The organism is Streptomyces sp. NBC_00322 (assembly GCF_036147535.1).
Classification (GTDB): Bacteria; Actinomycetota; Actinomycetes; order Streptomycetales; family Streptomycetaceae; genus Streptomyces.
Genome location: NZ_CP108019.1, coordinates 6,536,130 through 6,592,021, shown reverse-complemented (window position 1 = coordinate 6,592,021; position 55,892 = coordinate 6,536,130). Strand labels below are relative to the sequence as shown.

The window sequence follows — 55,892 nt, the reverse complement described above, 5'->3', positions numbered from 1 at the left end:
CCTGAAGATGGCGTACGCGGCCGGGACCATCGGCTTCCTCGCCCTCGTCACCTGCTGCTTCGCCGCGATCATCCAGTGGCTGAACGCACGCTTCGGGGCCGCGGGCCGCATCCTCGTCCTGGCGGTGCTGATGCTCCAGCTGACCTCGGCGGGCGGCACCTACCCCGTCCAGACCAGCCCGGGCTTCTTCAACGCCATCCACCCCTTCCTCCCGATGAGTTACGTCGTCGATGCGCTGCGCAGGCTCATCACCGGCGGCGGCCTCGGCCCGGTCTGGCAGGCCTGCGCGGTGCTGATCGCCTTCACCGCGGGCGCGCTCGCGCTGACCGCGGTCTCCGCCCGGCGCAAGCAGGTGTGGACGCTCGACCGGCTGCACCCCGAGCTGAGCCTGTGAGGGCGGGCGGACCTGTGAGAATCGATTCCATGGACGACGCCATGGACGCCAAGGACAGCACCAGCACAAGACGCCGGGCGACCCGGGCGAAACTCTACGAGGCCGCGGTGACGCTCATCGCCGAGCAGGGCTTCTCCGCCACCACGGTGGACGAGATCGCCGAACGCGCCGGGGTCGCCAAGGGCACGGTCTACTACAACTTCAAAAGCAAGACAGAGCTCTTCGAGGAGCTGCTGCGGTACGGCGTCGGCCTGCTCACCGCCTCGCTCCAGTCCGCCGCCGACGAGACGGCGGAACGCGGCGGCACCAAGGTCGAGGCGCTGGACGCGATGATCAGGGCCGGTCTGGTCTTCATCGACCGCTATCCGGCCTTCACCCAGCTGTACGTCGCCGAACTGTGGCGCACCAACCGCGCCTGGCAGTCCACGCTTCTCGTCGTACGCCAGCAGGCGGTCGCCGTCGTCGAGACGGTGCTGCGGGAGGCCGTCGAGAACGGCGAGTTGAGCGAAGAGATCGACATTCCGCTGACGGCGGCCGCGCTGGTCGGGATGGTGCTGGTGGCCGCGCTCGACTGGCAGGCGTTCCAGCCCGAGCGGTCGATAGACGATGTGCACTCCGCACTGTCGCGGCTGCTGCACGGCCGCGTCAGCGGTCGCTGAAGCCGGACGCCGGCACCAGCAGAAGACACAAAAGCGCCGGTCCGGCGAGGCTCGATCCCCCCGAGCCCCGCCGGACCGGCGGTGTTCCCCCCACGTCCCCGTTCTCCCCCGTACTCCCCCGATCCGTCAGGGGAGCCGCGCCGTTCCGCCGCCCCGCGTCGGCGGTGCCGGCGCCGCGCCCCCTCCGTGGTCCCCACTCTTCCCTCTGCGCAGGTGAGACCCCATCCGCGCGCGTACTCATCTCACCTACTAGGTACGGATACTCAGCCCTGCGCACTCATCCCCACCCGCGGCGCCCGGCAACTGGTTACGATCGCGTCCGTGTCCGTACTCCCTCTCGTCTTCACCAGCGGCTGGGCCAGCGGGATCAACGCCTATGCGGTGGTCCTCCTGTTGGGCTTCTTCGGCGCGACCGGGCTCACCGACGAGGTGCCCGCATCGCTTCAGCGCCCGGATGTCCTGATCGTCGCCGGGGTGCTCTTTGTCTGCGAGGCGGTGGCGGACAAGATCCCGTACGTCGACTCGATATGGGACTCCGTGCACACCGTGGTCCGGCCGGTCGCGGGAGCGGTCGTGGCCGCGTTGCTGGCCGGGGAGAGCGGCTCGCTGCCGGAGCTCGCCGCGGGCGCGGTCGGCGGCTCGACCGCGCTGATGAGCCATCTGGTCAAGGCCGGCAGCCGGATGGCGATCAACACCTCGCCCGAGCCGTTCAGCAATATCGCGGTGAGCACGGCGGAGGATCTGGGCGTCGCCGGGATCATCACCTTCGCGATATTCCATCCGGTGGCGGCGGCTGTGGTCGCCGGGGCACTGCTCGCGCTCGGCCTGGTGACCGTGGTCTTCCTGGCCTCGCGGATCCGCCGGTTCTGGCGGCGCCGTGCGCTGCGGCGCGAGGAGAGACGGCCGGCGGCGGCAGGGGTCGACAGACCGCCGTGGTGACCGGGCCGCCCGGACCGGCTGTCAGTGGCGGCCGATAGGGTCGCCGACATGGGACGGATTGCGGTGATCGGCGCCGGGATGGGCGCCATGGCGGCTGCCGCCCGGCTGGCCGTGGCAGGCCACCGGGTGACGGTGTACGAGCGCTCGGAGACGTACGGCGGCGCGGTGGGCCGGTACGAGCGCGAGGGCTTCGTCTTCGACACCGGTCCGGGTCTGCTCCATCTGCCCGCCGTCTGGCGGGACTTGTTCGTCAAGACCGGCAAGGAGCCGCTTGAGCAGTGCGTGGGGCTGGTCCAGGTGGACCCGTCGAGCCGGCACATCTTCGCGGACGGCACGGCGGTGACCCTGCCGAACGCCTCACGGGCCGGAGTCGTCTCAGCGCTGGACGAGGCGCTGGGCTCGGGCGTGGGCGAGCGATGGGGCGAGTTCCTGGGGCGGGCGCGGGACGCCTGGGAGCGCACGAGGCGGCCGCTCTTGGAGGAGCCTCTGCGCGCCGACTGGCAGGTGCTGGGTCGCGACCCCTATCCGGCGCTGCGGCAGCGCAAGCTGCTGCGCGCCCGGCAGGCGTCCACGGTCGCGGAGATCGGCGCCTGGGAGCTGGCCGACCCGCGGCTGACGGCCCTGCTCGACGCCTGCGCGCTGACGTACGGCCTGGATCCTCGCCATGCCCCGGCGAGCGCCGCCCTGCTGCCGTACATGGAGCAGACCTTCGGCAGCTGGTACGTCGAGGGCGGGATGCGTGAGCTGGCCCGAGCCGTGTACGAGCGGTGCGCGGCCCGGAAGGTGGAGTTCGCCTTCGGGTCCGAGGTGACGCGGGTCCTGGAGAAGGACGGCCGGGCGGTCGGCGTCGAGCTTGCCGGTGGCGCGGTCGCCGAGGCCGATCATGTGGTGGCCGGCATCGAGGCGGCGGGGCTGGTCGGTCCTGAGCTGTGGCGGGACAAGGACATACGGCACCAAAAGGGAACTGGGGACGGGCCGTTGCCGGGCCGCTTCACGGTGCTGCTCGCCCTGCGCGGGGCGCGCCCCGCATCCACCGTCCACCGCACGGTGGTGCACTCCCCCGACGCCGGGGCGGAAGCGGCGGCGGTTTTCGGCGGGCGGACCGAGATGCGGCCCACCGTCACCGTGCTGCGGCCCGGCGATCCACGGACCACTCCGGACGACGAGCACGAGGCGGTCACCCTCACGGCCACGGTCACCGGACACGGCGGCGCGGTCGCGTGGACGGACACGGCGCTGCGCGAGCGGTACGCCGACGCGCTGATCGAGGCCGCGGACGCGGCCGTGCCGGAGATACGGGACCGCGTGCTGTGGCACCAGATCCTCACGCCCGCCGAGACGGGAGCGCTGCCCGCGCCCGCGCTGGCGGGCGCCGGTGGGCGGTATCTGCACCCGGCGAACAGCACCCGGCTGCCCGGCCTGTATCTGGTGGGCGGCCATGCGCACCCCGGCGGCGGACTCGCGCACGCGGGAATGTCGGGGGCGCTGGTCGCCGGTCTGATCGTGGAGGGCGCGGGCTTCCGCGGCTCTCAGTGACGACCTACTCGGACTGACGGGTCGTCAGTAGCGGTACTGCTGCTCGTCGTACCCGGTCCCGGTGTCGTAGCCGTACGGCGAGGGCTGCTCCTGCGGCATCGGCGGCACCTGCTCGCCGTCGCGCTGCTGCGGGACCCACACCCCACCGGGCGGCGTCTCGCTGTGCTGAGGCTGCGCGTAGGGGTCGGCGTAGTGCTGCTGGCCGCCGTAACTGTCGTAGCTCTCGTACGCGTTGTACTGCTGGCCGCCGGCATACGGGTCGGAGTACGCGGCGTACTGCTGCTGCCCGGTCCCGTAGTCGTACTGCCCGGCGTGGGCCTCCTGGCCTGTCGGCTGCTGCTGCTGGTCGTAGCCGGAGTAGTAGCTGTCGTACATGCCGCCGTACTGGGCGTAGCTCTGGTTCTGCTGCTCCTGCTGTTGTTGCTGCTGCGCCGCGTAGGCCGCTTCGTTGTACACGCCGTACTGCCCGGTGTCGTCCGGCAGCGGCTGCGGCTCGTAGACCGGCTCCGGATCGGGGTCAGCGGCCTCGTACGCGAGGTCGGAGACCTCCAGCGTGGGCTCACGCGGCGGCGCGTCCGATCTGGGACCGGCCTTGCGGCGGCGGCTCTCCCCCGGGCTGCCGCCGAGCGCCCAGCCGGTGGAGAAGCCGCGGCGGAAGGAGAGGGTGACATATGTCTGGCCGACCGCGAAGGCTATGGCGCCGACCGCGATCACCACGACGGAGGGCAGCAGTACACCGAAGACCACAGCGAGGAATCCGGCGAAGGCGAGCAGCCGCCAGCGCAGCCGCGCCTTGTACTGCAGCAGCACCTCGCCGAGCAGCCACAGCGCGACGACACCGAACGCGATATAGAGGACCGTCCAGCCCATGCCCGCCCCTCTCCTTCGGCCGCCGCCCCGGGTCGGGTCGGGTACGACCGATCACGACTGCTCGTGCAGTCCGAGATTCTCGTAGATTTCGAGCGTCGCCGTGGAGTTGTTGAGCGTAATGAAGTGCAGTCCGGGGACTCCCTCGGAGAGCAGCCGTGCACAGAACTCCGTTGCGTACTCGATCCCAATGGAGCGTACAGCGGCCGGATCGTCCTTGACGGTGAGGATCCTCTCTTTCAGGTCCGCCGGGAACGTGGCGTTGCTGAGCTGCGCAAACCGCTCCAGCTGCCTGACGCTGGTGACCGGCATGATCTCCGGAATGATCGGCGTGCGGCAGTCCGCGGCCTCGACCCGGTCGCGCAGCCGCAGATAGTCCTCGGGCTGGAAGAACATCTGCGTGATCGCGTAGTCGGCCCCGGCGCGGCACTTGTCGACGAAGTGGCGGATGTCGGTGTCCCAGTCCTGCGAGCGCGGATGCATCTCGGGGAAGGCCGCGACGCCGACGCAGAAGTCGCCGGACTCCTTGATCAGCCGGACGAGCTCGGCGGCGTACTGGACACCCTCGGGGTGCTTGACCCACTCGCCCATCGGGTCGCCGGGCGGGTCGCCCCGGACGGCGAGGATGTTGCGGATCCCCGCGTCGGCGTACTGGCCGATCATGTTGCGCAGCTCGGCGATGGAGTGGTTGACCGCCGTGAGGTGCGCGACCGGGGTCAGCGTGGTGTCGGCGGCGATCTGCTCGGTGGCCTTGACGGTGCCCGCGCGCGTGGATCCGCCGGCGCCGTAGGTCACGGATACGAAGTTCGGGGCGACTGCCTCGACCCTGCGCAGCGCGTTCCAGAGGTTCCGCTCGCCCTTCTCGGTCTTGGGTGCCCAGAACTCGAAAGAGTAGGACGCTTTACCGGTCGCGAGCAGGTCGCGCACAGTCCGTGCGCGATCCGTCCTGGTCGAAGCTGTACCGAAGGCCATACTCGCAGGTTATCCAGGGCCTGGGGGTCACCCAACCCGAGTCCACCCATCGGACACCGAAATTCATTGAACGGCCTACTGGCCGTAGGCCCGTATCCGCTTGGTGAGATCCGCGGCGGCCGCTGCCGGATCGTCGGCCTCGGTGATCGCGCGTACGACGACGATCCTGCGGGCGCCCGCCTCCAGCACCTCGTCCAGATTGCCCGCGTCGATGCCGCCGATCGCGAACCAGGGCCGGTCGGTTCCCAGCCCCGCCGCATAGCGCACGAGACCGAGTCCGGGGGCGTACCGCCCGGGCTTGGTGGGGGTGGGCCAGCAGGGTCCGGTGCAGAAGTAGTCCACGCCGGGCTCGACGGCGGCCGCGTCCACCTCGGACTCCGCGTGTGTGGAGCGTCCCATCAGGACGTCCTCGCCGAGGATCGCGCGGGCGGCCGGGACCGGGATGTCGCCCTGTCCGAGATGCAGCACGTCGGAGCCGATGGCGTGGGCGACGTCCGCGCGGTCGTTCACGGCGAGCAGCTTGCCGTGCCTGCGGCAGGCGTCGGCGAAGACCTGGAGGTGTTCGAGCTCCTCGGCCGCCTCCATGCCCTTGTCGCGCAGCTGCACGATGTCGACCCCGGAGGAGAGCACGGCGTCGAGAAATTCGGCGAGGTCGCCCTGCCTCTTCCGGGCGTCCGTGCACAGATAGAGCCGGGCGTCGGACAGCAGCTCACGGGCCGTGGACATGGGTGTTCCCCCCGTTGGGTCGGCGGTGTGCGGGCGGGGGCCGCCCGGCCTTTGCCCGCACACCGCGTGGTGTTGGTCCTTCCGGCGTCCGGGGCGCCCCGAACCGGACGCTCAGGGCGCCGGAAGGCAGGTCAGACGGCAAGCGCCTGGGCCCGGCGCTTCACCTCCGTGCCGCGATTCTCGCTGAGCGCCTGCGCGGGCGTGCCCGGCAGGCTCGGGTCGGGAGTGAAGAGCCACTCCAGCATCTCTTCGTCGGTGAAGCCGTCGTCCCTCAGGAGGGTCAGGGTCCCGGCGAGACCCTTGACCACCTTGTTGCCGTCGATGAAGGCGGCAGGCACCTGAAGCGCCCGGTTCTCACCACGGCGCACGGCGATCAGCTGGCCTTCCTTGACCAGCTGCCGTACGCGTGTCACCTCGACATCGAGCATTTCCGCGATGTCGGGAAGGTGGAGCCAGGCGGGGACGAGAGCATCGATCTTTGCGTCAATCTCGGTCACAGGACAAGCGTGCCATCCCGGACTGACAGTCGGTAGCCGGGCCCTGCCCGGACTACGTTTGTGCCGCCGTCTTCAGAGGGACGGACGGGTCGGTCGCGAGGTCCGGGTCCAGCCGTGCGCCGGCCAGGATGAGCTTGCGTCCCTGCGCCAGATCGCGGGCCCTGCCGACGGCGAGGAGGGCGACCAGAGCGCCCTCGCGCAGCCAGAGCACCGTCCAGGCGGCGCCCGCCGGATCGCCGCGCCACACCATCGTGTCGGCGGTGGCGTGGTGGCCCGCGTACTGCACGAAGCGGCCGAACTGCTCGGACCAGAAGTACGGCACCGGGTCGTAGATCTGCTCCGGCTCCCGGCGTGCGCTCGCGATGACGTTGGCGGCCACCGTGCGCGGCCCCTGCAGGGCGTTGTCCCAGTGGTGCACGAGCAGCCGTTCGCCGTAGCGGCCGGACGGGAAGGAGGCGCAGTCGCCGACCGCGTACACATCGGGCAGCGAGGTGCGCAGATGCTCGTCCGCGGTGATTGCGCCGTCCGTGCCGAGCGCGATGCCGGAGCCCGCGAGCCAGCCGGTGGCGGGGCGTGCGCCGATGCCGACGACCACGGCTCCGGCCGGGAGCTCACGGCCGTCAGCGAGGATCACCGTTCCGGGCTCGATGCCGGCCACGCGCGCGTGGGTGATGAGTTCGACGCCGTACTGCGCGTACCAGTCGGTCATCGGGGCGGCGACCTCTGCGGGCAGGGCGCCCGCGAGGGGCCGGTCGGCCGCCTCGACGACGGTGACCGTGCAGCCGGCCTCGCGGGCGGCCGTGGCGAATTCCGCGCCGATCCAGCCCGCGCCGACGACCACTATGTCGTTCTGCTCGGCCAGGACGGGGCGCAGCCGTGCGGCATCGTCGAGGGTGCGGAGCAGATGGACCCCGGCAACGCCCTCGGCGCCCGGCAGCGTGATCGGCTCGGCGCCGCTGGCGATGACCAGGACGTCGTACGGGACGGCTCCCGCCTCGGTGTCCAGTTCATGATCGCCCGGGCGCACGCCCTGCACCTCGCAGCCCAGCCGCAGCTCGATGCCGAGTGCCTCGAAGTCGACATCGAAGGCCGAGCCCTCGGCCTTGCCGAGCAGGATCGCCTTGGAGAGGGGCGGCCTGTCGTACGGCTGGTGGGGCTCGGCGCCGATCAGGGTGACGGGCCCGGTGAAGTCCTGCTCGCGCAGGGCCACGGCGGTCTGGACCCCGGCCATTCCCGCGCCGACGACGACCACGCGCCGCGGTGCCTGTGCTGCTGTCTGCTGCTGCTCGCTCACCCTGCAACCTTACGCATCTGACGGTCCGTCAGGAAGCGTGTTCGGCGACGCCCGCACCGCCGCCCGCCGGCGACCGCCACAGCGTCTGCTCCCTTACTGCGAGTTGAGAGCTGGGGTTAGGGTGGCCACCGTAAGGCACTCGCGGGAGCCCGGACGCACCGGGCTGAGAGGGAGGCTGGGCGGCCTCCGACCGTACGAACCTGATCCGGGTCATGCCGGCGAAGGGAGGGGCTGGACGCCCATGTCGCGTATTTCCGAAACACGCACTTCAGACGTCCTCGTCATCGGGGGCGGAATCATCGGCCTGGTCACGGCCTGGCGAGCCGCACAGCGCGGACTGCGGGTCGCGCTCGCCGATCCCGAGCCGGGCGGCGGGGCCGCACAGGTCGCCGCGGGCATGCTCGCCGCCGTCACCGAACTCCACTACGGCGAGCAGACACTGCTCGGCCTCAATCTCGAATCCGCGCGCCGGTATCCGGCCTTCGTCGCCGAGCTGGAGGAGGCGAGCGGGCAGTCGGTCGGCTACCGCGCATGCGGCACGCTCGCCGTCGCACTCGACGCCGACGACCGGGCGCATCTGCGTGAACTGCATGCCCTGCAGCACCGGTCCGGCCTGGAATCGGAATGGCTGAGCGGGCGCGAATGCCGTCGCCTCGAACCGATGCTCGCGCCCGGCGTACGCGGGGGCCTACGGGTGGACGGCGACCACCAGGTCGATCCGCGACGGCTGGCAGGGGCACTCGTGACGGCCTGCGAGCGCGCCGGGGTGATCTTCCACCGCGGCTGGGCCGAACGACTTTCGGTCGTACGGGACCGGGCGGCCGGAGCCGTACTGACCGACGGCGAGGAGCTCACCGCGGACCAGGTCGTCCTGGCGGGCGGCAGCCTCAGCGGCAGGCTGGGCGGCGTACCGGCAGAGGTGCTGCCACCGGTGCGGCCGGTGAAGGGCCAGGTCCTGCGGCTGACCGTGCCGACCGCGTACGCACCCTTCCTGTCCCGGACTGTACGAGCCGTCGTGCGCGGCAGCGATGTCTATCTGGTGCCGCGCGAGAACGGCGAGCTGGTGATCGGCGCGACGAGCGAGGAGCTCGGCTGGGACAGGACGGTCACCGCCGGCGGGGTCTACGAGCTGCTGCGCGACGCGCACGAACTGGTGCCCGGCATCACCGAGCTGCCGCTCACCGAGACCCGCGCGGGGCTGCGGCCCGCCTCCCCCGACAATGCCCCGCTGCTCGGACCGAGCGCCCTGCCCGGTCTCCACCTGGCCACCGGCCACTACCGCAACGGGGTGCTCCTGACCCCCGTCACCGGCGACGTGCTGGCCGAGCTGTTGGTGACCGGCGCGCTGCCGGACGAGGCCCGAGCCTTCACGCCGCTGCGTTTCTCTCCCGTGCGTCTGGAGCAGCCCGCATGAACATCTCCGTGTCCATCTCCGTCTCCGTCAACGGGGAGACCCGCGAGCTCGCCGCCGGAACCACCCTGGACACCCTGGTCGGGGCCCTCACGGCCGCGCCGTCCGGGGTCGCCGCAGCCGTCAACGAGGCGGTCGTCCCGCGCAGCCAGTGGTCGGGCACGCTGCTCGGCGACGGCGATCGCGTCGAGGTTCTCACCGCCGTGCAGGGAGGCTGAGCGCATGGCCGACGACCGTCTGACCATCGGCGACACCGCGTTCAACTCCCGGCTGATCATGGGTACGGGCGGGGCGCCCAGCCTCGACACACTCGAACGCTCCCTCGCGGCGAGCGGCACAGAACTCACCACCGTCGCGATGCGCCGCCTCGACCCGACCGTCCAGGGCTCCGTGCTGTCCGTCCTGGAGAGGCTGAACATCCGCGTCCTGCCCAATACGGCGGGCTGCTTCACCGCGGGCGAGGCCGTCCTGACCGCGCGTCTCGCGCGTGAGGCGCTCGGCACGGACTGGATCAAGCTGGAGGTCGTCGCGGACGAGCGCACACTGCTGCCGGATCCGATCGAGCTGCTGGAGGCCGCCGAGACCCTGGTCGACGACGGCTTCACCGTGCTGCCGTACACCAACGACGACCCGGTACTCGCCCGGAAGCTTCAGGACGTGGGCTGCGCGGCCATCATGCCGCTGGGCTCGCCGATCGGCTCCGGCCTGGGCATCCGCAACCCTCACAACTTCCAGCTGATCGTCGAGCACGCGCGCGTGCCGGTGATTCTGGACGCCGGGGCCGGTACGGCGTCCGACGCCGCGCTCGCGATGGAGCTGGGCTGCGCGGCGGTGATGCTGGCATCGGCGGTCACCCGGGCGCAGGAGCCGGTGCTGATGGCGGAGGCGATGCGGCACGCCGTGGAGGCGGGGCGGCTGGCGCGGCGGGCGGGGCGGATTCCGCGGCGCCACTTCGCGGAGGCGTCGTCGCCGGTCGAGGGCCGGGCGGTCCTGGACCCGGAACGCCCGGCGTTCTGACCGCCGCGCGGGGCGTTTTCCCCTACCCGCCCTCCCCCAGACTCCGTCCGGGGGAGGGCCCAACCTCCCCGTATGCGACCTTCGGCCGCATGTCCTCAAACGCCGGACGGGCTGAATACTCAGCCCCGCCGGCATTTGAGGAGCGGGGGTTCGGGGGCAGCGCCCCCGAAGAAAGGGCCCCGCGTCACAGCTCGGCTGCAGTACCGCTCCGGTCCCACCCCACCGCATCCGCCCCGTCAGCCATGACTCGTAGAATCTCCCGCGTGGATACGACCCTCAAGGACCCCCTCGTCGGGCAGGTGCTCGACGGCCGCTACCGCGTCGACGCGCGCATCGCAGTCGGCGGTATGGCCACGGTCTACCGGGCCGTCGACACCCGGCTCGATCGGGTCCTCGCGCTCAAGGTGATGCACCCGGCCCTCGCCACCGACGCCTCCTTCGTGGAGCGCTTCATCCGCGAGGCCAAGTCCGTCGCGCGCCTCGCCCACCCCAATGTGGTCGCGGTCTTCGACCAGGGCGCCGAGGGTGCGTACGTCTACCTGGCCATGGAGTACGTCGCGGGCTGCACACTCCGCGACGTACTGCGCGAGCGCGGGGCGCTCCAGCCGCGGGCGGCGCTCGACATCCTGGAGCCCGTGCTGGCGGCGCTCGGCGCGGCCCACCGGGCCGGGTTCGTCCACCGGGACATGAAGCCGGAGAACGTGCTGATAGGGGATGACGGCCGGGTCAAGGTCGCCGACTTCGGTCTCGTACGCGCGATCGGCTCGGTCACCAACACCACCGGCACGGTGCTGGGCACGGTCTCGTATCTCGCTCCCGAGCAGATCGAGTACGGAACGTCCGACACCCGGGCCGACGTGTACGCCTGCGGGGTCGTCCTCTACGAGATGCTGACCGGCTCCAAGCCGCACTCCGGAGACACCCCCGCCCAGGTCCTGTTCCAGCACATGAACGAGGACATGCCGGCGCCCTCCGCCCTGGTGCCGGGGCTCGCCGTCGAGCTCGACGAGCTCGTTGCGAGCGCCACCGCCCGCAATCCGGAGGTTCGCCCTTACGACGCCGTCGCGCTGCTGGCACAGGCGCGCGCGGCCCGTGCCCCGCTCAGCGACGAGCAGCTGGACCTGGTGCCGCCGCAGGCACTGGCGACCGACGATGCCGGGCCCGCTGCCGCAGAGCCCGCGCCCGCCTCGGAGGACGCAACCAGCGTGATCCCCCGGGTGCTCCCCCGCGAGGAGCCCGGGGTCAACCACACCGCCCGGCTGACGATGCCGCCTCCGGAGCCGCCGGAGCCGACCCGGCCGACGGGACGCCGCGCCGTCCCCCGGCGCGGCGTGCTCGCCGCCCTGGTCGCGGTGCTGCTCGCGCTCGGCGTGGGCGCGGGCGTCTGGTACATCAATTCCGGGCAGTTCACCCGCGTCCCGGCCCTGATCGGCAAGACCGAGAAGGACGCCAGGCAGGAGCTGAAGAGCGCCGGACTCGATGTGAAGAAGGTCCGGTACGACTTCAGCGAAACGGTCCAGCGCGGCACGGTCATCAAGACCGACCCCGGGACGAATGAGCGCATCCGCGGCAACGGCTCGGTGACCGTCTTCGTCTCGCGCGGCCCCGAGATCGTCCGGGTCCCCGACGTCAAGGGCAAGCCGCTCGCCCAGGCCGAGAGCGAACTGGAGAAGGCCGGTCTCGCGCCGGGCGTGGTCACCAAGGAGTTCAGCGAGGAGATCGAGCAGGGGGCGGTGATCAGCACGGACCCGGCTTCCGGGACCCGCCGCAGCCCCGATTCCGCGGTCGCCGTCGTCGTCAGCAGGGGCGCGCCGATCGACGTCCCGGATGTGACCGGTGAGTCGGTGGACGACGCGACGAGTCGGCTGACGGGTGCGGGCTTCAAGGTCAAGATCGCCTCCGAGCAGATCAACTCCCCCGAGGAGGCGGGCTCCGTCGCCGAGCAGTCCGTGGCCGAGGGCACCCAGCTGGCCCGCGGCGACACCGTCACGCTGACGGTCTCCAAGGGCCCCCGCATGCTCGACGTCCCGGATGTCGTCGGCCTGAAGGTCGACGAGGCCACGAGCAAGCTGGAGTCGGCGGGCTTCGAGGTCAAGGTCGACAAGAGCTTCCCCTTCCTCGGCGACACCGTGGAGAGCCAGTCCGTCGCGGCGGACCAGCAGGCGCCCGAAGGCAGCACGATCACCATCAAGACCAAGGGACTGTAGTTCTCATGCGCAACCCCGTCGGCGGCCATGTCCCCGTGGCCGGCGGCCTCGCCACCACCGGTCTCGCGTACGCCCGTGAGCTGGCGGCGGAGACCGTCCAGGTCTTCGTCGCCAATCCGCGCGGCTGGGCGACGCCCGCCGGAAATCCGGCGCAGGACGAGCGGTTCCGCGCGGAGTGCGCCGCCGAGGGGATCTCGGCGTACGTCCATGCCCCGTATCTGATCAACTTCGGCTCGCACACCGAGGCGACCGCGGAGAAGTCCGTGGAGTCACTGCGGCACTCGCTGCGCCGGGGGCGCGAGATCGGCGCGAAGGGTGTGGTCGTGCACACCGGCTCGGCGACCGGCGGCCGGGCCCGTGAGGTGGCGCTGGCGCAGGTACGGGAGCTGATGCTGCCGCTGCTCGACGAACTGACCCACGACGACGACCCTTTCCTGCTGCTGGAGTCGACGGCGGGCCAGGGCTTCTCGCTCTGCTCGCGCACCTGGGACTTCGGCCCGTACTTCGAGGCGCTCGACGAGCACCCCAGGCTGGGCGTCTGTCTGGACACCTGCCACATCTTCGCGGCGGGACACGATCTGGCGGGCCCGGACGGGATGGCGAAGACGCTGGATCTGCTGGTGGGGACGGTCGGCGAGGGGCGGCTCAAGCTGATCCACGCCAATGACTCCAAGGATGTGGCGGGCGCCCACAAGGACCGTCACGAGAACATCGGCGCAGGTCATATAGGTGAGGAGCCGTTCCGGGAGCTGATGCGGCATCCGGCGACCGAGGGCGTACCGCTGATCATCGAGACTCCCGGCGGCAAGGAGGGGCACGCGGCGGATGTGGCGCGGCTGAAGAAACTCCGCTGAGAGAGCTTGATTCAGGAATACCCCTGGGGGGTATACGGTTCTTGCTGTCGGCAGGAACCGCTACCTGATGTTGGGGGCTTCTCATGCAGCACGACACCCACAGCGAGCACGCGCACCACGCGCACACGCACGAGAGTCACGGCACGGTCAGCTGGTCGACGGCCGCCCAGGCGACGCTGCACTGCCTCACCGGCTGTGCCATCGGCGAGGTGCTCGGCATGGTCATCGGCACGTCGCTGGGCTGGGGAAACGTGCCGACGATGATCCTCGCGATCGCCCTGGCCTTCGTCTTCGGCTACTCACTCACCCTGCGTGGCGTCCTCAGGGCCGGAGTCGACTTCAGGACCGCCTTCCGGGTCGCCCTCGCCGCCGACACCCTCTCCATCGCCGTGATGGAGCTGATCGACAACGGCGTGATCGCCCTCTGGCCGAACGCCATGGACGCGGAGCTCGCTGACCTGCTGTTCTGGGGTGCTCTCGCCGTCTCGCTCGTCATCGCCTTCGTGGTGACCACACCCGTGAACAGGTGGATGATCGGCCGCGGCAAGGGCCACGCGGTGGTCCACCAGTACCACTGACGACCCCAGCACCAATGACGGCCAAGGATCAGAGCTCGGGGCCGTCACCGGGCTCTTCCTGGTACGAGTAGCGCTGCTCGCGCCACGGGTCGCCGAGATTGTGATAGCCGCGCTCCTCCCAGAAGCCACGGCGGTCGGCCGTCATGTACTCCACGCCCCGGACCCATTTGGGCCCCTTCCAGGCGTACAGATGCGGCACCACAAGACGCAGCGGAAAGCCGTGCTCCGCGGTGAGCAGCTCACCGTCCTTGTGCGTCGCGAAGATCGTGCGGTCAGCGACGAAGTCGGAGAGGCGCAAATTGGCGCTGAATCCGTACTCGGCCCAGACCATGACATGGGTGACGTTCGCAGCCGGCGGGGCGAGCTCGACGATCGTACGGGCGGGCACACCACCCCATTCGGCCCCCAGCATGCTGAACTTCGTCACGCAGTGCAGATCGGCGACGACCGTGGAGAAGGGCAGCGCCGAGAACTCCTCGTGCGTCCAGCAGCGCTTGTCGCCGTCCGCCGTGGCGCCGAAAACCCTGAACTCCCAGCGGTCCGGCTTGAATTTGGGTACGGGCCCGTAATGAGTGACCGGCCAGCCACGCTGCAGTCGCTGCCCCGGCGGAAGCTCGGACTCCTCTGATGCGCGGTATTCCCGGCTCTCCGGCTGCCCCATGCCTTCAATGGTGACAGACATGGAGGGGTGGTCATGACCAGGTCTGGCCGGATTCGGGCAACTCCTACTAAGCATGCACTTACTGGACTGCCCCCTGCCTCGATGCGAGGATGCGCGCACCTGCCCCAGTCACACGCGCGGAAGGAGCCTCTGCGATGCAGGGCGACCCCGAGGTCATCGAGTTCCTCAATGAGCAGCTGACTGCCGAGCTGACCGCGATCAACCAGTATTTCCTGCACGCGAAGATGCAGGAGAACTTCGGCTGGACGAAGCTCGCGAAGTACACCCGGGCCGAGTCGTTCGACGAGATGAAGCACGCGGAGGTACTGACCGACCGCATTCTCTTCCTCGACGGCCTGCCGAACTACCAGCGGCTCTTCCATGTGCGCGTCGGTCAGACGGTGACCGAGATGTTCCAGGCCGACCGGCAGGTCGAGGTGGAGGCGATCGACCGCCTCAAGCGCGGCATCGAGGTGATGCGAGCCAAGGGCGACATCACGTCCGCGAACATCTTCGAGTCGATCCTGGAGGACGAGGAGCACCACATCGACTACCTCGACACACAGCTGGAGCTGGTGGAGAAGCTCGGTGAGGCGCTGTACATCGCGCAGCTGATCGAGCAGCCGGAGAGCTAGGCCGGACAGGCCCTACGCGGCTTCGCTGAGCTCGGGCCGAGGGGCCGGCTGGGTGTCGGCGGCCAGTACGGTCGCGCCGCTGCCCTGCTCGAGCAGTTCCCGGCGGGGGCAGGCACCACGGCCCAGGATCCCCTGAATTCGGCGCACGCACGTTCCGCAGTCGGTACCGGCCTTGGAGACCGACGCTATCTGGCGGGGGGTGCAGGCACCGGCATCCGCGTGTTCCTTCACCTGCTTCTCCGTGATGCCGAAGCACGAGCAGACGTACACGCGGTTCACCTCCCGGGCGGGATCGATGGGTGGCGCCTTCCCGATGATCGGTGAGGCTAACCTAACCTTACCCGGCGGGACGCGTCCGCAAAAGAGCCGGATATGCCGATGGGGCACGGATCACATCGATCCGCGCCCCACCGTCGTTGATCCGTCACTACGGGTCCACCTACTGGTCGCGGTACATCTCCGCGACCAGGAAGGCCAGATCCAGGGACTGGCTGCGGTTCAGTCGCGGGTCGCAGGCCGTCTCGTAGCGCTGGTGCAGATCGTCGACGAAGATCTCGTCGCCGCCGCCCACGCACTCGGTGACATCGTCACCGGTGAGCTCGACATGGATGCCGCCCGGGTGCGTGCCGAGGGCCTTGTGGACCTCGAAGAAGCCCTTGACCTCGTCGAGCACGTCGTCGAAGCGGCGGGTCTTGTGACCGGATGCCGCCTCGAAGGTATTGCCGTGCATGGGATCTGTGACCCAGGCCACCGTGGCACCGGAGGCCGTGACCTTCTCGACCAGCTCGGGGAGCTTGTCGCGGACCTTGTCGGCGCCCATACGGACGACGAAGGTCAGCCGGCCCGGCTCGCGGTCGGGGTCGAGCTTCTCGATGTACTGCAGCGCCTCGTCGACCGTGGTCGTCGGGCCGAGCTTCACACCGATCGGGTTGCGGATCCGCGAGGCGAACTCGATGTGCGCGCCGTCCAGCTGGCGGGTGCGCTCACCGATCCAGACCATGTGGCCGGAGGTGTTGTACAGCTGGCCGGTCCGCGAGTCGGTGCGGGTCAGCGCGCCCTCGTAGTCGAGCAGCAGCGCCTCGTGGGAGGAGTAGAACTCGACCGTGCGGAACTCCGCCGGGTCGGTACCGCATGCCTTCATGAAGTTCAGCGCGTTGTCGATCTCCCGCGCGAGCTGCTCGTAGCGCTGCCCGGAGGGGGACGACTTCACGAAGTCCTGGTTCCAGGCGTGCACCTGGCGCAGGTCGGCGTAGCCGCCGGTGGTGAAGGCGCGCACCAGGTTGAGCGTCGCCGCGGATGCGTTGTACATCCGCTTGAGGCGCTCGGGGTCCGGGATCCGGGCGGCCTCGGTGAAGTCGAAGCCGTTGACGGAGTCGCCCCGGTAGGTGGGCAGCGTCACGCCGTCGCGGGTCTCGGTCGGCTTGGAGCGCGGCTTGGAGTACTGGCCGGCGATACGGCCGACCTTGACCACGGGCACGGACGCGGCATAGGTGAGCACCGCGCCCATCTGCAGCAGGGTCTTGAGCTTGTTGCGGATCTGGTCGGCGGACACGGCGTCGAAGGCCTCGGCGCAGTCGCCGCCCTGGAGCAGGAACGCCTCGCCCTTGGCGACGGCTCCCATCCGGGCGCGCAGCTGGTCGCACTCGCCCGCGAAGACGAGCGGCGGATACGACTCGAGGTCCGCGACGACATCGCGCAGAGCCTCGGCATCGGGGTACTCGGGCTGCTGCGCCGCGGGCAGGTCTCGCCAGGTGTTGCCACCGACAGCGGTGGTCTTAGCGTTCACGGTCACCCTGACCACATTACGGGGTCGTGTCGGCCGTCCATTCCTCTGCTCAGTAAATGAGACGACCGGGTCCGGCCGCACAGTCGGGGAAACGACATCGGGTAGGGTTCGGCGCATGTTCGCGCATTCGACTCAGAACTGGTGGTGGACCGCAGATCCGGCGGCCCACTGACTGATCGCGCGCAACAGGATCGCGAAGGCCGCCCGAGGGGCGGCCTTCAGTGTTTCCCGGGTCCGGGGACAGCGGCCGTTCCTCCCACCCGGAAGGAACACACCGGATGCCCATCAGCCGACTGCTCGACGACGACTGCCCTCCCTTCGCCCTGCTGCGCAGGCGCACTCCCGGCCGCGACCACGACACCGTCGAGGTCCTGATCGGCGCGGTGCACGAGGCGGAGCGGCTCGCCGACATCCCCGCCACCGACCGTCCCTCGCTCGCCCTGGTCCCGTTCCGCCAGATCAGGGAGCGCGGCTTCGACGTACGCGACGACGGGACGCCACTGTCCGTGCTCGTGGCCGACGAATCGCACGAACTCCCCCTCGCCGACGCCCTGTCGCAGCTTCCCGCCCATGACGTACGGGTCGAGGGCGGGGCCTTCGACGTCGGCGACGAGGAGTACGCGGGCATCGTCCGGCGCGTCATCGAGGACGAGATCGGCCGGGGCGAGGGCGCGAACTTCGTCATCCGCCGCACCTACACCGGCAGCATCCCCGGCTTCGGCCGGGCCGACGCGCTCGCCCTGTTCCGGCGGCTGCTCGACGGCGAGCGCGGTGCGTACTGGACCTTCGTCGTGCACACCGGCGAGCGCACCCTCGTCGGGGCCAGCCCCGAGGTCCATGTCCGGATGAGCGGAGGCACCGTCGTGATGAACCCCATCAGCGGCACCTTCCGCTATCCGCCCGAGGGCCCCACCCCCGAGGCACTGCTCCGCTTCCTGGAGGACCGCAAGGAGCGCGACGAGCTCTCCATGGTCGTCGACGAGGAGCTGAAGATGATGTGCACCGTCGGCGACATGGGTGGCGTCGTCGTCGGGCCCCGGCTCAAGGAGATGGCTCATCTCGCGCACACGGAGTACGAGTTGAGGGGCAAGAGCTCCCTCGATGTACGGGACGTGCTGCGGGAGACCATGTTCGCGGCGACGGTCACCGGCTCCCCCGTGCAGAACGCCTGCCGCGTCATCGAGCGCCACGAGGTGGGCGGGCGCGGCTACTACGCCGGTGCGCTCGCGCTGATCGGCAAGGACGCGGGCGGGGCGCAGACCCTCGACTCCCCGATCCTGATCCGTACCGCCGACATCGAAGCCGACGGGTCCCTGCGGGTGCCGGTCGGGGCCACGCTGGTGCGGCACTCCGACCCGGCGGGCGAGGTCGCCGAGACACACGCCAAGGCGGCGGGGGTGCTGGCCGCGCTGGGAGTTCGCCCGGGGCGGCCCCGCGAGGACGCCGGGCGGCCGGGGCTCGCCGACGACCCGAGGGTGCGGGCCGCACTCGACGCCCGGCGCGCCGACCTCGCGCCCTTCTGGCTGCGGATGCAGGAGCGGTCCGCGCAGCTGTCGGGCCACGCCCTGGTCGTCGACGGCGAGGACACCTTCACCGCGATGCTGGCCCATCTGCTGCGCTCCACGGGCCTTGAGGTGACCGTACGCCGGTACGACGAGCCGGGCCTGCGCGAGAGGGTGCTCGCGCACCCGGGACCGGTGGTGCTGGGTCCGGGGCCGGGCGATCCCGGAGACGCCGCCGACCCGAAGATGCGCTTCCTGCGTGCGCTCGCCGCGGAGCTGATGCGCGATCACCGCCACGGGCTGCTCGGTGTCTGCCTCGGCCACGAGCTGATGGCCGCGGAGCTGGGCCTGGAGATCGTACGCAAGGACACGCCGTACCAGGGGGCGCAGGAGCGTATCGACTTCTTCGGACGTGAGGAGACGGTGGGGTTCTACAACAGCTTTACGGCGCGGTGCGATGACGCGGCGGCGGTGGAGCTGGGGGCGCGGGGGGTCGAGGTGGCTCGCGATGCGGTGTCGGCGGAGGTGCATGCGGTGCGGGGCGCGGGCTTTGCCGGGATCCAGTTCCACCCGGAGTCGGTGCTGACGCTGCGGGGGCCGGAGGTGGTCCGGGGGCTGGTCGCGTCGATGACGGGGGCGGCGGGGCGGGCCTGATTTTTCCCCACCCTGCCCTCCCCCAGACTCCGTCCGGGGGGGACCCCCAACCTCCGTGTGCGGGGGCTCCGCCCCCGGGCCCCGTATGCGACCTTCGGCCGCATGTCCTCAAACGCCGGACGGGCTGAATGTCCAGCCCGTCCGGCGCGGCACGGGTCAGCCGAAGAACACCCCCACCTCCTCGTACAGCTTCGGGTCCACCGTCTTCAGCTTCGCCGTGGCCTCGGCAATCGGCACCCGCACAATGTCCGTGCCCTGCAGCGCCACCATCTTCCCGAAGTCCCCGTCCCGCACCGCGTCAATCGCGTGCAGCCCGAAGCGCGTCGCCAGCCAGCGGTCGAACGCGCTCGGGGTGCCGCCGCGCTGGACATGGCCGAGGACCGTGGTGCGGGCCTCCTTGCCCGTTCGCCTCTCGATCTCCTTGGCCAGCCACTCACCGACTCCGGAGAGCCGGACATGACCGAAGGAGTCGAGCGAGCCGTCCTTGAGTACCGCCTCGCCGTCCTGGGGCATGGCGCCCTCGGCGACCACCACGATCGGTGCGTAGCTGGCCTTGAAACGCGAGGTCACCCAGGCGCAGACCTGGTCGACGTCGAAGCGCTGCTCGGGAATGAGGATGACATTGGCGCCGCCGGCGAGACCGGAGTGCAGGGCGATCCAGCCCGCGTGCCGTCCCATCACCTCCACCACCAGGACGCGCATATGGGATTCGGCGGTGGTGTGGAGCCTGTCGATCGCCTCGGTGGCGATGCCGACCGCCGTGTCGAAGCCGAAGGTGTAGTCCGTGGCGGACAGGTCGTTGTCGATGGTCTTGGGCACGCCGACGCAGTTGATGCCGTACTCGTCGTAGAGCCGCGCGGCCACACCGAGGGTGTCCTCGCCGCCGATCGCGATCAGCGCGTCGACCTCGTTCTTGGCGAGGCTGTCCTTGATACGGCGGATGCCGTTCTGCGCCTTGAGGGGATTGGTGCGCGAAGAGCCGAGGATGGTGCCGCCGCGGGGCAGAATGCCTCGTACGGCCGGGATGTCGAGCGTAACCGTGTCGCCTTCCAGGGGGCCGCGCCAGCCGTCGCGGTAGCCGACGAACTGGTATCCGTACTCCTGCACGCCCTTGCGGACGACACCACGGATGACCGCATTGAGCCCGGGGCAGTCGCCGCCCCCGGTCAGTACTCCGACGCGCATGGAAACTTCCCTTCGCCTGGTGAGCCGTATGACCGCCACGCTAATGGTGATCCAGGTCACTAAGGGATGGGGCGAAAGGTCAATTCCTCTTCGTCATGCGGCGGTTGACGCCCGTCTTTCACCCGTACGAGTAGCGACCGAAGGGCGGAAAGGTCACGCGTCGTCCAGGCCGCGTTCGATCGCGTACCGCACCAGCTCCACGCGGTTGTGCAACTGGAGCTTTCCGAGGGTGTTCTGGACGTGGTTCTGGACGGTGCGGTGGGAGATGACCAGACGCTCGGCGATCTGCTTGTACGAGAGCCCCTTGGCGACGAGCCTCAGCACCTCGGTCTCGCGCTCGGTCAGCTGCGGGGCCTTCGGCTCGTCCCCGCCGGACGACGGCGCGGGCTCGGAGGCCAGCCGGCGGTACTCACCGAGCACCAGGCCCGCGAGGCCCGGCGTGAAGACCGGATCGCCGACGGCGGTGCGGCGCACGGCGTCCGTCAGCTCCTCCGTACTGGCCGACTTGAGCAGATAGCCCGTCGCCCCGGACTTCACCGCCTCCAGGACGTCCGCATGCTCACCGCTAGCGGAGAGCACGAGGACCCGCAGGGCCGGGTGGGAGCCGACGACCTCCTTGCACACCTGGACTCCGGGCATCCCGGGGAGGTTGAGGTCGAGGACAAGTACGTCGGGTGTGACGGCGCGGGCGCGGCGCACGGCCTGTGGGCCGTCACCGGCGGTCGCGACCACGTCGAACCCGGCCGCACCGAGATCCCGGGCGACGGCGTCCCGCCACATCGGGTGGTCGTCGACGACCATCACCCTGATCGTCTGCTGCTCCGTCATTTCTCTGCCTTCCCCCGTGGAACCTTCAACTCGACTTCTGTGCCCTGGCCCGGGACGGAGATCAGCTCCGCCGAACCGCCCAACTCCCGCAGCCGCCCGCGGATCGACAGGGCGACTCCGAGCCTGCCCTCGCCCTCCGCCTGCGCCAGCCTGCCCTCCGGGATGCCCGGGCCGTCGTCCCGTACCGTCACGATCACCTCGTCCGGCCAGTCCTCGACCAGGATCCAGGCCTGGGCGTCCTGACCCGCATGTCTGGTGACATTGTCCAGGGCGGCACTGACAGCGGCGGCCAGCTCCGCGGCCGCGGCGGCCGGAAGCAGGACCGGGGCGCCCGGCTCGGAAAGCGTCACCTTCGACCCGGCGTGGTGGGCCAGCAGCGACCGCAGATCGTGGAGTTCGGGCCCGCCGGGCGGCTCGTCGTCCACGTCGACCGTGCGGACCACCGCGCCCTGCGAGGCGTCCTGTGACGCGCGCATCGTGGGCACCAGACCGCTGGAGACCAGAGTGCGCAGCGCGACCTCCTGCTCCCCCGCCATCCGCCCGAGCTCCGCGGCCTCGCCGCCCAGAGCCGTACCGCGTCGCTGCACCATCGCCAGCACCTGGAGCACGCTGTCATGGATGTCCCGGGCCAGCCGCTCCCGCTCGCGGGTCGCCGCCTCGATCTCCAGGGCGCGGGCGAGGGTGCGCTCGGAGGCGCGGGCGACCTCGACGACGTAGCCGATGGCGATGGAGGCGACCCAGACCAGCAGGACGTTGTGGAAGGTGTCCCGGCTGGGCTCGCCGCGCTCGATGATGTTGGCCACGGCGACGAACGAGGAGGCGAAGCCCGCCCAGCGCCAGCCGCCCTTGATGGCGAAGGCGAGGACGGAACCCGCGGTCCAAATCGTCGGCAGGGTGGGCCCGTCGACGTGCTGTGCCTGGAAGTCGGCGAGCGGGGTGAGCAGTATGCCGGTGAGCGCGATGGTGAGATCGGCGATCAGGAACCGCTTGGTGCAGCGGGTCGCGTTGGCCACCTTGGGCAGCGTGACCAGCGTCCATACGCTCATCACCGCGAGGAAGGCGACCGCGACCCAGGGGCGCTCGAACTTGTCGGGGATGAAGGCGAACAGGAGATCCGCGTAGATCATGGTCAGTACGCGGTATCCGGCGAGCGCACGCCACAGCGGCAGCTCGACCGACATCCGCACGACACGCTCGCGCTTGGCCATTTCCCCCACCCCAGGACGGACTGCGCGGCTACGCGGCCGGCCGGCCCGTCGTCTCTGCCGTGTCCGACTTCTCCGCCTTCTCTGCTGCCTTCTCCGCTGCCTTCGCGGCAGCCTTCTCGGCTTTCTCCGCCTCCGCGATCTGACGCTTCGCGGCGGTCGCGTAGATGTCGACGTACTCCTGGCCCGAGAGCTTCATGATCTCGTACATGACCTCGTCGGTCACCGAGCGCAGGATGAAGCGGTCGTGCTCCATGCCCTGGTAGCGGCTGAAGTCGAGCGGCTTGCCGATCCGGATCCCCGGGCGCATCAGCTTGGGGACCACCTTGCCGGGCGGCTGGATCTTCTCGGTGTCGATCATCGCGACCGGGATGACCGGAGCGCCCGTCGCGAGCGCCACGCGCGCGAGGCCACCGGGCTTGCCGCGGTAGAGGCGGCCGTCCGGGGAGCGGGTGCCCTCCGGGTAGATGCCGAACAGCCCGCCGCCCTCGATGACCTCGATGCCGGCCTTGACCGCCGCCTCGCCCGCGCCGCGGGCGCCCGAGCGGTCCACCGGGAGCTGGCCGACACCCTTGAAGAAGGCGGCGGTGAGCCTGCCCTTCACCCCGGGCGAGGTGAAGTACTCCGCCTTGGCGATGAAGGTGACCTTGCGGTCGAGCACCGCGGGGAGGAAGAAGGAGTCCGAGAAGGACAGATGGTTGCTCGCGAGGATCGCCGGTCCGTCGGCGGGAATGTTCTCCAGTCCCTCCACCCAGGGCCTGAAGGCGAGCTTCAGCGAGCCTCCGATGGAGAACTTCATTGCGCCGTAGATCAACTCGGGTGCCTCCTGTGTGCTGTCGAACAGACCTTAACCCGAGGCGGGCCAGGGATCGCTGTGCCGGGGGGCTTACGCACCTGGTCGGTGTCAGTCCGGTCGCGTACGGTGAAGTACACCGTCAAGACACTGACGCTGTGCCTGACCGGGGCCTGCAACATCAGCGGTTGCGCCGCGGGCCCCGAACCCCGAAAGGAGACCCCGGTGCCGGTCCTTCCTGGAGCTGAGCCGTTCCGTCATGAGGGCGGCGAGGTCGGCGTCCTTCTGTGTCACGGATTCACCGGTTCCCCGCAGTCACTGCGCCCCTGGGCCGAGTATCTGGCGGAGCGCGGACTGACCGTGTCCCTGCCGCTGCTGCCCGGCCACGGCACACGCTGGCAGGACATGCAGGTCACCGGCTGGCAGGACTGGTACGCCGAGGTGGACCGCGAGCTGCGGGTGCTGCTGGAGCGGTGCAGTCAGGTCTTCGTCTTCGGGCTCTCCATGGGCGGCGCGCTGACACTGCGTCTGGCCGCGAAGCACGGCGACTCGGTCAGCGGCATCGTCGTGGTCAACCCGGCGAACAAGGTCCACGGCCTGTCGGCACACGCCCTGCCGGTCATGCGGCACCTGGTGCCCACGACCAAGGGGCTGACGAGCGACATCGCCAAGGAGGGCTCGGTGGAGGTCGGATACGACCGGGTGCCGCTGCACGCCGCGCACTCCCTGCGGAACTTCTTCCGGCTGGTCGACGGCGAGCTGCCGCAGGTCACACAGCCGATGCTGCTGCTGCACAGCCCGCAGGACCATGTGGTCCCGCCCGTCGACTCGGCCCGCATCCTCAGCCGGGTCTCCTCGACCGACGTCACGGAGATCCTGCTGGAACAGAGCTACCACGTGGCGACGTTGGACCACGATGCGGAGCGGATTTTCGACGAGAGTTACGCGTTCATCGGCCGCCTCGCTCCGAGTGTCGGGAAGAAGGGGAGCACCACCGGTGGCTGAGCAGCACGACGCGGACCGCGAGCCGCAGCCGATCGACGAGGAGGCCGCCTGGGCGGCCATCGTCGCGGGGTACGGCGAGGAGCCGGCCGACCCGCCGGGTGCCAAGCCGTTCAAGTCGGTGGACGATCTCGCCGTGCTGGAGGGCGATCTGAACGAGACCCCGAAGCGCGGCCCGAAGGAGCGCCCGGCCGGGCCGGAGCCGGAGCCCGACGCGGACGACGCCGGGGACGGGGACAGGAACTCGGAACGGCCTGCGCTGGGGAGTTCGATCACCTTCGCGCCGGGCGTCGGCGGCCCGCGCGACTACCAGGTGGCCGAGCCCAAGGACGAGGACCTCGACGACGGCGACGAGGGCCACTTCGTACCGCCGGAGCCGCCGGCGCTGCCGGAGGCCGATGTCACGGCCAGGTTCGCCTGGCTGGCGGTCGTCGGCGGTCCGGTGCTGATGCTGATCGCGGTGCTGCTGCAGTGGGACATGACGTGGTGGCTGACCACGCTGTGCGTCGGCGGTTTCCTGGGCGGCTTCGCCACCCTGGTGGCCCGGATGTCGCACGGCGACGACGAGGACGACGACGACCCGGGCCGCGGCGCGGTGGTGTAGCCGGTCAGGCCTTTCAGGTCCCCGGGACCCGCAGCGCCGCCAGCACCGGAAGGTGGTCCGTCGCCGCGCGCAGATCGGCCTCGGTGATCCCCGGGAGGCCCAGCGGCACACCGCATCCCAGCACCTCGACGCCCGGTGTGGCGAAGATCGCGTCGATCCGCTGGTGCGGGTTGTCCGGCGTCGAGGTGTACTCACCGCCCCAGGGCGCGACCGCCCAGCAGTCCTGAAGTGGCTGAGCGAGCCTGCGGAAGCTGCGGCCTGTCGGCCGCTCGTTGATATCGCCCGCGGCGATCGCGTACGGCACGTCCATCGCGTTGAGCCGGTCCAGCAGCATCCCGGCCTGTGCGTAGCGCTCGTCGCGGCGCAGGCTCAGATGACAGCTGAGCAGTCCGATCCGGGCGTCCCCGATCCGTACGACCGCGGTGGCGAAGCCGCGCCGGTGCAGTCCGGGGGTGAGCGGCAGCAGCACGTCCTGCGTACGCTCCACCGTCGCGCGCAGCGAGCAGAGCAGGAGCGGCCCGGTGGCGGTCGCCCCGCCAGTCAGGACCACGAGCTCACTCTTGGCAGCGAGCCGGGCGGCGTGTTTGCGCCAGCGGAAGAAGCGCGGGGCCTCCTGCACGAAGACCAGGTCGGGCCGACAGGCGCGGATCACCCGGGCCAGTGCGTCCTCGTCGTCACGCATGGAGCGGATGTTGTAGCTGAGCACCCGGATCACTGCCGAACCGTCCGGCTCGGTGCGGGAGTTGGGCAGCGGGCTCGTCGTCGCCATGGCGATCAAGATACGACAGCGCCCGCCGCTCCCCCATGGGGCGCGACGGGCGTCTGCGCGAACACGGCTAACGGCTGACGGCTGCCCGCCGAATACCGCAACCATCAATTGAGCAACCCCGACGGCGACCAACCAGCTCCGCGAGAACGGCGCCGGCTGAGGCGCAAAGGGGGGCTTAGCCTTGGCGCGCCAGGTCCGCCGCGCCCACCAGGCCCGCCTTGCCGCCCAGTTGGGCAGCGAGCACCTGGGCGTGCGGACGCCACTGGCCGCCGATCAGCCAGCGGCGGAAGGAGTTGCGGATCGGGTCGAGGACCAGCTCGCCCTCGTCCGAGACACCGCCGCCCACGATGAACGCGGACGGGTCGAAGAGCGAGGCGAGATCGGCCAGACCGGCGCCTGCCCAGCGGGCCAGCTCGCGGAAGGAGTCGATCGCAACCGGGTCGCCCTGGCGGGCGGCCGCGCTGATGTGCTTGCCGTCGATGCCCGCGACCGTGCCGTCGCCGAGGCCGAGGAGCACCGTCGCGTTCTCGGGGGTGGCGTTGGCGCGCTGCTTGGCGTACCGCACGAGGGCGCGCCCGGAGGCGTACTGCTCCCAGCAGCCCTGGCTTCCGCAGCCGCACAGCAGACCGTCCGGGACCACCCGGATGTGGCCGAACTCCGCCGCCACGCCGAAGCGTCCGCGGCGCAGCTTGTTGCCGATGATGATGCCGCCGCCGAGCCCGGTGCCGAGGGTGATGCAGATGACGTCCTCGTGGCCCTGGCCGGCGCCGAAGCGGTACTCGCCCCAGGCGGCCGCGTTCGCGTCGTTCTCGACGACCACGGGGAGGCCGACCCGCTGCTCGACCTTGTCCTTCAGCGGCTCGTGGCGCCATTGGATGTTCGGCGCGAACAGCACGGTGGCGCGCTTGTCGTCGACGTATCCCGCGGCGCCGATGCCCACGGCCTCGATGTCGTGCCCCTCGCCGGCCCCGGCCACGGCGGAGCAGATCGCGTCGACAATGCCCTCGGGGGTCGACGGGGTGGGCACCGTGTACGTCTCAAGAATGGTGCCCTCTTCGTCGACCACGCCGGCCGCGATCTTGGTGCCGCCGATGTCGACGCCGATGGTGAGTCCCATGTGTCCCTCAGTTTTCGGTCGAGCCCCGCTACGGCCAACCGTACCCGAGGGCGGGCACCGCCCGGCTCAGTCCAGGTCGATGTGCTCGCTCGCCCCGGGGCCCTCGTCGCGGGGGTCCGTGGCGTCCCCGGAGATGTCCGGATCCGGGGTCCGCTCCTGGGTCCAGCGTCGCTCATGGCCCTCGACTGCGGATCGATAGGCGGCGAGCAGTTCGCTGCCCGCCGCCGCGAGGTGGTCGAAGATCTCCGGGTTGCGCTCGATGACCGGCTCGACCGCGGACTTCGCCTGGCTGACCAGCTGCTGCACGGCGCTCTGCGCGGCCATGCCGGGCAGCGACGTCTGGAAGGTGGAGACCTTCTCGGCGACGACGTCGAGGAGTTTGCGCAGCTCCTCGGCGGCGGAGCTCGGCGGTGTGCCGTACTGGGTGCGGCGGCGGGCCTTCTCGGCCTCGAGATCCTCGGCGCAGGCCTTGGCCCAGGCGTCGTCGTCGACGGCGGGACGCTCGGTGGCATCGCTCATGGCGTACTCCTGCGGAAGGACGGGCGGAACGGAGGGTTCGTACGCTCGACGTTACCCGAATGGAGGCAGGGCCTTCAGCGGGCGCGGGGCCACAGCTCGGGGTCCGGCGTGAAGCGGACCCGCAGCGCGCCGTCCGTGAGTCCGGCGCCGGACACCGTGCAGCGGCGCAGCACGGAGTGCAGCGGAACGATCCTGCGGAAGGGTCCCACGGTGACCAGGAGTTCATCCCCCCGGCGCACCAGCGAGACGTCCTCCTTCACCGCACCGGGCAGCGGGAGGTGCCAGACGTAGAGCGGGCCCTCGCTGTCGTCGCCCGTGCCCGGGAACTCGACCCGCCAGGGGTCGTCCCTGCGCTGCCCCGGGTCCAGGGCCGGCTCGACGGTGAGTCCGCCGTCCTCGAGGAGAGCGCCGAGGTCGTCGAGGCCGCGCGGGTCCCGGCCGAGGTGGCGCACCTCGCGGAGCGGGATTCCGGGGGTCCACTGGGCGTACCACTCGCGCAGGTGCTTCTCCTGCTGCGCGCAGAGTGTGGCGAGCCAGACGTCCGGGGACTGCCTCGGCAGGATCCGGTTCGGTACCAGGGTGTCGACGTCCAGGCCGTGCAGCGCGAGCCCGGAGCGGGCCGTGCGCAGGACGTCCGCCGCCGCGGGTGAGGGCTCCGCGACCACGCGCAGGGTCGTGCCGCGGGCCTCGATCACCGTCTGCACACGGGCCAGTTCGTTGTCCCAGCGATCGGCGGTCGCGTACAGCCACTGCGCGGGCATCGGTACGCCCGCCAGCTGGGCGAGCATCGGGCGCAGCGCCCGGGCGGCCTGCCGCTCCACCGGCAGCAGCCGGCGCAGATAGCGGCGCAGTTGTTCGGGCAGGGCGAGCGCGGCGATGGTCTCGCGCAGCGGCGGCATGTCGACGACGAGCACGTCCCAGTCGCCGCGCGAGGCGACGGTCAGTGCGCGAAGCAGCGCGAACTGCTCGCTGCCGGGGAGCTCGGTCAGCTCCTCGTCCTCCAGTGGCCTCGCGCCCAGCAGGTCGAGCGCGCCGGAGCTTCGCTCCTGGAGGGCCGTGAACTCCGCGCGGAATGCGGCGCCGGCCTCGATACGGGCAGTCCACAGCCCGCCGGTGACCTCGGCCGGTTCGACGAGGCTGCCGGTGACGGGCGCTGCGAGGATGTCGCCCGGCTCGGCGGAGAGGAACAGCGTGCGCTTGCCGCTCCGGGCGGCACAGAGCGCGGTGGCGGCGGCGACGGTGGTACGGCCCGCGCCGCCGAGGCCGGTGACGAGGACCGTACGCATCAGGCGGTGGGACCGCTCTCGACGCGCTTCTTCAGACCGGCCAGGGCGCGGTCGATGATGACCTTCTCGGCCTTGCGCTTGATCATGCCGAGCATGGGGATCTTGACGTCGACGGTCAGCTGGTAGGTGACCTCGGTACGGTCACCGCCGCCGACCGCGGCCAGGGTGTACGAGCCGTCGATGGCGCGCAGCATCTGGGACTTGACCAGCGTCCAGCTGACCTCGTTGTCGCCGTTCCAGGTGTACGCGAGGGTGTGGTCGTCCTTGATCGCTCCGGCGTCCAGCACGAGGCGGACCTGCTCGGCGCGGCCCTTGGCGTCGGTGGCGAGCACCTCGGCCTCCTTCACCTCACCCGTCCACTCCGGGTAGCGGGCGAAGTCGGAGATCACGCCCATCACGTCGGCCGGCGCCGCCTCGATCGTGATGCTCGAGCTGGTGTGTTCCGCCATCGCTGCGGCTCCTCACAGTGCGGTACGACCGGGGGTGGTGTGGTGTGCAGGCTACCGCGACCGGACTGGTCACCGGCGCGGGGCCCGGTCTCACCACTCCAGTGCCCACGGCCGGCCGGTGGAGGCGAAATGCCCGACGTTGACGCATTCCGTGGCGCCGATGCGCATCCGGTCGACGAGCGGCTGATGGATATGGCCGAACAGGGCGTACCGGGGGCGGGTGCGGCGGATCGCGTCGAGCAGCGCGTGGCTGCCGCGTTCGAAGCGGCGCGCGACCGTGTCGTAGGTCAGCTCGGGGACCTCCGGCGGGATGTGCGAGCAGAGCACGTCGACCTCGCCGATCGCCTCGATCTTGGCCGCGTACTCCTCGTCGGAGATCTCGTAGGGGGTGCGCATCGGGGTGCGCAGTCCGCCGCCCACGAAGCCGAAGGTCCGGCCGCCGATCTCGACGCGCTCTCCGTCGAGGACGGTGGTGCCCTGGCGCGCGTACTCCGGCCAGAGGGCGGGAATGTCGACATTGCCGTAGGTGGCGTACGTCGGGGTCGGGAAGGCCGCGAACAACTCGGCGTACTGGCGGCGTACGGCCGACTCGATGGCGCTCTTCGGGTCCTGCTGCAGTTCGCCCCAGAGCCTGCGGCCCAGGTCGCGGGCCTCGTCGAAGCGGCGGGCGGTGCGAAGTTCCACGATCAGATCGGCGTTCTCGACGCCGAAGAGGTCGGGGAAGATGCCGCGCGAGTGGTCGGCGTAATCGAGGAAGAGCACGAGGTCACCGAGGCAGACGAGGGCATCCGCGCCGTCCCCCGCCCGGGCGAGATCCTTGGCGTTGCCGTGCACGTCACTGACCACATTGACTCGCATGCCTCGCATGACGATCACCCTAGGACGGCCCTGTCACGGCTGGGTAGTGGGGGCGGACCGGCCGTTGTTCCGAGTCATGACACGTGTGGACTACGCTCGCGGAGCGATGCCATAAGCGATGCCATACACGTGTGACGCAGGGAACATCTGGCCGGAACCCCCTATCCGGAACCGAGTACTGGTGGGTAACGTCCGGGCAGTCCAGTCGTGCTCACCCCCAATGAGCACCTGCCCGATCTTGGACCGCAGCCGGTGCATCACACAGAGCCGTGGCGCCGGAGCCCGATGAGGAGCAGCAGTCTTGCGCGAGTTCAGCCTTCCGGCCCTGTACGAGGTCCCCTCTGACGGCAATCTGACGGATCTCATCCGCCGCAATGCCGCAATGCATCCCGATGTCGCGGTGATGGGCAGAAAGGTGGCAGGCGTCTGGACGGACGTCACCGCCACCCAGTTCCTCGCCGAGGTACGGGCCGCCGCCAAGGGCCTGATCGCCGCCGGCGTACGGCCCGGTGACCGGGTCGCCCTGATGTCCCGCACCCGCTACGAGTGGGTGCAGCTGGACTTCGCGATCTGGAGCGCGGGCGCCGTCACCGTCCCGGTGTACGAGACCAGCTCGGCCGAGCAGGTCCAGTGGATCCTCGGTGACTCGGGTGCGGTCGCGGTGGTCGTCGAGAGCGACGCGCACGCCGCCGCCGTCGAGTCCGTACGCGACCGGCTGCCCGGCCTGCGGCACATCTGGCAGATCGAGCAGGGCGCGATCGAGGAACTGACCACCGCGGGCGCCGAGGTCGGCGACGCGACGGTCGACGAGCGCAGCGCGAGCGCCAAGGCGGACGACCCGGCGACGATCGTCTACACCTCGGGCACCACCGGCCGCCCCAAGGGCTGTGTGCTCACCCACCGCAGCTTCTTCGCCGAGTGCGGAAACCTGGTCGAGCGCCTCAGGCCACTGTTCCGTACGGGCGAGAGCTCGGTACTGCTCTTCCTCCCGGCCGCGCACGTCTTCGGCCGCATGGTCGAACTCGCGGCCGTGATGGCGCCCATCAAGCTCGGCTGCGTGTCGGACATCAAGAACCTCACCGACGAACTGGCCTCCTTCCGGCCGACGTTGCTCCTCGGCGTACCGCGCGTCTTCGAGAAGGTCTACAACTCGGCGCGAGCCAAGGCCCGCGCGGACGGCAAGGGCAAGATCTTCGACAAGGCCGCGGACACGGCCATCACCTACAGCCGTGCGCTGGGCACTCCCGAGGGCCCCTCGATCGGTCTCAAGTTCAAGCACAAGGTCTTCGACCGGCTCGTCTACAGCAAGCTGCGTGCGGTCCTCGGCGGACGCGGCGAGTACGCGATCTCCGGCGGGGCGCCGCTGGGCGAACGCCTCGGCCACTTCTACCGCGGCATCGGCTTCACGGTCCTGGAGGGCTACGGCCTGACCGAGTCGTGTGCGGCGACCGCGTTCAGCCCGTGGGACCGGCAGAAGATCGGCACGGTGGGGCAGCCGCTGCCCGGCTCGGTGGTGCGGATCGCGGACGACGGCGAGATCCTGCTGCACGGCGAGCACGTCTTCAAGGGCTACTGGAACAACGAGGCGGCGACCGCTGAGGCGCTGACCGACGGCTGGTTCCACACCGGCGACATCGGCACCCTGGACGAGGACGGATACCTCGCGATCACGGGCCGCAAGAAGGAGATCCTGGTCACCGCGGGCGGCAAGAACGTCGCTCCCGCCGTGATCGAGGACCGCATCCGCGCGCACGCACTGGTCGCGGAGTGCATGGTCGTGGGCGACGGGCGGCCCTTCGTGGGCGCGCTGGTCACCATCGACGAGGAGTTCCTGGGGCGTTGGGCCTCGGACCACGGCAAGCCGGCCGGTTCGACGGCGGCGTCGCTGCTCGAGGACGCCGATCTGCTGGCGGAGGTCCAGCGGGCGGTGGACGACGGCAACGCGGCCGTGTCCAAGGCGGAATCGGTGCGGAAATTCCGCATTCTCCCCTCCCAGTTCACCGAGGAGGCGGGCCACATCACGCCGTCGCTGAAGCTGAAGCGCAATGTGGTGGCGAAGGACTTCGCCGACGAGATCGAGGCGATCTACCGCGCCTGAGCGGTCTCTCGGGTCCTCTCGGTCTCTCGGGTCCTCGGCAACGAACGGATTGAATCCGATCGGGCCGGGGACCCGCGCCGTTGGCCGGTTCCCTGCCTCACAGAAGCGTCCGCAGCTTCTGGGCCAGCAGGTCCCAGCGCCACTTCTCCTCGACCCACGCCCGGCCGCGCTCCCCCATCCGCCGCCGCAGCTCGGGATCTTCGAGCAGCGCCACGATCCGCTCGGCCGACTCCTCGGCCGAACCGCCGCGGACGACCCAGCCCGTCTCTCCGTCGAGTACGGCGTCGGGGGCGCCGCCCGAGTCGCCCGCGACGACCGGAAGACCGGTCGCGGACGCCTCCAGGTACACGATTCCGAGGCCCTCGACATCGAGGCCGCCCCTGCGGGTGCGGCAGGGCATGGCGAAGACGTCGCCGGCGCCGAAGTGCGCAGGCAGCTCCGCCCAGGGGACGGCGCCGGTGAAGCGCACGGAACCCTCGACCCCGGTCTCGGCCGCGAGACCCCTCAGCTCGTTCTCGTACGGGCCACCGCCCACGATCAGCAGCACGGCGTCCGGCACCTTCGCCAGGATGGCGGGCATCGCGCGGATCAGGGTGTCCTGCCCCTTGCGCGGCACGAGCCGCGAGACGCACACCACGACCGGACGGCCGCTCAGCCCGAGGCGGGCGCGGACCACGTCGCCGCCCGAGCCTGGGTGGAAGGTCTTCTCGTCGACGCCGGGCGGGAGTTGGACCATCCGTCCGGCCGCCTCGGGCGTCAGCGCGGCGGCGATGCGTGAGCGGGTGTACTCACCCAGATAAGTGATCGTGTCCGTGCCCTCGCCGATGCGGCGCAGCAGCTGCCGGGACGCGGGCAGCTGCGCCCAGCCCGCCTCGTGGCCGTGCGTGGTGGCCACCAGCCGCCGCGCGCCCGCCTTGCGCAGAGCCGGAGCCATCAGCCCGAGCGGGGCGGCCGCCCCGAACCACACCGACTGACAGCCGTGCTCGCGCAGCAGCTGGGTCGCCCTTCGGGTGACGCGCGGAGTCGGGAGCAGCATGGTCGTACGGTCGCGTACGACCGTGAAGGGCTGCTCGGCGTCGAAGGCCGCGGTCGCCTCATGGCCCTCGTGCCCGCGCTTCCAGGTGGAGGCGTAGACGACGAGCTGTTCCGGGTCGAGGCGCAGCGCCATGTTGTGGAGGAACGCCTGGATGCCACCGGGCCTGGGCGGGAAGTCGTTGGTCACGATCAAGGTCTTGTGCATCGCCGCCGACAGTACCCAACGGCCCTGCCTCACCGCTCCCGAGCCGCCTCGCCCGGCATCATGGGCACCCATAAATCGGTACGAATGGGATGGGGTGCTCATGGCCGGCGTCGCAAGCGGGAGCGACAGCGCGAGCGGTGGCGGCAGGCGCCTTCCTCTCACGGTGTGGATCCTCACCAGGACCGCGCTGATGCTCTGCGTCCTCAAGGTCGTCGCCTTCCCGGGCCCCGATGTCACCACCGATGTCTCGGGGATCTACCAGGGCTGGTACGAGGTCCTGAAGACCGGCATCTTCCCCATGGACGACGTCACCTGGCAGTACCCGCCCGCCGCCGCGCTCGCGATCCTCTCCCCCGCCCTGCTGCCCTTCCTCGGCTATGCCGGCGCCTTCTTCGTCCTCGCCCTGCTCTGCGACACGCTTGTCCTCTCACTGCTGCTGTACGCGGGCGGGCGGCCGGGCAAGTCCCAGCGCGGCAGCTGGGTCTGGGTGGCCGGTGTGGCGTTGCTCGGCCCCACCGCGTACGCCCGCTACGACCTGATGGTCACGGCCGTCGCCGTGGTCGCCCTCCTCACCGGAGCGCGCCGTCCACGCAGCCTGGGCGCGCTGGCGGCTTTCGGTGCGCTGCTGAAGGTCTGGCCGCTGGTGGTGCTCGCGGGCACCCCGCGCGGCCGGGCGACCAGACGCTCCTGGGCCACGGCGGCGGGCACGGCGGCCGCCCTGATGCTGCTGTTCGTCTCGGCGATGCCGGGCGCGCTGGCCTTCCTCACCTTCCAGCGCGAGCGCGGCACGGAGATCGAGTCGCTGGGCGCGCTGGCCTTCCATGTGGCCCGGCACCACGGCTGGGACGGCCAGGTGCTGCTGAACTACGGCTCGGTGGAGTTCGTCGGCCCCCACGTCTCGCTGGTCACCACACTCGCGCTCGCTCTCACCGCCATCGCGTTCGCCTGGCTGCTGCTGTGGCGGCTGCGCGCGAAGAAGTTCGCGCCGAGCACCCCGTGCGACGCGGCCTTCACCGCCGTACTGCTGTTCACCACGACGAGCCGGGTGATCAGCCCCCAGTACCTGATCTGGCTGGTCGGTCTGGCCGCCGCCGCGCTGGTCTTCCGGCGCAGCCGGATGGGGCTGCCCGCCTCGCTGGTGCTGGCGGCGGCGGGTGTCACGCTGCTGGAGTTCCCCGTCTGGTTCGCGCACGTGGTGGCGAGCGACCCGCTGGGCGTGGCGCTGCTGGCCGTACGCAACGGGCTGCTGGTCGCGGCGACGCTGACGGCATGCCTGCGGCTGTGGCGCCAGACGGTCACCGAGCCGCGCCGCCGCAAGCTGCTGCCCGCTCAGTCGACCCGCGACAACGCGCTGATGGCCTCCTGATTCCCACCTGGATGACTGGACGCCCGGCTCAGCCGTCCAGGCGTTCCCGCAGATACTCCCGCCAGCGCACCGTGAAGTCCGCGGGCGCCGTCCCCAGCACGTCCGCCATGGCCTTCTCGACCGCGCTCGCTCGGTGCTTGCCCCGGCCGGCCGCCCGGTAGAAGTCGGTCAGCTTCTGCTCGCCCCAGCGCTCCGCGATCAGTTCGCACGCCAGCCAGCCGCCCTCGTACGCCCGCGCCAGCCTGTCCCCGTCGCCGCTGAAGGCGAAGTCCGCGTCGGCGGGCAGCACGGCGGGCAGGTCGCCGCGCCGGACCGCGCGCTGGAGTTCGGGGGCGATCTGGCCGGTGGTGCTGCCCGTGCCGCGGTACGCGACCCAGTCCGCGAAGCCTTCCGAGAGCCACATCGGGGTGGCCGCCGAGGTGTACGCGCGGGTGGCGACATGGGTGGTCTCATGGGCGAGCACGACGCCCTGGCCGTAGTCGCCGAGCACCGAGTACGCCTCGGGGTTGACGATCACCCGGTCCGCGGGCGCCGCCCCCGCCGCGCCGGTCTCGCCCGTGGTGACCGCCGCTATCCCCCGGTACCCGGCCGAGGGCGCGCCCAGCAGCTCTCCCATGGCGTCCAGCGATGCGGGGACCATGACGACGACGCGCCCGGCCCAGGGGGACGGCCAGGCTGCCGAGACGGCCGGTACGGCCCGGTCCGCGGTCGCGGCGACCGCGCGCAGCCGCTTGCTGTCCTGGCCGACGGCGAGGACCAGGCTCCGCCTGCCGCGCACCACCTCGACCTCGCCCTGCTGCCAGAGCTGGCGGCCGCCGCCCTTGCCCGCGCGGTCGGCCGTCACGTACCAGCGGCCGTCGTGTCGGGTGAGCTCCAGCGTGCGGGACGCGGTCACCGGAGCCGTGTCGTAACCGGCTATGCGGTAGCGCAGTTCGGCCTGCGCGACCGCCCGTGTGCCCTGCCGCTTCACATCCCCCAGCCGGTACTCCCAGGAGCTCAGCGGCACATCCGCGAGATTGCGGAACTCCCGGCGCTCCACCGTCAGCAGCGACCCCGCAGCGGGGTCCACGGCCTCCAGATAGGCGCTCTCGTCGTGGCCGACGACGGCGGCGGCGCGCTCTTCGAGCGTGCGCTGGATGTCGCGCACGGTGGTGTCCGACGCCTCGGGGGCCACGCAGCCGGACGCCAGCAGGGCCGCGGCGAGTACGAGACCCGCCGCGTGCCGTATCGCCCGGCGCCGTGCGCGCCCCTGACCTGCCACAGTGCCGATCGTACGGAACGCGGCGCCGAACGGAACGGGGCCTCAGACGCGGGTGACCGACGAGACGGGCATCATGCCGACCGGGTCGTAGCGCACCGGCGCCCCGGGATAGGGCGCGTGGACGACCTGGCCGTTGCCCATGTACATCCCGATATGACTCGCGTCACTGCGGTATGCCACGAGGTCGCCGGGCCGGGCCTCGGACAGCGAGACCTGCCGGCCCGCGTACCGCTGCGCCTGCGAGGTGCGCGGCAGCGCGACTCCCGCCTGGGCGTACGACCACTGGGTCAGGCCCGAACAGTCGAAGCCCGAGGGCCCGTTGGCGCCCCACACATACGGGCGGCCCACCGCGCTGCGGGCCGCCATCACCGCGGCGGCCGCCCGCGCGGAGGCGGGCGCGAGGCCGGAGAGCTCGGGCATCGCGTCGCGGCCGGAGCGCGAGGCCCTGCCGTAGCCGGCGCGGTCCGCGGACGGCAGGGAGTTCAGCAGCCGCTGCGCCTCGGTGAGTTTGCGCTCGACGGTGCGTTTGTGGCGGGCGACAACCACCCGGCTGCGCTCCAGCTCGGCAAGGTCGCGCGAGGCCTCCGCGCGCTCCTGGCCGAGCCGTCGCTGCGCCCGCTGGAGATCGTGCAGTGCGGTCGTCTGGAGCGCGCCGATGCGGTCCAGGGTCTCGGCCCTGTCGAGGTAGCTGTCCGGGTCCTCGGAGAGCAGCAGGGCCAGCGCGGGGTCCATGCCACCCGAGCGGTACTGCGCGCCCGCCACCGAACCGAGCGCTCCCCGCATCCGGTTGATGCGCTCCTGGCCGCGGGCCACGCTGTCCTGCGCCTGCGCCACCTGCTCGCGCAGCCGCTCCACCCGTTCGCCGGCCTTGTTGAACTGCTCGGTGGCCTGCTCGGCCTCCTCGTAGAGCCGGTCGACCCGGGTGCGGGTGGTCTCCGTCGTGTCCTGCGGGTCGGCGCTCGCCGGGGCGGCGCCGAGAGCCGCGGCGGCGGTTGCCGCCGCCGCGGACAGGACGGTGCCCCGGGCAGTGTGGGTGAGGCCGGGCTGTGAGGGCCGTCTGTGGGACGCCACGGGCCGCGCTCCCTTCCGCTGTACGACATGTACGAGGGATGTTGCGCGGCAGACAGTAGCCGTGCGAGCACACAGCGTCCAAAGACCGTTATGGGCACACAAAGTGACGCCCCGCCGGAGACCACAGGTCACCGGCGGGGCGCGACGTCAGTTGGAGTTGACGTAATTCGCCCGTTTGGGCGGGCGCGGCGCGTGTCAGATACGCACGCCGAACTGGAACGGCATGTTGCCGATCGACTCGTAGCGCACGCTGGCGCCGGGCTTCGGGGCGTGCAGCACCTGGCCGTTGCCCGCGTAGAGGCCGACGTGGTGCATGTCGCCGTAGAAGATGACCAGGTCGCCCTGCTGGAGCCCGCTCTGCGAGTAGATACGCGTACCGGCGTTGGCCTGCGACTGGGAGGTGCGCGGTATGGAGACACCGGCCTGCGAGTACGCCCAGGAGGTCAGCCCGGAGCAGTCGAAGGAGCTGGGGCCCGAGGCGCCGTAGACGTACGGCGAACCGATCTTGCTCTGCGCGGCGGCGAAGGCCGCGCCCGCACGCTGCGAGGCGGGGACCGAGTTGCCGAGGTCCGCACGCGAGTTGTCGCGGTTGGCGCGGGACTCGTCGGCGGAAAGCGCGGCGCGCTCCGCCGCGGTCAGCGAGTTGAGAAGCTTCTGCGCGGCCGCGAGCTTGCTCTGGACTTCCTTCTTCTTGGCGCCCAGCTGCTTGCGCGTGTCGGCGAGGTCGCCCAGCTTGTCCTGGGCCTCCTTGCGCTGCTGCGCGAGGGTCCGCTGCTTGGCCTGGATGTCGGCCAGCGCCTCGGTCTGCTTGGCGCCCAGCTGGTCCAGCGCGGAGGCCTTCTCCAGGTAGGTGTCCGGGTCGGAGGAGAGGAACAGCTGCACCGCGGGGTCGATGCCGCCGGAGCGGTACTGGGCGCTCGCCACCGAACCGAGGCCGTCGCGCAGGGTGTTGAGCTCGTCCTGACCGCGGGCGACCTTGTCCTGCAGCGCGTCGACCTCCTTCTCGAGCTTCTCCTGCTGCTCCTTGGCCCCGTTGTAGTTCTCGGTGGCCTTCTCCGCCTCTTCGTAGAGCTTGTCGACCTTCTCCTTGACCTCGCTCTTGCTCGGCGTCGGCTGGGCCTGTGCGGCCTGGGAGGTCAGGGCTACGGCCGCGGCGGCGGTCGCGGTGAGCACGGTCACGCGGGTGCGGCTCGGCTGCTTGGGTCGACGGTGGGACGCCACGAAGGCGAGCTCCTTCTTCCTCGAGCCGCCTACCGGGCTGTGGGGGGTTGAATCCCCGGCTCCGCGCGTTCAGCACCCCCGCAAAACAGGCTGAACTGCACAGATTCGGCGGTACCTTCGCTGTTCACCCCGGATGGGCGATCAACCGCGCGAAGGTTCGAGGCCCGACCCTAGTGACCTTCTCGTGATCAGTTCAAATCCTGTCGAGAAAAATCTCCGTCACGGAGCGTTTCTTTACTCACATCACACGCGTAGTAGTGGCCACTTGACACTACGTTCAGCCGAGATGGGTGCGAATTCGGGCATTAGCCACGGGAGTTATTTAGACCCGCGAAAGCCGCTTCAGCAACAAGGCGGACGTGACGGGCCTGGCGCCCGCCTTCGCCACTCCGTCGGCGACCTCCCGGTCGGTGGAGACCACCACCACGGGCCGGCCCGGCGGCTCCGCGCGGACGAGCTGACGGATCAGCTCGTCGGCACTCACGCCCGGCTTGGAGAACAGCACCCGCACCCCGCGCGGCGGCGCGAGCAGCACCGGGGCCGCCAGCTCGGCCCCGTCGAAGACACAGGTGATCTCGGCGCCCGTCTGCGCCGCCAGGACCGAGAGCCCGCCGAGCAGCCGCAGCCGCTGCTTCTCCAGCGGCATCGTCGGATAGCCGGTCTTGGTGACGTTGTAGCCGTCCACCACCAGATGCGCCTGGGGCAGCGCGAGGAGCTGGTCGAGCAGCGCGGGGTCGGTCTCGGACAGCGCGCGGGCCGCGATGTCCTTGGGTGACATCCGGCCCGGCTCGACCGCGTCGACCGTGTCGGCCGGGTGCAGGGCGGCCGGCGGCAGGGCCAGTTCACGGCGCAGCCCCTGAGCCGCGTCGAGCACGGTGTCCAGCAGCAGCCGCAGCCGCATGTCCTCGATCGAGCGCCCCTCGCGGGCGGCCCGGCGGCCCGCCTCGACGGCCGCCTCCGCCTCCCCGAGGCGCGCCTTGAGCCGCCGGCTCTCACTCTCGGCCGCCGAGACGTGGGCGGCGGCCTCCGACCTGATCGACTCGATGTCGGCGTCCCTGCTGCGCAGAGCGGCCGCTGCGCGCTTCATGTCGTTCTCGACGCTGCGCAGCCTGCGGCGAAGCGATTCGGCTTCCCTGCGTGCCGCCTCAAGCTCCGTACGCAGCCGCTCGGTCTCGCTCTTGATCAGCCCGCGCGCCTCGGTGAGCTCCTCACGCAGCCGCTCCAGCTCGCGCCGCCCGGCCTCGTCCGCGCGCTCGGCGTCGGCGCGCTGGGCCTCCTCGCCCGCGGCGGCGACAAGTTTCACCCATCCGGTGGGCCGAAGGACATATGCCGCGGCCGCCACATCGACCGGATCGGCGGCCGCAGGGGGCGATCCGGACTCCAGCGCGGCGGACAGCTCCGGCTGCGCCCGGCTGAGCCGCTCGCCGATGCGCTGGCGGAAAACGGGGTCGTTCTCCAGGGCGGCAGCCATCGCGTTGCCCGCGAATTTGGCGCGACGAGTCGGGGTGAATCGGGCGTACTGCCGCAGCTGGTTGGGAAGTTCGGCGACGGTCAGGCCGCCGAACGCGTCCGAGACCAGCGCAACGACTCTGCGCCGTACGCCTTCCGGCAGCGGGCGGTCGAGCGCCTCGGCCGCGTCACCGGCCGCACCGGCCGGCTCGGCGCCGTTCTCAGGCTGCTCCACGATCCGTCACCCCACTACCCGTTCGGGCCGCTCCCTCAGGAGCCGGCGCCCGGCCTGTCCACCAGCTCGATCTGGTCCACCGCATTGCACCAACGGCAGCGCACCGACTCGATGGTCTCACTGACCACCTCGCGCTCCTCGACCGTCGGCTCTCCGGCCAGGTCCAGATGGACGTACTCGACGACCTTCGAGGAGCGGGTGACGTCGAAGCGCGTGAGGTTGCCACAGAGCGTGCAGCGCCAGCGGGTCGTGGCGGTCGGCGAGGGAACCGTCGTCATCGTGCCGTCCTCTTTCGTCGTGCAGGGGTGCGGGTGCCGCTGTGCGCCGTCGAACTGCGGGTGTACTGCCCGTAACCCTACGGCCTCGCAGGTACCCCAGGGCGCGGCGAGGCACCCTGTACCGTTCGGTCCCACTACGCCATGCTCTGTCCATGATCGGTTGGCGGGGTGCGGTCCGGGGCGCGGTCACCGGGCCCGCGGTGACATACGGCGTGATCGCCGTCTGCTGTGCCGTGTTCGTGATCAGTCCGGTCTCGGGCCTCAATCCGGTGTACGGCACCGGTGACGCGCTGCTCGCCGCGCAGAGCGGGTACTTCGAGCGGTGGGGCGTGATCCCCGCAGAACTGATCAGCAGCTCCCCCGACGCCCTCCTCACCCCGCTCACCGCCCTCTTCGTCCACGGCAGTTGGCTGCATCTGCTCGGCAACATGCTCTTCCTCTACGTCTTCGGGGCGATGGCCGAGGAACGCGTCGGGCAGCTGGAGTTCGCCCTCTTCTATGTGGGCTGCGGCTACCTCGCGCTGCTCGCCTACGCGGTGGCCAACGCCGAATCCGATCAGACCCTGGTGGGGGCGTCCGGGGCGATCTCGGGGGTGCTCGGCGCGTTCCTCTACCTCTTCCCGAAGGCCCGGGTCACCAGTCTCTTCCCGTTCCTCTTCTTCCTGCCGCTGCGCTTCCCCGCGTGGATCGTGCTGATCTTCTGGTTCGTCCTGCAATGGCTGGCCGCCCAGGGCGCGGGCAGCGGTCCTGGGGTGGCGTATCTGGCGCATCTGGTGGGGTTCGGGGTGGGGTTTCTGTACGCCTGGGGACGTTTCCGCCGTGGTACTAGAGTGAAGGCCCAAGCAGCGGCCATTGAGGGAGAACGCCAGCCGTGATCACCGCGATCGTGCTCATCAAGACCAGCGTGGACCGCATCCCCGAGATCGCCGAGTCGATCGCCGCGCTCGACAGCGTGAGCGAGGTCTTCTCGGTCACCGGCACGTACGACCTGATCGCCATGGTGCGGGTGGCCAAGCACGAAGACCTGGCGGACGTCATCCCCGGCCGGATCAGCAAGATCCCGGGGGTGGAGGGCACGGACACGCATGTCGCGTTCCGTACGTACTCCCAGCACGACCTGGAGGCGGCGTTCGCGATCGGCCTCGACGCGTAGCGCCTCCGGCGGGGGGTGCGGGAGTGCGGCTCGGCCGCGCGTCGGGCTGATCTTTCCCCTGCCCGCCCCTTCCCATAACCGGGGCTCCGCCCCGGACCCCGCGCCTCAATCTCCCCCAGACTTCGTCCGGGGGACCCCCACGGGGCTGAAGGTGCGGCCGCAGCCCGAGGCGCACGGGGGGCCGGGGGCCGGGCCTCGGGTCAGACTGCCGGGACGCAGCGGCCGTCCTCCGTGTGGTACGTCCACTTCGCGCCGTCCGCGACCAGTTCCTTCACCGCCCGTACGAAGCGCTCCACGTGCTCGTCCGGCGTACCCGCCCCGAAGCTGACCCGGATCGCGTTGAGCGAGCGCTCGCCAGGCTCGGCCTCCGGGGCGCCGCACTCGCCCGGGTCCTGCGGGTCGGTGCCGAGCAGTGTGCGGACCAGCGGGTGGGCGCAGAACAGGCCGTCCCGGACGCCGATGCCGTACTCCGCCGAGAGCGCCGCCGCGAAGTGCGAACTGTTCCAGCCCTCGACCACGAACGAGATGACGCCCACGCGCGGGGCCTCGTCGCCGAAGAGCGAGAGGACCTTCACCTGCGCGACCTCCGCGAGGCCCGCGCGCACCCTCGCCACGAGCTGCTGCTCCCGCGCCACCAGCTGGTCGAAACCGGCCTCGGTGAGCGCCTTGCAGGCGGAGGCGATGGAGTAGACCCCGATCACGTTCGGCGAGCCGGCCTCATGGCGGGCCGCCGTGGTGTGCCAGTCGACGTCCACGCCGCCGTCCGTACGGCGGGCCACCTTCCGCGAGGCGCCGCCGCCCGCGAGGTACGGCTCGGCCTCCTGCAGCCAGTCCGCGCGGCCCGCGAGCACACCCGAGCCGAACGGCGCGTACAGCTTGTGCCCGGAGAAGGCGACCCAGTCGACATCCAGGTCCTGCACGGAGACCGGGTGGTGCGGCGCGAGCTGAGCCGCGTCCAGGACGATCCGCGCGCCGTGCGCGTGCGCCGCGGCCGCCAACTCCTTCACGGGCCACAGTTCACCGGTGACGTTCGACGCGCCGGCCACGCAGACCAGCGCGGGGCCGTACGGGTCACGGCCGGCGAGCGCGTGCTCCAGCGTGCGGACCGCCTCGGCCGGGGTGCGCGGGGCGTTCAGATAGGTCACCCGGGCGTCATTCCCCCTACGCCCTGCGGCGTGGGGGGACCCCCACGGCAGCAGCGAGGCGTGGTGCTCGGTCTCGAAGACGAAGACCTCGCAGTCCGCGGGGATCACGGCCGCCAGCAGATTGAGGGAGTCCGTGGTCGAGCGGGTGAAGACGACCTGGTCGTCCGGGCGGCAGTCGAGGAACTCGGCGACCGTGACCCGGCTGTTCTCGAAAAGGTCGGTGGACAGCTGCGAGAGGTACCCGGCGCCGCGGTGGACGCTGCCGTAGTAAGGCGCGTACGCGGCGACGTCGTCCCACACCCGCTGCAGGGCCGGGGCGCTGGCCGCGTAGTCGAGAGCGGCGTAGGTGACCTCGCCGCCGGTGACCAGCGGGACGGTCACATCGCGGCCGAGCACCGGCAGCGGCGCCGCGCAGGCGGGGTCGGCGGACTCGGAGCAGGCGGAGGAGTCGGAGACGGCGGACGCGGCGGAGGAGGCGGAGGAGGCAGAAGACGCGGCGGTGGCAACGGCGTTCGGGCGTGCGGACATGGCGGTATCTCCCGGCAGGAAGGCGGAGTGGCTTCGGCAGACCCGTGCGGGCGCTCAACGGCCGCTCGCCGCACGGGGGTTGCCTCGACTGCACGGCGATCGCCGCGCGGAGGCGTACTGAAGTGGGGGCTTGTGAAGCCCTATCGCATTCGCTTGCTCACGAGACTGCTCCCTTGAGGACCAGGACCCCAGGGTGTGCAGGGGTCCGCGCTTGCCGCAGACCTTGCTGCCTGCGGCCTGGTCTTCACCCGGGGCACCCCGCCACGGACGGAGGGTTGCCGGACAGCGAGCCGGGGCTTAATCGCTGTCGCTCATGACCTGCCGAGAAGTATGCCAGCCGTTCGCGTCGCCGCAAACCGTGTCCGCATCCCGGGACGCGGGACCAGGGGCTGCGCCCCGAAGTCCCGCGCCCCCGAGGCCGCGCCGCGAAGTCCGTCGCCCGCAGGGGCGTACTAGGGCCTGTCGTTTGGATCAGGCCGGATCAGTGAGCGGGGTCTGGTGCGTGCGATCGCAGGCCGGAGGATGGGGGTCCCCCCGCCGAAGGCAGGGGGAGAGCCGACGCGGAGCGTCGGCGACCGACGACAACGCAGCATGGGGGCACCTCCCGTGCCCGAAGGGCTACGGGGGTGGGGGCCCCTCCCACGCCGAAGGCTGTGGGGGAGCGTGCCAGGGCACGCGAGCCCGGCAAGATCCGAACGACAGGCCCTAGGCGTTGCTGACAGCCACCCACCGCTTGAGCGCCGCGTTCGCCGCACCCGAGTCGATCGACTCCGCTGCCTTCGCCATCCCGGCCGAGAGCTGCTCGGCGAGCGACCCCTCCCCCGGCGCGAGAGCGACCAGCGCCCCGGCCGCGTTCAGCAGCACCGCGTCCCGTACGGGCCCCGTCTCGCCGCTCAGCAGCCGGCGCGCGACATCCGCGTTGAACGAGGCGTCGGCGCCCCGCAGGGCCTCCACCGGCACCAGGTCGATGCCGATGTCCCGCGGGTCGAAGGCCTCCTCGCGCACCGTCCCGTCCCGCACGACCCACACGCGCGACGTGGCCGTCGTCGTCAGCTCGTCCAGGCCGTCGTCGCCCCGGAACACCAGCGCCGAGGATCCGCGCTCGGCCAGCACTCCGGCCATGATCGGCGCCATCCGGGCGTCCGCGACGCCGGTGGCCTGAGCCTTCACCTTCGCCGGGTTGGTGAGCGGGCCGAGGAAGTTGAACGTGGTGCGGATGCCCAGTTCCTTGCGGGCGGCCGCCACATGCCTGAGCGCCGGGTGGAACTTCACCGCGAAGCAGAAGGTGATCCCCGCCTCCTCGGCGACCTGGGCGACCCGCTGCGGGGTCAGTTCCAGATTGACGCCGAGCTTCTCCAGTACGTCGGACGCGCCGCTCGCCGAGGACGCGGCGCGGTTGCCGTGCTTGACGACCTTCGCGCCGGTCCCGGCGACCACGATCGCGGACATCGTGGAGATGTTCACGGTCTTGGCCCCGTCGCCGCCCGTGCCGACGATGTCGACGCTGGGCCCGGGCACCTCGATCAGGTTCGCGTGCGCGTACATGGTCCGTACAAGACCGGAGATCTCCTCGACCGTCTCCCCCTTGGCCCGCAGGGCCACCGCGAAACCGGCGATCTGGGCGTTCGTCGCCTCGCCGCTGAGGATGCGGTCCATGGCCCATGCGGTGGCATCCGCGCTCTGGTCGCGGTTGCTGAGGAGGGCCTCCAGCACGCCCGGCCAGGAGTGGGCCGCCACGCTGTCGCCGCCAACCGGGGTCACAACGTTCATGGTCCACTCCAGGGTCCACAGCCGAACAGGGATGCTCCCACCCTATCCAGCCCCGGGCACGGCGAAGAGCCCCGTCCGGCGAATGGACGGGGCTCCCGCTGTGGCGACCGCGGCACGCGATCGGGTGGGATCAGTGGTGGCCGTGGCCGCTCGTGATCTCCTTGAACTCGTCGGCCGTGGGCTTGGGGATCTGGTTCCCCTCGCCGTAGTAGCTCTTGCTCAGCTTGGCCCGCAGCTTCTGGCTGAGGGTGGGCTTGCGCACGACACCATTCTCGTCGACCGTCGGGCCGATCTCGACCGGCTCGTACTGCTCGTGCACCGTGAGCGTGTGCAGGGCGCCCTGGCTGAGCGGCTCGTGGACCTCGACGAACTCACCGTGCGGCAGACGCTTGATGATGCCGGACTCGCGTCCGTGCAGCACCTTGTCCCGGTCGCGACGCTGCAGACCCATGCAGATCCGCTTGGTGATGACGAAGGCGATGACCGGTCCGACGAAGAAGAAGATCCGGACGAACCAGGTGATCGCGTTGATCGAGAGGTGGAAGTGGGTGGCCCAGATGTCGTTTCCACCACCGATCAGCAGCACGAAGTACCAGGTCAGCCATGCCACACCGAAGGCGGTACGGGTCGGGGCGTTGCGCGGGCGGTCCAGGATGTGGTGCTCGCGCTTGTCGCCGGTGACCCAGGACTCGATGAACGGGTAGACCGCGATCGCCACCAGCACCAGCGGGAAGATCACCAGCGGGATGAACACACCCAGGACGAGCGTGTGACCCCAGGCGTTGATCTCCCAGCCCGGCATGAACCGGATCAGGCCCTCGGAGAAGCCCATGTACCAGTCGGGCTGGGCGCCGGTGGACACCTGGTCCGGCCGGTAGGGACCGATTGCCCAGATCGGGTTGATCGAGGCGACCGCCGAGACCACCGCGATGACACCGAAGACCAGGAAGAAGAAGCCCCCGGCCTTGGCCATATAGATCGGCAGCAGTGGCATGCCGACGACGTTCTTGTTGGTCCGGCCGGGACCGGCGAACTGCGTGTGCTTGTGGAAGAACACCAGGATCAGGTGTCCCACCAGCAGGCCCATCATGATGCCGGGCAGCAGCAGGATGTGGACCGAGTAGAACCTGGCCACGAAGTCGCCGCCGGGGAACTCCCCGCCGAAGAGGAACATCGACAGGTACGTGCCGACGATCGGCACCGACAGGATCGCGCCCTGCATGAAGCGGACACCCGTACCGGACAAGAGGTCGTCCGGGAGCGAGTAGCCGGTGAAGCCGGTGAACATGCCGAGCACCAGCAGCAGGAAGCCGAACAGCCAGTTGACCTCGCGCGGCTTGCGGAACGCGCCGGTGAAGAAGACGCGCATCATGTGGACGAGCATGCCCGCGACGAAGATCAGGGCCGCCCAGTGGTGGATCTGCCGGATCAGCAGACCACCGCGGACGTCGAAGCTGATGTCCAGCGTCGAGGAGAACGCCTCCGACATCCGCACACCCTGCATCGGGATGTAACTGCCGTGGTACTCCACCTCGTTCATCGACGGGTGGAAGAACAGCGTCAGATACACACCCGTGAGGATGATGACGATGAAGCTGTAGAGGCAGATCTCACCGAGCATGAAGGACCAGTGGTCCGGGAAGATCTTGCGCATATTGGCCTTGGCCAGGCCGTAGATCCCGAGCCGGCCGTCCGCCCAGTCGGCCACCCGCTCGCCGGCGGGCGCCTTGCGCTTGGACTCTGCTGCAGTACTCATCCGCGCTCCCAGAAGGCAGGACCGACAGGCTCGTCGAAGTCGCCGAGCGCCTCGAGGTTGCCCTCGGCGTTCACGCCGATCCGCAGCTGCGGAAGGCGGTGACCGGCCGGGCCGAAGATGACGCGGGCGCCGTCGGCGAGGTCGAAGGTGGACTGGTGGCACGGGCAGAGCACGTGGTGCGTCTGCTGCTCGTACAGGCTGATCGGACAGCCGACATGCGTGCAGATCTTCGAGAACGCCACGATGCCCTCGTGCGACCACTCGAGCTCGCGCTTGTCCTTGATGTCGTCCGGCTGAATCCGGACGATCATGAGCGCCGCCTTGGCGATCTGCTTCTGGAAGTCCTCCGACTCCTCCTCCAGGCCCTCGGGCATGGCGAAGGTCAGCGAACCGACGACGACGTCCTCGGGACGCAGCGGCTCATTGGTGTTCATGTTGATGAGCTGCTTGCCCTTTTCCCACATCGTCACGCGCAGCTTCTTCTCGGGCAGCGGGCCCAGGTCACGCAGCAGCACCAGACCGGCGAGCGGCACCATGGCCAGCGCGCCGAACATGGTGTTGCGGATCAGCTTGCGCCGGCCGAAGCCGGACTCCTCGGCACCGGCCGCGAAGTCGGCCATGACCTTGGCCCGGACCTCGGGCTCGGCCTCGATCGGGTGACGGTCGTCGGCGATTTCCTGATCGGACATCAGGGTGCGGGCCCAGTGGACCGCCCCCGCGCCGATGCAGAAGAGCGCGACGCCGAGCGTCATGCCCAGCGAGAAGTTGAGAGAGCTCACATGGCCGAACGGCCAGATGTAGACGATCTCGTTGACCGGGAAGATCACGTACGAGGCGATGAAGGCGATCGTGGCCAGCATCGACAGCGTGAACAGGAAGGCGACCGTGCGCTCGGAGCGCTTGGCTGCCCGCTCGTCGATGTCCTGGACACGCGGCTTGTGCGCCGGCAGGCCCGGGTCCGCGAACGGATCCTCCGCGACCTCCACCGCGCCGTGCGCGGCGTCGTCCTGCGCTGTGGGCAGGTTCTCTTCTGGAATCTCTTGGCTACTCATGACTTCTTGGCCTTAGCGGTGTGGGCCGCGACCCAGATGGCGACTGCGATCAGCGCACCCAGTCCGAAGACCCAGCCGAACAGTCCCTCGCTGACGGGGCCGAGGCCACCCAGCTTGAGGCCACCGGGGCTCTCGGAGTCCTCGCCGTTCACGGTCTGGATGTACGCGATGATGTCCTGCTTCTGCTTCTCCGGCATCGTGGTGTCGGGGAAGGACGGCATGTTCTGCGGGCCGGTCTGCATGGCCTCGTAGACGTGCTTGGGGTCCACGCCCTCAAGGCTCGGGGCGTACTTGCCGTTCGTCAGGGCACCGCCCTCACCCGTGAAGTTGTGGCACTGGGCGCAGTTGGTACGGAACAGGTCGCCACCCTTGGCGATGTCCGCACCCTCGGGGCTGTACTGCTTCTTGGTCGGCGTGATCGGACCGGCGCCGAGGGAGGCGATGTACGCCGCGAGCTGGTCGATCTGACTCTGCGAGTAGATGACCTTCTTCTTCGGCACCTGCGCGCCGGGCTGCTGGGCCGGCATCCGGCCGGTACCGACCTGGAAGTCGACCGCGGCGGAACCCACGCCGACCAGAGGCGGGCCGTCAGAGGAGCCGCCACCGCCGGGTCCGTGGCAGCTGGCGCAGCCGACGGTGTAGAGCTTCTTGCCCTCCTTGATGGCGAGGGACTGGGCGGTTTCATCGGCCTGCGCCTTGTCCGCGGGTGCGAACGCGGCGTACAGCCCCCCAGTTGCCGCCAGCGCGAGGAGTAGGACGACGACCGCCGCCAGCGGATGGCGTCGTCGTGAGGAGAGCTTTTTCACGGATTACCCCGGTGTCAGGATCTTCTGCGTCGATGCTTCTGGACTGTGTCTGCTTCAGGCAGCGAGTGCCCGCGCCGTTACTTGATCATGTAGATCGTGGCGAAGAGGCCGATCCAGACGACATCGACGAAGTGCCAGTAGTAGGACACGACGATGGCGGCGGTTGCCTGCTCGTGAGTGAATCTCCTGGCCGCGTACGTCCTGCCGAGGACCAGCAGGAAGGCGATCAGGCCGCCCGTCACGTGCAGGCCGTGGAAGCCGGTGGTCAGGTAGAACACCGAGCCGTACGGGTCCGAGGACAGCGAGAGGCCGTCCTTCTTGACCAGCTCGGTGTACTCGAAGACCTGACCGCCGATGAAGATCGCACCCATCACGAAGGTGAGCGCGAACCAGGCGCGGAGCTTCTTCACATCGCCCCGCTCCGCGGCGAATACGCCGAGCTGGCAGGTGAGGGAGGAGAGCACCAGGACCGTGGTGTTCGTCGCCGAGAACGGGAAGTTGAGGGCCGAAGCCATTTCCTTCCAGTGCTCTGCGCCCGTCACCGATCGCAGGGTGAAGTACATCGCGAAGAGGGCCGCGAAGAACATCAGCTCGGAACTCAGCCAGATGATGGTTCCGACGCTGGTGAGGTTCGGCCGATTGACCGACGGGTGCGCGTGCCCGGTTTCTACTGTCGTTGCTGTCGCCACGACCGACATTATGTCGGTCGCTTATCCCGCCCTCACTCCGGGGGGTGCCGTTCGGTGTGTCAGTGGGCTCTGTCCAGCCCGAACGGCCCATCGAAGCCATGTCCGAACAGCTGTTGACAGCCAGTTGATCGGAGTAGCATCCGCGCATCGGTTCCTGATGCAGTGCCGCCGTCGATTCGGAGGAACAATGCAGTCGAGCGCCACGGTCCTGGTCTACAGCGACGACGCCAACACGCGCGAGCAAGTGCGCCTGGCGGCTGGACGCAGGCCTGCGGCCGATGTTCCCCCGGTGGAGTTCGTCGAGTGCGCGACCCTTCCCGCCGTACTGAAGCGGCTGGACGAGGGCGGTATCGACGTCTGCGTCCTGGACGGAGAGACGGTTCCTGCGGGCGGCATGGGTGTCTGCAGGCAGATCAAGGACGAGATCTTCAACTGCCCGCCCGTGCTGCTGCTGATCGGCCGCCCGCAGGACGCCTGGCTGGCCACCTGGAGCCGCGCTGAGGCCGCGGTGACCCTTCCGGTCGACCCGGTGGAGTTCGCGGACACACTGGCCGCTCTGCTGCGCGGCCGACTCGCCGTGGAGGCGTGAGCAGCGCCCGCGCCGGTCAGACCTCAGGACGCAGCCGTGCCGCGTCGGCGGCGCTGCTGCCGTCCGGGGTGCCGGCCACCAGGGCACTGCCCTTGAGCCACTTCTCCCAGTCAAGGTTCCAGTCGCCGAAGCCGTTGCCGAACGGGTCCATCTCGTCACCGGCGCTGTTGACGACCTTGACGATGTCGCCCTCCTTGACGGTCTCGAAGAACCACGCGGCGTTGCCGGTGGACATCCCGGTGCAGCCGTGGCTGACGTTCTCGTAGCCCTGTGAGCCGACGGACCAGGGCGCGGCGTGCACGTACTCACCGCTCCAGGTGACCTGTGTCGCGTAGTAGACGGGCAGGTCGTAGGAGTCGGCACTGCCCTCCGCTATGCCGATGCTGGTACCGCGCATGCGTACGAAGTACTGCTTGGCGAGCACCACCTTGATTCCGTTACGGGTGGAGAAGCCGGGCTTGCCGGTGGTCACCGGAATGGTCTTGATCACTTCTCCGTTGCGCTCGACCGTCATCTGGTGCGATCCGGCGTCGGTGATGGCCTCGATGCGGTCCCCGATAGTGATCTTCAACGCCTTCGAGGCGCCGCCGTAGAGCTTGGCGGAGACCTTGACGCCCTGGAGGTTGCTGACGGCGTTCACGGTCGCGCCGCTGGGCCAGTACTCCTTGGGGCGGAAGTGCAGCTTCTTGTCGTCCACCCAGTACCAGGCACCCTCCACGGCGGGGCTGGACTGGACCTTCAGGGCGCGTTCGACGACGGCTCTGGCCGCCTTGTCCTTCACGGGGAGGCTGAGCTCGGCGGTGATGGGCTGGCCGACCCCGTACGTGCCCGCCTTGGGGCCGAACGTGACCGTCAGGAACTTGGAGGCGGGTGCGGTCTCGAAGGTCAGCGTACGGACGCCTGGGGCGCCGTTCGCGTCCTCCGTGGCCACCCTCACGGTGTACTTGGCGCCGGCCGACAGGGAGCCGGTGGAACGCCATCGGGTGCCGTCGGCGTCGAGTTCGCCCGCGAGGAAGTGGCCGGAGTCATCTATGACGGTCACGTCGGTGATGCGGCCGCCGTCACCCTCGGCGGTGACTTCCAGCGGCTTGTCCGGGTCCACCTTCTCGTTCCCGGAGGGCGTGTTGAAGGAGACCTGCTCGGAGGCGTCGAAGGGCTTGGCGGCGAGCGGGTTGTCCGAGCCGACGCACGCGGTCGCGCCCGCCCCGAGGGAGACGACCAGCAGAGTGCAGCTGAGGACGGTGCGGATGTGCGGCGTGTGGTTCATAAGCACACGTTATGAAGATCACTCGGCAACGGCGCGCCGAGTGACTGCAAATGGAGGGGGCCCGGGTCCCCCTCAGGAGTGAGGGGGACCCGGGCCCGTCCCGTGCGTTGCTGACGCAGTGCTACTGGTTCTGGTTCTCACCGCGGTAGTACTCGAACACCCAGCCGAAGAGGCCGACCAGGATCAGCGGCGCCGAGAAGTACAGGATCCACCAGCCCATCGCGACGGCGAGGAACGCGAGCGCACCACCGACGGCCAGCGAGAGCGGCTGCCAGCTGTGCGGGGAGAAGAACCCCACCTCGCCGGCCTCGTCCGCCACGTCGGCGTCCTTGTTGTCCTGCGCCATGGCGTCCACTCGCCGGGCCGTGAAGGCCAGGTAGTAGCCGATCATGATGCTCAGGCCGAAGGCCAGGAAGAGCGCGGTGGTACCGGCCGGCTCCTGCGACCACACGCCATAGACGGTCGCCATGACGAGGATGAAGAAGCTCAGCCAGAGGAACATCTTGCCCTGGATCCTCACTTGCCTGCCTCCTTACCGCCGGTGATGGCCGTGCTGCCGGCGCCGTGGTTCTCGAGTTGGTCGAGCGCCGCGATCTCCGGGTGGTGCAGGTCGAACGCCGGGGATTCGCTGCGGATCCGCGGCAGGGTGAGGAAGTTGTGCCGCGGCGGCGGGCAGGACGTCGCCCATTCGAGCGAACGGCCGTAGCCCCACGGGTCGTCGACCTCGACCTTCTTGCCGTACTTGGCGGTCTTCCAGACGTTGTAGAAGAACGGCAGGACCGACATGCCGAGCAGGAACGAGCTGATCGTCGAGATCGTGTTCAGCGTGGTGAAGCCGTCGGCGGCCAGGTAGTCGGCGTATCGACGCGGCATGCCCTCGGCACCCAGCCAGTGCTGCACCAGGAACGTGCCGTGGAAGCCGATGAACAGCGTCCAGAAGGTCATCTTGCCGAGCCGCTCGTCCAGCATCTTGCCCGTGAACTTCGGCCACCAGAAGTGGAAACCGGCGAACATCGCGAAGACCACGGTGCCGAAGACGACGTAGTGGAAGTGCGCGACGACGAAGTACGAGTCGGAGACGTGGAAGTCCATCGGGGGCGAGGCCAGGATGACGCCGGTCAGTCCACCGAAGGTGAAGGTGACCAGGAAGCCGATCGTCCAGAGCATCGGTGTCTCGAAGGACAGTGAGCCCTTCCACATGGTGCCGATCCAGTTGAAGAACTTCACACCGGTCGGTACCGCGATCAGGAAGGTCATGAAGGAGAAGAACGGCAACAGCACGCCGCCTGTGACGTACATGTGGTGAGCCCACACCGTCACGGACAGACCGGCGATCGCGATGGTCGCGCCGATCAGGCCGATGTAACCGAACATCGGCTTGCGGCTGAAGACCGGGATGATCTCCGAGACGATGCCGAAGAAGGGCAAGGCGATGATGTACACCTCTGGATGGCCGAAGAACCAGAAGAGGTGTTGCCACAGCAACGCGCCGCCGTTGGACGCGTCGAAGACATGCGCACCGAACTTGCGGTCCGCCTCCAGCGCGAAGAGCGCGGCGGCCAGCACCGGGAAGGCGAGCAGGACCAGCACACCGGTCAGCAGCACGTTCCAGACGAAGATCGGCATCCGGAACATCGTCATGCCGGGAGCACGCATGCAGATGATCGTGGTGATGAAGTTGACCGAACCGAGGATCGTGCCGAAGCCGGAGAAGGCCAGACCCATGATCCACATGTCGGCGCCGACACCCGGCGAGCGGACCGCGTCCGACAGCGGGGAGTAGGCGAACCAACCGAAGTCGGCCGCACCCTGCGGGGTGAGGAAGCCGGCCACCGCGATGATCGAGCCGAAGAGGTACAGCCAGTACGCGAACATGTTCAGCCGCGGGAACGCCACGTCGGGCGCGCCGATCTGCAGCGGCATGATCCAGTTCGCGAATCCGGCGAACAGCGGCGTCGCGAACATCAGCAGCATGATCGTGCCGTGCATCGTGAACGCCTGGTTGAACTGCTCGTTCGACATGATCTGCGTGCCGGGACGGGCCAGCTCGGCGCGCATGAAGAGCGCCATGAGTCCGCCGATGCAGAAGAACGCGAACGACGTGACCAGGTACATCGTGCCGATGGTCTTGTGGTCAGTGGTGGTCATCCACTTCACGACCACATTGCCCGGCTGCTTGCGCCGTACCGGCAGCTCGTTCTCGTACGAGTCGTCAGCTGCTGCGGCGGCACCCTGAGGTTCGTTGAGGATGCTCACAGTTGGTTCTTCTCCGCATTCCTGGCCGGGTCCGTCTGCTCAATGCCCGACGGGATGTAGCCGGTCTGCCCCTTCTCCGCCAGCTCCTTCAGGTGCTGCTGGTAGCGCTCCGGGGAGACGACCTTGACGTTGAAGAGCATCCGGGAGTGATCGACACCGCAGAGCTCCGCGCACTTGCCCCTGAAGGTGCCCTCACGGGTGGGGATCACCTCGAAGACGTTGGTGTGCCCCGGGATGACGTCCTGCTTGAACAGGAAGGGCAGCACCCAGAAGGAGTGGATGACATCGCGAGAGCTCAGGATGAACCGGACCTTCTCGCCCTTGGGCAGCCACAGGGTCGGGCCCGGGTTGCCGGTCTGCGGGTTCCGGGTGCCCGGGACACCGGCGTCGTAGACGCCGCCCGCGTTCGCCGGGAAGTCCGCGCGGTACTTGTCCGGAATGGCGCCCAGGTTCTTGTCGGCCTTGGCGTCACCCGTGGAGCCTGCCACGTTCTCGATGTAGTTGAAGCCCCAGCTCCACTGGTAGCCGACCACATTGACCGTGTGGGCGGGCTTGGAGAGGGCCAGGAGCTTCGTCTCGTCACGCGCGGTGAAGTAGAAGAGCACCGAAACGATGATGAGCGGAACAACCGTGTACAGGGCCTCGATGGGCATGTTGTACCGGGTCTGCGGAGGTACCTCCACCTTGGTGCGGCTGCGCCGGTGGAAGATGACACTCCAGATGATCAGCCCCCACACCAGGATGCCCGTGACGAGCGCTGCCGCCCACGAGCCCTGCCAGAGGGAGAGGATCCGGGGCGCCTCCTCCGTTACCGGGGTGGGCATTCCCAGGCGGGGGAAGTCCTTGTATGTGCAACCAGAGGCGGTCGCCAGGACCACGCCCGCGGTCAGCACCTGGAGCAGCTTCCGCCGCATCGGGCGCCGCGACGAGCGGTCGGAGCCGTTGGGACTCACGTAGCGCCTTCCCGAGAGTCTCGGCCCGCGCGGCATGCCGCGGCCGTCTCGCTGGTCGGTCGCCGGCCCTGACGCGGGCAGGGGTTTGGATGTTTATGCGGACCAAACCCTACTGGACGCTATTTGGGGTCGTGCGGGGAGGGTGCCCAACGCGCCGTCCGACACCCCGAAGGGGTGGAATGCCCCTGGAATCCCTGCCTCCGGCAGGCTTCTGACGCCCCCTTCGCGTACTGGAGTTAGCGTGGCGATGTGCCTTACTTCGATGTCGCTTCTTCCGCCCCGCTGCACCCGGTCGCCCGGCAGGCTCTGCAGGCCTCCCTCGACGAGGGCTGGGCCGACCCGGCCCGGCTCTATCGCGAGGGGCGGCGCGCCAGGCTGCTGTTGGACGCGGCGCGGGAGGCGGCGGCGGAGGCGGTGGGCTGCCGCCCGGACGAGCTCGTGTTCACTCCTTCGGGGACGCGCGCGGTTCACCTCGGAATTTCCGGCGCGCTCGCCGCGCGTCGGCGTGTCGGGCGTCACCTGGTCGTTTCAGCGGTGGAGCACTCCTCGGTGCTCCATTCGGCGGGAGCGTACGAGGGGGCGGAGGGCGGGACGGTGACCGAGGTCCCGGTGGACCGGGCGGGCGCGGTGTCCCCAGCCGCGTTCGGCGCGGCCCTGCGCGAGGACACCGCGCTGGCCTGTCTGCAGTCCGCGAACCACGAGGTCGGCACGGAGCAGCCGGTCACCGAGGTCGCCGAAGCCTGCCGGGCGGCCGGGGTGCCGCTGCTGGTGGACGCGGCGCAGTCACTCGCGTGGGGACCGGTGGCCGGGGACTGGTCGCTGCTCACGGGCAGTGCGCACAAATGGGGCGGCCCGGCGGGGGTGGGACTGCTCGCGGTACGCAAGGGTGTCCGGTTCGCCCCCCAAGGTCCCGCCGACGAGCGGGAGTCGGGGCGGTCGGCGGGCTTCGAGAACATCCCGGGGATCGTGGCGGCGGCGGCCTCGCTGCGGGCGGTGCGGGCGGAGGCGGCGGACGAGGCGGTACGGCTGAGGGCCCTGGTGGACCGGATCCGCGCGCGCGTGCCGGAGCTGGTCCCGGATGTGGAGGTGGTGGGCGATCCGGTGCGGCGGCTCCCCCATCTCGTCACGTTCTCCTGTCTCTATGTCGACGGAGAGACTCTGCTGCACGAGCTGGACCGGGCCGGGTTCTCCGTCTCCTCGGGCTCCTCCTGTACGAGCAGCACGCTCACGCCGAGCCATGTGCTGAGGGCGATGGGGGTGCTCTCGGAGGGCAATGTCCGTGTATCGCTCCCCCTCGGGACGCCGGAGGCGGACGTCGACCGCTTCCTGGAGGTCCTGCCGGGGGTGGTCGCGGAGGTACGTGAACGTCTCGGCGCGCCCGTCTCGCCCACTGCGACCGCGGGGACGGCGTCCCTGGTGGTGGACGCGCTCGGGAAGCGGTGCCCGATCCCGGTGATCGAACTGGCGAAGGTGATCGGGGACGTGCCGGTGGGGGGCACGGTGACGGTGCTCTCGGACGACGAGGCGGCGCGGCTGGACATTCCGGCGTGGTGCGAGATGCGGGGCCAGGAGTATGTGGGGGAAGAGGGGGCGGAGCGAGGCGTGGCGTATGTGGTGCGGCGGGTGGTGTGAGGGCTCCGCCGTGTGGGGGCAAGCCCCCAGACCCCGTATGCGGCCTTCGGCCGCATGTCCTCACACTCGCCCCGGACGAAGTCTGGGGCGAGTGTGAGGAGCGGGGTCCGGGGCGAGCCCCGAGGGCTACTTCAGGTGGGTCCGGACCTCGGCCGCCGCGTCGTGGCCGTACGCCTTCGTGAAGCGGTCCATGAAGTGCGCCCGACGCAGCGTGTACTCCTGCGTGCCCAGCGTCTCGATCACCAGCGTCGCCAGCATGCAGCCCACCTGCGC

56 protein-coding genes and 2 riboswitches (2 of these 58 cut by a window edge) are annotated in these 55,892 nt (G+C 70.1%); of the genes, 21 read left to right on the top strand and 35 right to left on the bottom strand.

The window, feature by feature from the left end:
- The 4 genes from OG905_RS30065 to OG905_RS30050 all read left to right on the top strand — a co-directional run.
- Window positions 1-394 carry the 3' portion of a YhgE/Pip domain-containing protein gene (locus tag OG905_RS30065; protein ID WP_328678754.1) on the top strand. Its footprint begins 1,694 nt before the window's first position, so the window shows 394 of its 2,088 coding nt (coding positions 1,695-2,088); its start codon lies off the left edge, out of view; the stop codon is at window positions 392-394.
- A gap of 29 nt (window positions 395-423) precedes the next feature.
- Window positions 424-1,053 (top strand): TetR/AcrR family transcriptional regulator, encoded by a 630-nt coding sequence (locus tag OG905_RS30060; protein WP_266477352.1) that lies wholly within the window; start codon window positions 424-426, stop codon window positions 1,051-1,053.
- 321 nt (window positions 1,054-1,374) lie between these two features.
- Window positions 1,375-1,992, top strand: coding sequence for a DUF4126 domain-containing protein (locus tag OG905_RS30055; protein ID WP_328678751.1), 618 nt, complete (start codon window positions 1,375-1,377; stop codon window positions 1,990-1,992).
- 48 nt (window positions 1,993-2,040) lie between these two features.
- Entirely contained in the window at window positions 2,041-3,528 is a 1,488-nt protein-coding gene (locus OG905_RS30050) for a phytoene desaturase family protein (protein WP_328678749.1), read from the top strand.
- Window positions 3,529-3,552: 24 nt separating this feature from the next.
- Here the strand turns inward: OG905_RS30050 and OG905_RS30045 are convergent, their stop codons facing one another.
- The 5 genes from OG905_RS30045 to OG905_RS30025 form a co-directional block, all read right to left on the bottom strand.
- The gene (locus OG905_RS30045; protein WP_328678747.1) at window positions 3,553-4,398 is read right to left on the bottom strand and encodes a hypothetical protein; all 846 of its coding nucleotides are present in this window, start codon (window positions 4,396-4,398) and stop codon (window positions 3,553-3,555) included.
- A gap of 51 nt (window positions 4,399-4,449) precedes the next feature.
- Window positions 4,450-5,367 carry a methylenetetrahydrofolate reductase [NAD(P)H] gene (gene metF / locus OG905_RS30040; RefSeq protein WP_328678745.1) on the bottom strand — a complete coding sequence of 306 codons (918 nt, stop codon included), beginning with the start codon at window positions 5,365-5,367 and terminating at the stop codon, window positions 4,450-4,452.
- A gap of 75 nt (window positions 5,368-5,442) precedes the next feature.
- Entirely contained in the window at window positions 5,443-6,093 is a 651-nt protein-coding gene (gene thiE / locus OG905_RS30035; protein WP_328678743.1) for a thiamine phosphate synthase, read from the bottom strand.
- A 131-nt stretch (window positions 6,094-6,224) separates the two neighbouring features.
- Entirely contained in the window at window positions 6,225-6,590 is a 366-nt protein-coding gene (locus OG905_RS30030) for an Rv2175c family DNA-binding protein (protein WP_266477341.1), read from the bottom strand.
- A gap of 52 nt (window positions 6,591-6,642) precedes the next feature.
- Window positions 6,643-7,884, bottom strand: coding sequence for an NAD(P)/FAD-dependent oxidoreductase (locus OG905_RS30025; protein ID WP_328678739.1), 1,242 nt, complete (start codon window positions 7,882-7,884; stop codon window positions 6,643-6,645).
- A 131-nt stretch (window positions 7,885-8,015) separates the two neighbouring features.
- A riboswitch (TPP riboswitch) is annotated at window positions 8,016-8,128 on the top strand.
- Here OG905_RS30025 and thiO point away from each other — a divergent pair.
- From thiO to OG905_RS29995, 6 genes are all read left to right on the top strand, one after another.
- Window positions 8,126-9,298 carry a glycine oxidase ThiO gene (gene thiO / locus OG905_RS30020; protein WP_328678738.1) on the top strand — a complete coding sequence of 391 codons (1,173 nt, stop codon included), beginning with the start codon at window positions 8,126-8,128 and terminating at the stop codon, window positions 9,296-9,298. Its footprint overlaps the riboswitch before it by 3 nt.
- A complete protein-coding gene (gene thiS / locus OG905_RS30015; protein ID WP_328678736.1) occupies window positions 9,295-9,513 on the top strand; it encodes a sulfur carrier protein ThiS in 219 nt (72 codons plus the stop codon). The genes thiO and thiS overlap by 4 nt, the downstream gene beginning before the upstream one ends.
- A gap of 4 nt (window positions 9,514-9,517) precedes the next feature.
- Window positions 9,518-10,312: a thiazole synthase gene (locus OG905_RS30010; RefSeq protein WP_328678734.1), complete on the top strand. Its 795-nt coding sequence runs from the start codon at window positions 9,518-9,520 to the stop codon at window positions 10,310-10,312.
- A gap of 263 nt (window positions 10,313-10,575) precedes the next feature.
- Complete coding sequence (pknB, locus tag OG905_RS30005; RefSeq protein ID WP_328678733.1) at window positions 10,576-12,519, top strand: Stk1 family PASTA domain-containing Ser/Thr kinase; 1,944 nt, start codon at window positions 10,576-10,578, stop codon at window positions 12,517-12,519.
- 5 nt (window positions 12,520-12,524) lie between these two features.
- Window positions 12,525-13,373: a deoxyribonuclease IV gene (locus tag OG905_RS30000; protein ID WP_328678731.1), complete on the top strand. Its 849-nt coding sequence runs from the start codon at window positions 12,525-12,527 to the stop codon at window positions 13,371-13,373.
- Between the two features lie 83 nt (window positions 13,374-13,456).
- Window positions 13,457-13,951, top strand: coding sequence for a DUF4396 domain-containing protein (locus OG905_RS29995; protein WP_328678729.1), 495 nt, complete (start codon window positions 13,457-13,459; stop codon window positions 13,949-13,951).
- A 28-nt stretch (window positions 13,952-13,979) separates the two neighbouring features.
- Here the strand turns inward: OG905_RS29995 and OG905_RS29990 are convergent, their stop codons facing one another.
- Complete coding sequence (locus tag OG905_RS29990; RefSeq protein WP_328682681.1) at window positions 13,980-14,612, bottom strand: sulfite oxidase-like oxidoreductase; 633 nt, start codon at window positions 14,610-14,612, stop codon at window positions 13,980-13,982.
- Between the two features lie 155 nt (window positions 14,613-14,767).
- Here OG905_RS29990 and bfr point away from each other — a divergent pair, with 155 nt between their 5' ends.
- A complete protein-coding gene (gene bfr, locus OG905_RS29985; RefSeq protein ID WP_142216594.1) occupies window positions 14,768-15,247 on the top strand; it encodes a bacterioferritin in 480 nt (159 codons plus the stop codon).
- A gap of 12 nt (window positions 15,248-15,259) precedes the next feature.
- On the opposite strand, the gene OG905_RS29980 is transcribed toward bfr, so the two are convergent.
- On the bottom strand, window positions 15,260-15,517 hold the full coding sequence (locus OG905_RS29980; protein ID WP_443044010.1) for a (2Fe-2S)-binding protein: 258 nt from the start codon (window positions 15,515-15,517) through the stop codon (window positions 15,260-15,262).
- Between the two features lie 169 nt (window positions 15,518-15,686).
- Complete coding sequence (locus tag OG905_RS29975) at window positions 15,687-17,039, bottom strand: class II 3-deoxy-7-phosphoheptulonate synthase (protein WP_328678723.1); 1,353 nt, start codon at window positions 17,037-17,039, stop codon at window positions 15,687-15,689.
- A 109-nt stretch (window positions 17,040-17,148) separates the two neighbouring features.
- Between OG905_RS29975 and OG905_RS39235 the strand changes: the two genes are divergently transcribed.
- Both OG905_RS39235 and OG905_RS29970 read left to right on the top strand, forming a co-directional pair.
- The gene (locus OG905_RS39235; protein WP_443044093.1) at window positions 17,149-17,205 is read left to right on the top strand and encodes a trp operon leader peptide; all 57 of its coding nucleotides are present in this window, start codon (window positions 17,149-17,151) and stop codon (window positions 17,203-17,205) included.
- 106 nt (window positions 17,206-17,311) lie between these two features.
- Window positions 17,312-19,189 carry an anthranilate synthase family protein gene (locus OG905_RS29970; RefSeq protein ID WP_328678722.1) on the top strand — a complete coding sequence of 626 codons (1,878 nt, stop codon included), beginning with the start codon at window positions 17,312-17,314 and terminating at the stop codon, window positions 19,187-19,189.
- A gap of 156 nt (window positions 19,190-19,345) precedes the next feature.
- Here OG905_RS29970 and OG905_RS29965 read toward each other — a convergent pair whose 3' ends face one another.
- The 4 genes from OG905_RS29965 to OG905_RS29950 form a co-directional block, all read right to left on the bottom strand.
- Window positions 19,346-20,374: a 6-phosphofructokinase gene (locus OG905_RS29965; RefSeq protein WP_328678721.1), complete on the bottom strand. Its 1,029-nt coding sequence runs from the start codon at window positions 20,372-20,374 to the stop codon at window positions 19,346-19,348.
- A gap of 153 nt (window positions 20,375-20,527) precedes the next feature.
- Window positions 20,528-21,202, bottom strand: coding sequence for a response regulator transcription factor (locus tag OG905_RS29960; RefSeq protein ID WP_328678720.1), 675 nt, complete (start codon window positions 21,200-21,202; stop codon window positions 20,528-20,530).
- Window positions 21,199-22,410 carry a MacS family sensor histidine kinase gene (gene macS / locus OG905_RS29955; protein ID WP_328678719.1) on the bottom strand — a complete coding sequence of 404 codons (1,212 nt, stop codon included), beginning with the start codon at window positions 22,408-22,410 and terminating at the stop codon, window positions 21,199-21,201. Before macS ends, OG905_RS29960 begins: the two co-directional genes overlap by 4 nt.
- A gap of 28 nt (window positions 22,411-22,438) precedes the next feature.
- Window positions 22,439-23,206 carry a lysophospholipid acyltransferase family protein gene (locus OG905_RS29950; RefSeq protein ID WP_328682680.1) on the bottom strand — a complete coding sequence of 256 codons (768 nt, stop codon included), beginning with the start codon at window positions 23,204-23,206 and terminating at the stop codon, window positions 22,439-22,441.
- A gap of 219 nt (window positions 23,207-23,425) precedes the next feature.
- Between OG905_RS29950 and OG905_RS29945 the strand changes: the two genes are divergently transcribed.
- Complete coding sequence (locus OG905_RS29945; protein ID WP_266478963.1) at window positions 23,426-24,205, top strand: alpha/beta hydrolase; 780 nt, start codon at window positions 23,426-23,428, stop codon at window positions 24,203-24,205.
- The gene (locus OG905_RS29940; RefSeq protein WP_328678718.1) at window positions 24,198-24,806 is read left to right on the top strand and encodes a hypothetical protein; all 609 of its coding nucleotides are present in this window, start codon (window positions 24,198-24,200) and stop codon (window positions 24,804-24,806) included. Before OG905_RS29945 ends, OG905_RS29940 begins: the two co-directional genes overlap by 8 nt.
- Before the next feature lie 13 nt (window positions 24,807-24,819).
- Here the strand turns inward: OG905_RS29940 and OG905_RS29935 are convergent, their stop codons facing one another.
- From OG905_RS29935 to OG905_RS29910, 6 genes are all read right to left on the bottom strand, one after another.
- Entirely contained in the window at window positions 24,820-25,575 is a 756-nt protein-coding gene (locus tag OG905_RS29935; RefSeq protein WP_328678717.1) for an endonuclease/exonuclease/phosphatase family protein, read from the bottom strand.
- Window positions 25,576-25,750: 175 nt separating this feature from the next.
- Entirely contained in the window at window positions 25,751-26,692 is a 942-nt protein-coding gene (locus tag OG905_RS29930; protein WP_324973909.1) for an ROK family glucokinase, read from the bottom strand.
- A gap of 66 nt (window positions 26,693-26,758) precedes the next feature.
- Window positions 26,759-27,211 (bottom strand): DUF5304 domain-containing protein, encoded by a 453-nt coding sequence (locus OG905_RS29925; RefSeq protein ID WP_328678716.1) that lies wholly within the window; start codon window positions 27,209-27,211, stop codon window positions 26,759-26,761.
- 74 nt (window positions 27,212-27,285) lie between these two features.
- Window positions 27,286-28,497: an ArsA family ATPase gene (locus OG905_RS29920; RefSeq protein WP_328678715.1), complete on the bottom strand. Its 1,212-nt coding sequence runs from the start codon at window positions 28,495-28,497 to the stop codon at window positions 27,286-27,288.
- Window positions 28,497-28,946 (bottom strand): SRPBCC family protein, encoded by a 450-nt coding sequence (locus OG905_RS29915; RefSeq protein ID WP_324973900.1) that lies wholly within the window; start codon window positions 28,944-28,946, stop codon window positions 28,497-28,499. Before OG905_RS29915 ends, OG905_RS29920 begins: the two co-directional genes overlap by 1 nt.
- A gap of 90 nt (window positions 28,947-29,036) precedes the next feature.
- Complete coding sequence (locus OG905_RS29910; protein WP_328682678.1) at window positions 29,037-29,804, bottom strand: metallophosphoesterase family protein; 768 nt, start codon at window positions 29,802-29,804, stop codon at window positions 29,037-29,039.
- Between the two features lie 301 nt (window positions 29,805-30,105).
- Between OG905_RS29910 and OG905_RS29905 the strand changes: the two genes are divergently transcribed.
- Window positions 30,106-31,902, top strand: a complete 1,797-nt coding sequence (locus OG905_RS29905; RefSeq protein ID WP_328678714.1) for an AMP-dependent synthetase/ligase — start codon at window positions 30,106-30,108, stop codon at window positions 31,900-31,902.
- 97 nt (window positions 31,903-31,999) lie between these two features.
- Here the strand turns inward: OG905_RS29905 and OG905_RS29900 are convergent, their stop codons facing one another.
- Entirely contained in the window at window positions 32,000-33,142 is a 1,143-nt protein-coding gene (locus OG905_RS29900) for a glycosyltransferase family 4 protein (protein ID WP_328678713.1), read from the bottom strand.
- Window positions 33,143-33,242: 100 nt separating this feature from the next.
- Between OG905_RS29900 and OG905_RS29895 the strand changes: the two genes are divergently transcribed.
- The gene (locus tag OG905_RS29895) at window positions 33,243-34,508 is read left to right on the top strand and encodes a glycosyltransferase family 87 protein (protein ID WP_328678712.1); all 1,266 of its coding nucleotides are present in this window, start codon (window positions 33,243-33,245) and stop codon (window positions 34,506-34,508) included.
- A 28-nt stretch (window positions 34,509-34,536) separates the two neighbouring features.
- Here OG905_RS29895 and OG905_RS29890 read toward each other — a convergent pair whose 3' ends face one another.
- The 5 genes from OG905_RS29890 to OG905_RS29870 form a co-directional block, all read right to left on the bottom strand.
- Window positions 34,537-35,769, bottom strand: a complete 1,233-nt coding sequence (locus OG905_RS29890) for a hypothetical protein (RefSeq protein WP_328678711.1) — start codon at window positions 35,767-35,769, stop codon at window positions 34,537-34,539.
- A gap of 42 nt (window positions 35,770-35,811) precedes the next feature.
- Window positions 35,812-36,840: a C40 family peptidase gene (locus OG905_RS29885; RefSeq protein ID WP_328678710.1), complete on the bottom strand. Its 1,029-nt coding sequence runs from the start codon at window positions 36,838-36,840 to the stop codon at window positions 35,812-35,814.
- 195 nt (window positions 36,841-37,035) lie between these two features.
- Window positions 37,036-38,061, bottom strand: coding sequence for a C40 family peptidase (locus OG905_RS29880; protein ID WP_328678709.1), 1,026 nt, complete (start codon window positions 38,059-38,061; stop codon window positions 37,036-37,038).
- 322 nt (window positions 38,062-38,383) lie between these two features.
- Complete coding sequence (locus OG905_RS29875) at window positions 38,384-39,745, bottom strand: NYN domain-containing protein (protein WP_328678707.1); 1,362 nt, start codon at window positions 39,743-39,745, stop codon at window positions 38,384-38,386.
- Window positions 39,746-39,780: 35 nt separating this feature from the next.
- On the bottom strand, window positions 39,781-40,023 hold the full coding sequence (locus tag OG905_RS29870) for a hypothetical protein (RefSeq protein ID WP_266477291.1): 243 nt from the start codon (window positions 40,021-40,023) through the stop codon (window positions 39,781-39,783).
- Window positions 40,024-40,175: 152 nt separating this feature from the next.
- Here OG905_RS29870 and OG905_RS29865 point away from each other — a divergent pair, with 152 nt between their 5' ends.
- Entirely contained in the window at window positions 40,176-40,898 is a 723-nt protein-coding gene (locus OG905_RS29865; RefSeq protein ID WP_328678706.1) for a rhomboid family intramembrane serine protease, read from the top strand.
- Window positions 40,895-41,176: an Lrp/AsnC family transcriptional regulator gene (locus OG905_RS29860; RefSeq protein WP_328678704.1), complete on the top strand. Its 282-nt coding sequence runs from the start codon at window positions 40,895-40,897 to the stop codon at window positions 41,174-41,176. The genes OG905_RS29865 and OG905_RS29860 overlap by 4 nt, the downstream gene beginning before the upstream one ends.
- A gap of 200 nt (window positions 41,177-41,376) precedes the next feature.
- Here OG905_RS29860 and OG905_RS29855 read toward each other — a convergent pair whose 3' ends face one another.
- From OG905_RS29855 to ctaE, 6 genes are all read right to left on the bottom strand, one after another.
- The gene (locus OG905_RS29855; protein WP_328678702.1) at window positions 41,377-42,849 is read right to left on the bottom strand and encodes an aminotransferase class V-fold PLP-dependent enzyme; all 1,473 of its coding nucleotides are present in this window, start codon (window positions 42,847-42,849) and stop codon (window positions 41,377-41,379) included.
- 202 nt (window positions 42,850-43,051) lie between these two features.
- A riboswitch (SAM riboswitch) is annotated at window positions 43,052-43,168 on the bottom strand.
- 386 nt (window positions 43,169-43,554) lie between these two features.
- Window positions 43,555-44,619, bottom strand: a complete 1,065-nt coding sequence (gene trpD / locus OG905_RS29850) for an anthranilate phosphoribosyltransferase (RefSeq protein ID WP_328678700.1) — start codon at window positions 44,617-44,619, stop codon at window positions 43,555-43,557.
- Between the two features lie 130 nt (window positions 44,620-44,749).
- Window positions 44,750-46,375, bottom strand: a complete 1,626-nt coding sequence (gene qcrB / locus OG905_RS29845; protein WP_328678699.1) for a cytochrome bc1 complex cytochrome b subunit — start codon at window positions 46,373-46,375, stop codon at window positions 44,750-44,752.
- Window positions 46,372-47,427 carry a cytochrome bc1 complex Rieske iron-sulfur subunit gene (qcrA, locus tag OG905_RS29840; RefSeq protein ID WP_328678697.1) on the bottom strand — a complete coding sequence of 352 codons (1,056 nt, stop codon included), beginning with the start codon at window positions 47,425-47,427 and terminating at the stop codon, window positions 46,372-46,374. Before qcrA ends, qcrB begins: the two co-directional genes overlap by 4 nt.
- Complete coding sequence (gene qcrC / locus OG905_RS29835) at window positions 47,424-48,233, bottom strand: cytochrome bc1 complex diheme cytochrome c subunit (RefSeq protein WP_328678696.1); 810 nt, start codon at window positions 48,231-48,233, stop codon at window positions 47,424-47,426. Before qcrC ends, qcrA begins: the two co-directional genes overlap by 4 nt.
- 77 nt (window positions 48,234-48,310) lie before the next feature.
- Window positions 48,311-48,931 (bottom strand): aa3-type cytochrome oxidase subunit III, encoded by a 621-nt coding sequence (ctaE, locus tag OG905_RS29830; RefSeq protein WP_328678693.1) that lies wholly within the window; start codon window positions 48,929-48,931, stop codon window positions 48,311-48,313.
- A 178-nt stretch (window positions 48,932-49,109) separates the two neighbouring features.
- Here ctaE and OG905_RS29825 point away from each other — a divergent pair, with 178 nt between their 5' ends.
- Window positions 49,110-49,511: a hypothetical protein gene (locus OG905_RS29825; RefSeq protein WP_328678692.1), complete on the top strand. Its 402-nt coding sequence runs from the start codon at window positions 49,110-49,112 to the stop codon at window positions 49,509-49,511.
- Between the two features lie 16 nt (window positions 49,512-49,527).
- On the opposite strand, the gene OG905_RS29820 is transcribed toward OG905_RS29825, so the two are convergent.
- From OG905_RS29820 to ctaC, 4 genes are all read right to left on the bottom strand, one after another.
- On the bottom strand, window positions 49,528-50,778 hold the full coding sequence (locus OG905_RS29820; RefSeq protein WP_328678691.1) for a L,D-transpeptidase: 1,251 nt from the start codon (window positions 50,776-50,778) through the stop codon (window positions 49,528-49,530).
- Between the two features lie 121 nt (window positions 50,779-50,899).
- Complete coding sequence (locus OG905_RS29815) at window positions 50,900-51,298, bottom strand: cytochrome c oxidase subunit 4 (RefSeq protein WP_328678690.1); 399 nt, start codon at window positions 51,296-51,298, stop codon at window positions 50,900-50,902.
- Window positions 51,295-53,034 carry an aa3-type cytochrome oxidase subunit I gene (gene ctaD / locus OG905_RS29810; protein WP_328678689.1) on the bottom strand — a complete coding sequence of 580 codons (1,740 nt, stop codon included), beginning with the start codon at window positions 53,032-53,034 and terminating at the stop codon, window positions 51,295-51,297. Before ctaD ends, OG905_RS29815 begins: the two co-directional genes overlap by 4 nt.
- Window positions 53,031-53,987, bottom strand: a complete 957-nt coding sequence (gene ctaC / locus OG905_RS29805) for an aa3-type cytochrome oxidase subunit II (RefSeq protein WP_328678688.1) — start codon at window positions 53,985-53,987, stop codon at window positions 53,031-53,033. Before ctaC ends, ctaD begins: the two co-directional genes overlap by 4 nt.
- Window positions 53,988-54,236: 249 nt before the next feature.
- On the opposite strand from ctaC, the gene OG905_RS29800 reads away from it, so the two are divergent.
- A complete protein-coding gene (locus OG905_RS29800) occupies window positions 54,237-55,619 on the top strand; it encodes a cysteine desulfurase/sulfurtransferase TusA family protein (RefSeq protein WP_328678687.1) in 1,383 nt (460 codons plus the stop codon).
- A 126-nt stretch (window positions 55,620-55,745) separates the two neighbouring features.
- Here the strand turns inward: OG905_RS29800 and OG905_RS29795 are convergent, their stop codons facing one another.
- Window positions 55,746-55,892: the 3' portion of a carbohydrate kinase family protein gene (locus OG905_RS29795; RefSeq protein WP_328678686.1), read on the bottom strand. 828 nt of this gene lie beyond the right edge of the window; only the last 147 of its 975 coding nucleotides appear in the window; its start codon lies off the right edge, out of view — the gene reads right to left on this strand; it ends in the stop codon at window positions 55,746-55,748.

Bases quoted from the DNA above. Each gene is read 5' to 3' on its own strand.
- OG905_RS30060 (WP_266477352.1), top strand. From the start codon at position 424: ATGGACGACGCCATGGACGCCAAGGACAGCACCAGCACAAGACGCCGG.
- OG905_RS30050 (WP_328678749.1), top strand. From the start codon at position 2,041: ATGGGACGGATTGCGGTGATCGGCGCCGGGATGGGCGCCATGGCGGCT.
- OG905_RS30045 (WP_328678747.1), bottom strand. From the start codon at position 4,398: ATGGGCTGGACGGTCCTCTATATCGCGTTCGGTGTCGTCGCGCTGTGG.
- metF (WP_328678745.1), bottom strand. From the start codon at position 5,367: ATGGCCTTCGGTACAGCTTCGACCAGGACGGATCGCGCACGGACTGTG.
- thiE (WP_328678743.1), bottom strand. From the start codon at position 6,093: ATGTCCACGGCCCGTGAGCTGCTGTCCGACGCCCGGCTCTATCTGTGC.
- thiO (WP_328678738.1), top strand. From the start codon at position 8,126: ATGTCGCGTATTTCCGAAACACGCACTTCAGACGTCCTCGTCATCGGG.
- thiS (WP_328678736.1), top strand. From the start codon at position 9,295: ATGAACATCTCCGTGTCCATCTCCGTCTCCGTCAACGGGGAGACCCGC.
- OG905_RS30010 (WP_328678734.1), top strand. From the start codon at position 9,518: ATGGCCGACGACCGTCTGACCATCGGCGACACCGCGTTCAACTCCCGG.
- OG905_RS30000 (WP_328678731.1), top strand. From the start codon at position 12,525: ATGCGCAACCCCGTCGGCGGCCATGTCCCCGTGGCCGGCGGCCTCGCC.
- OG905_RS29995 (WP_328678729.1), top strand. From the start codon at position 13,457: ATGCAGCACGACACCCACAGCGAGCACGCGCACCACGCGCACACGCAC.
- OG905_RS29990 (WP_328682681.1), bottom strand. From the start codon at position 14,612: ATGGGGCAGCCGGAGAGCCGGGAATACCGCGCATCAGAGGAGTCCGAG.
- bfr (WP_142216594.1), top strand. From the start codon at position 14,768: ATGCAGGGCGACCCCGAGGTCATCGAGTTCCTCAATGAGCAGCTGACT.
- OG905_RS29970 (WP_328678722.1), top strand. From the start codon at position 17,312: ATGCCCATCAGCCGACTGCTCGACGACGACTGCCCTCCCTTCGCCCTG.
- OG905_RS29965 (WP_328678721.1), bottom strand. From the start codon at position 20,374: ATGCGCGTCGGAGTACTGACCGGGGGCGGCGACTGCCCCGGGCTCAAT.
- OG905_RS29960 (WP_328678720.1), bottom strand. From the start codon at position 21,202: ATGACGGAGCAGCAGACGATCAGGGTGATGGTCGTCGACGACCACCCG.
- macS (WP_328678719.1), bottom strand. From the start codon at position 22,410: ATGGCCAAGCGCGAGCGTGTCGTGCGGATGTCGGTCGAGCTGCCGCTG.
- OG905_RS29950 (WP_328682680.1), bottom strand. From the start codon at position 23,206: ATGAAGTTCTCCATCGGAGGCTCGCTGAAGCTCGCCTTCAGGCCCTGG.
- OG905_RS29935 (WP_328678717.1), bottom strand. From the start codon at position 25,575: ATGGCGACGACGAGCCCGCTGCCCAACTCCCGCACCGAGCCGGACGGT.
- OG905_RS29930 (WP_324973909.1), bottom strand. From the start codon at position 26,692: ATGGGACTCACCATCGGCGTCGACATCGGCGGCACCAAGATCGCGGCC.
- OG905_RS29925 (WP_328678716.1), bottom strand. From the start codon at position 27,211: ATGAGCGATGCCACCGAGCGTCCCGCCGTCGACGACGACGCCTGGGCC.
- OG905_RS29920 (WP_328678715.1), bottom strand. From the start codon at position 28,497: ATGCGTACGGTCCTCGTCACCGGCCTCGGCGGCGCGGGCCGTACCACC.
- OG905_RS29915 (WP_324973900.1), bottom strand. From the start codon at position 28,946: ATGGCGGAACACACCAGCTCGAGCATCACGATCGAGGCGGCGCCGGCC.
- OG905_RS29910 (WP_328682678.1), bottom strand. From the start codon at position 29,804: ATGCGAGTCAATGTGGTCAGTGACGTGCACGGCAACGCCAAGGATCTC.
- OG905_RS29900 (WP_328678713.1), bottom strand. From the start codon at position 33,142: ATGCACAAGACCTTGATCGTGACCAACGACTTCCCGCCCAGGCCCGGT.
- OG905_RS29895 (WP_328678712.1), top strand. From the start codon at position 33,243: ATGGCCGGCGTCGCAAGCGGGAGCGACAGCGCGAGCGGTGGCGGCAGG.
- OG905_RS29870 (WP_266477291.1), bottom strand. From the start codon at position 40,023: ATGACGACGGTTCCCTCGCCGACCGCCACGACCCGCTGGCGCTGCACG.
- OG905_RS29865 (WP_328678706.1), top strand. From the start codon at position 40,176: ATGATCGGTTGGCGGGGTGCGGTCCGGGGCGCGGTCACCGGGCCCGCG.
- OG905_RS29855 (WP_328678702.1), bottom strand. From the start codon at position 42,849: ATGTCCGCACGCCCGAACGCCGTTGCCACCGCCGCGTCTTCTGCCTCC.
- trpD (WP_328678700.1), bottom strand. From the start codon at position 44,619: ATGAACGTTGTGACCCCGGTTGGCGGCGACAGCGTGGCGGCCCACTCC.
- qcrB (WP_328678699.1), bottom strand. From the start codon at position 46,375: ATGAGTACTGCAGCAGAGTCCAAGCGCAAGGCGCCCGCCGGCGAGCGG.
- qcrA (WP_328678697.1), bottom strand. From the start codon at position 47,427: ATGAGTAGCCAAGAGATTCCAGAAGAGAACCTGCCCACAGCGCAGGAC.
- ctaE (WP_328678693.1), bottom strand. From the start codon at position 48,931: ATGTCGGTCGTGGCGACAGCAACGACAGTAGAAACCGGGCACGCGCAC.
- OG905_RS29825 (WP_328678692.1), top strand. From the start codon at position 49,110: ATGCAGTCGAGCGCCACGGTCCTGGTCTACAGCGACGACGCCAACACG.
- OG905_RS29820 (WP_328678691.1), bottom strand. From the start codon at position 50,778: ATGAACCACACGCCGCACATCCGCACCGTCCTCAGCTGCACTCTGCTG.